The organism is Paenibacillus sp. J31R30 (assembly GCF_059692115.1).
On sequence record NZ_JCAUAV010000021.1, the window covers coordinates 1 to 57,671 of the forward strand.

A 57,671-nucleotide genomic window follows, 5' to 3' on the forward strand; every position below is an offset into this window, starting at 1 on the left:
GTGATGATGGCGGAAGGGATCCACGCGTTCCCATCTCGAACACGACCGTTAAGCCTTCCAGCGTCGATGGTACTTGAACCGCAGGGTTCTGGGAGAGTAGAACGTTGCCAAACTACATAGGGATCTTTTGGCGGAACCAAAAGTCTCTCAGCTATGAAAGAGCCTTACTTGGAGAATTCCAGGTAAGGCTCTTTTTTGCATATATCCGTGAAGGGATTGCCATGAAGCCCGAATTAGCTGTATGGCTACAGCTAATTTTATTTTGATTTACACGAAAGAAGAGTTTGACGTTGATGTTTCCGGTTAGTCGAGCCAACCTACTGTAGGTAACAGGACGTTTCCTTGCTCGATATTTTCACTAAGCCGCTCTTACGGTAAGGCTGGAAACGAAGCACCATCCACAGACGCGGCAGAAGCATCCAGCAATGAAATATCGTCAGGTGACGCAGCCAGGTGCCGGGTATCCATGGATATAGGACGAGGATCAAGGCAAGTCCGATGCAGAACAGGTGAAGCTGCACATTGGTAACGAGTCGAACGGAAGCATGTCCTTCAGGCAAGAAACCCGACCAGAAAATGCCCCAGCGATATGACCAACCGCGCATCGCCATCCCAATGGTGAAGTGGAAATAAGCGCGAATAAGCACCGTATGAAAGAGGAGCACGAGTGGATAGCTAACTAATAGAGGAAGCCAGTTAGAAGGGTCAAATTTATAGAAGACTATCAGAATTAGAGACGTATAATAGAGTACTATTTTATATAAAGAATGATAAAAGCGCCTCATCAGGGTGTAGCTATAAATCGTAGATTGTTTGGATAAATTAGATTCTTGTTTGATGGACATGTGACAGACCTCCGCGCTGCGGTAACGTATTATGAAGGTATTATCGGCATCTCCCTTCCAAAATATGAGGGTTTAGCTAGTTTAGGAGAATTGAGAATCGGACATACTAGTCGTAAAAGATCGTGGGGTGATCATATGGAGGAGAATCGGTTTGGATTATGCATGATTTGCGAACAACAACGAGTTGGCGGGATTCATATTGTTACGGCATTCATATGTGATGAATGTAGTAAAGAGATCGTCAAGACGAGCGTTTCTGATCAGAAATATCCGTTTTATGTGAGCCAGATGAGGAAGGCATTTTACATGGGGAATTCAAGACAGTATATGAATTAAGAGGAGAAGCTTCTTTTACAGAAGCTTTTTTGTTTTTTTGTCAGTAATCCACTACTATATAAGGGTAAATCGAAATTTGAAAGCTGACGAAGCTGGGGAGTTTGATCCGATTGTCTAGCGAACATCATTCATATAAGGCTCGAGCACCTCTATATGAGGCTATGGTAGCCCATCAGGCTAAGAAGTCCGTAAGTTTACATGTACCAGGGCACAAATCAGGTCAAGGGCTTCTAGAAGAGGGAACAGAGTTCTTACAATCGGTCATGTCCATTGATTATACAGAAATTACAGGACTAGATGATTTACATCATCCTGAGGGTGTTATCTTGGAAGCAGAACAGCTCGCGGCAGACTGCTTTGGGGCGGAGGAGACGTATTTTCTCATTGGCGGAAGTACGGTTGGCAATTTAGCGATGATCGGAGCTGTCTGCCAAAGGGATGACATCATTCTTGTTCAAAGGAACGTACATAAATCGGTGATCCATGGGATTATGTTGGCGGGGGCCCGTGCCGTATTTCTAGCGCCAAATATCGATCCAGAAGTAGGTATAGCCACAGGCTTACATATCGAAGACGTGAAACAAGCTTTAGAGCAATATCCAACCGCGAAGGCGTTATTTATAACGAATCCGAATTACTATGGAGTTGGTATTCCATTGAAGCCCTTGGCAGATCTGATGCATGAGAAAGGAAAGCTCCTTTTAGTGGATGAAGCACATGGTGCACATTTCGGCTTTCACGAAGGGGTACCCGCCTCGGCCTTATCTCAAGGCGCTGACGCTGTCGTGCAGTCTACGCATAAGATGCTAACCGCAATGACGATGGGGGCCATGCTGCATGTGCAAGGTCCGAGGATCAACCGTAGGGCTATCCAACAATTGTTGGCGATACTTCAAAGCTCAAGCCCATCCTATCCAATTATGGCTTCCCTAGACTTAGCTAGGAAGCGAATGCACACCGAAGGGCAGGCTTGGTTGGAACAAGGACTGGGCACCATGAAAGAGTTCAGAGCCGAGCTAGAGAAGCTTCCCGGATTACGCTACTTTCCCCGAGAAACGGGCCAACATAGCGGTGGAAGAGCAATCGCTGCAACGGATCCTTTTAAAATTGCGATTTATGATCCCACTCATAGGTTGTCTGGAGCAGAGCTCAAAGATCGCTTAGAAGCGGAAGGCTGCTATGTAGAAATGACGGATGGCTATTTAGTCTTACTCGTATTTACCCCAGCAAACACTAAAGAGGATATGCTTCGAGTTCTCGATGTTTTGAGCAACATTTGTTTGGACATCACCGACCAAAAGCAGGAACTTCAGGCGCCTATCTCGAATATAATTAAATTACCCACCTACGCACCCATCTCCTCGCCAATAGGCTTTGACCGTAGTGTCGTGTATCAACAAGCCGCGACCAGAGAGGTTCATATTGAGGAAGCCATTGGGAAGCGTTCAGGTGATATGGTAATTCCTTATCCGCCGGGTATTCCTTATTTGTATCCAGGTGAAGTGATTACGGCTTCTGTAGCTGAGGCACTCGTTTTTTTAGCTAGTCAGGGCATTAGGTTCCAAGGAACCCATTTTGGACAGACGTACAAATTAACTATATACACAGATCACGAAGGGACTTCGTGAGGCAGTAAGCAGGAGGAACACGTGAACGGAATATTCATTACGTTTGAAGGGCCAGACGGCGCCGGCAAAACAACACAGCTGAAGAAAGTAGCGCAGGAGCTGCAAAAATTAGGACATGACGTGCTCGTTACAAGAGAACCTGGCGGAACTGCAATCAGCGATAAAATCCGCGGTATCATTCTCGACCCTGTTAACGAGGAAATGGTGGATCAAGCAGAAGTATTGCTATATGCCGCATCACGTGCGCAGCATGTTCACGAGCTTATCCTTCCAGCGCTCAAAGCTGGTCGTATCGTTCTCTGCGATCGATTTATCGATGCCAGTGTGGCCTATCAGTCATACGGTCTTGGTGTTGATATCGAGATGGTAAAGAGTATTTCCAAATTTGCCAGCTCAGGGCTGCAGGCAACTAGGACTTATATTATGGACGTACCCGTCGAAGTGAGTTTGGAGCGATTAAATCAGCGAGCAGGTGCTGCTGAGTTTACACAGCAGTTGGATCGCATTGAGCAGAAAAATGTCGCTTACCACAGCAGAGTACGAGCGGGCTTCCACCAAATTGCTTCAGACAATCCAGAACGTGTTTTAGTTATTGATGCTAATCGCAGCGTAGATTTAATAGCCGCGGATATTTGGCAGGATTGCAAACAATTGCTTGAGGAACATATTTCCGTCTAAAGCGGAAAACCAATTCTTAGTTTATAATATAAGGAGGCATCACCCATGAAACTAGTCGTAGCCGTAGTTCAGGATAAAGACAGTAACCGTCTCTCTAACGCTTTAATTAAGGAAGGGTTCAGAGCCACGAAGCTGGCAAGTACCGGTGGATTTTTGCGTGCGGGTAACACAACCTTTATGATTGGTACGGAAGATGACCGTGTGCAAGAGGTGATGCAGGTGATTCGAGCTAATTGTAAAATTCGTGAGCAACTGGTAACACCTGTTTCTCCAATGGGAGGAACGACGGATTCGTACATTCCATTCCCTGTGGAAGTGCAAGTGGGTGGAGCGGCCGTTTTCGTACTGCCAGTCGAGCGATTCGAGCATTTCTAACCATAATCAGATGTACACAAGGATGGATGCGTCTTGAAAATTAATCCAGGGCTGCAGCCCATCGGCAAGAATATCAAAGTGAACGAGAATGTCCCTCCGCCGCAGATGGCTCCTCGGAACTTCTCTGACATCATGCAGCAGCATGATGAGAAGTATACGAGTGAGCAGCTTGCTAAAATGGTGCAGCAAATCACGCTTCAAGGCGATCGATTGTCGAGAGGTATGACAGTAAGAGAACTGCTGCAATACAAGCTGCTGATTCGTCAGTTTCTCGAGGAAACCGCTCGTCGCGGAGTTAATTTAAGAGATACGAAGGGCTGGGATCGTCGCGGCCGTTCGAAGCGATATAAGCTTTTAGAAGAAATCGATCGAGAGCTCCTCTCATTGGCTGATGAATTATTGGAGAGTGAGCAGGGGCGGATCGAAATTTTGCATAAAATCGGAGAAATTCGAGGTATGCTGATCAACTTGTTATTTTAAAAATATAAGCGTGTAATGGGGCGAAAATAAATGTCCTTCCGAGCGATACCGGGACAAGCAGCGGCGAAACGGCTTCTGCAGAACGGACTGCGTCAAGATAGACTTTCGCATGCGTATATTTTTAGCGGTCCTGTAGGGACGGGCCGTTCCGAAATGGCAATAGCACTCGCCAAAGCGATCTATTGTCAGAACGGAACGGATGACGCATGCGGCGAATGCTTAGAATGCCGGAAGGTCGAGCATGGCAACCATCCGGATCTTCATATGGTCGCTCCTGAAGGCGCTTCAATTAAGATTGAGCAGATTCGGGAGTTGCAGAAGGAATTTGCCTATCGTGCAACGGCGTCAGGTACGAAAATTTATATCCTGTACCATGCAGAGAAAATGACCGTACAGGCTGCGAATAGTTTGTTGAAATTTCTAGAGGAACCGAACTCTCGAGTAGTAGCGATTCTTATTACCGAGAACGGGAATGCACTGCTGCCAACGATTCAATCGAGGGCACAGTGGATCCAATTTACGCCAATGGCGCGTGAACAAATGGTGCTTACACTGCTGGAAGAAGGCCTTCCAGCAGCATTAGTGCAACCTGCAGCGCATGTAACAGCAGGCTTGCAAGCGGCTAGAGATTTAATTGCAGCAAATTGGTTTGCAGAAATGAGAACCGTAATGTTACAATTAGCGAAGGAGACGCTCACACGTTTCCCTACTTCCATGATTACCGTGCAACAACGGATTGTGAAAACAGAACTTGCGGATCATGTTTCGACGTTGTTCGACCTACTGATCCTCTGGTTTAAAGATATGGTGCAGTTGCGCCTTGAGCGCAGAGATAAGCTTGTATATAATGACCAGCTAGACTGGATGAGCTCCCTCGCGTTAAGTCGAGATGTCTCAGTCTGGGTGCGTATGATGGAGCAAGCCGTAGATTTACAAAAGCGACTGCGTTCCAATGCCAATTCTCAGCTGGTTATAGAGAAAATGCTCGTGGAGATGCAGGGGGTGTAAGATGTACTCAGTGGTTGGCGTCCGCTTCAAGAAAGCGGGTAAAATATATTATTTTGACCCCATTGATTTACCGATCGAGAAAGAAAGTGCCGTTATCGTTGAGACCGCACGCGGTGTAGAATACGGCAAGGTCGTGGTGGGTAAAAAGACAGTTAAAGAAAACGATGTCGTTCTGCCGCTTAAAAAGGTCATTCGCATTGCGGATGATACGGATGCTGATTTGGTTGAAGAGAATAAAAAAGCAGCCAAGGACGCTTTCCAAACGTGTCACGATAAAATAAAAGACCACAGTCTTAAGATGAAGCTAGTGGACGTAGAGTATACCTTTGACCGAAATAAAATTATTTTTTATTTTACGGCAGAAGGACGCGTCGATTTCCGTGAGCTCGTGAAGGACTTGGCGAGTATTTTTCGGACAAGAATTGAACTGCGTCAAATTGGTGTACGTGATGAAGCGAAGATGCTGGGTGGCATAGGTCCGTGTGGGCGAATTCTATGTTGTTCCTCCTTCTTAGGTGATTTCGAGCCAGTATCCATTAAGATGGCCAAAGATCAGAATCTGTCTCTGAATCCGACCAAAATATCGGGATTATGCGGAAGATTGATGTGCTGCTTGAAATATGAACATGATAACTATGAAAGTGCCAAAGATTCACTGCCGACGGTAGGTCGTCTAGTGATTACTTCATTTGGCAGCGGGAAAGTATTAGGTCTAAATATTAAAGAACGTACGGCAAAGGTTCAATTGTTTGATCTTGGGAAAGCGCTAGATCTACCATTCGATGATGTTGTTGAACAAGAGTAGAAGATCGATCCAAGGAGGCGCTGGCCAGTAAGCATGCATGGCACTAGAGGTGAAAGCGTGGATAAACAAGATATTTTTGGACAAATAGATGGGATTGAAGAACGAATGGGTACCACGTATGCTGAATTAGGTGCCTTGAAGAAACGGATTATTACCCTCATTGAAGAAAATAAAAGATTAAGCATAGAGAATCAGCAGCTGCGTAAGCTCATTCGCCAAGAGGAAACAGTGGTCGAGGAGCCAGCGAGAGATACTGTTGACGAACCGGTACAGCTACCAGGAGCCGGATATGATAATTTAACCCGCTTATACAATGAAGGCTTTCATATTTGCAATGTGTACTATGGACACCTTCGGACCGAGGGAGATTGTTTGTTTTGCTTATCCTTTTTAAATAAATAAGACGCTTGGCCGTAGGGGTGTATCCCTTACGGTTTTTTTCCATAATAAGACATGGGAGAGAAAGGGAAGATATATGAAGCAAGTTTCGCTACTACCGACTGAACGTATTGATGATTTATTGACATATGATTTGAAAATTATCCAAAGTGATGAAGTGTTCAGCTTCTCGATGGATGCTGTCCTATTAGGGAGGTTCAGCAGTGTTCCTCCTAAGGGGCGAGTCGTAGATCTATGTACAGGTAATGGTGTCGTCCCCCTGTTGCTGTCCACACGAACCCGCGCAGAGATCTGGGGTGTTGAAATCCAGGAACGTTTGGCGGATATGGCTGTGCGCAATGCAGAGATTAATGATCTCTCGGAACGGCTGCATATGGTGCAAGGCGATTTGAAAACGATTCACAAAACGCTGGGACACGGACAATTCGATGCTGTCACGGTGAACCCGCCCTATCTGCCTGTGCCGAATGGGGAGCAGAATAGCAATGCGCATTTTGCAGCGGCACGTCATGAGATTCATTGCACGCTGGAGGACGTCATTGCAGCAAGTGCCAGGCTAGTGAAGGCTGGCGGTAAAGTTGCGATGGTGCATCGCGCTACTCGTGTAGTCGACATCATGTGTCTAATGAGGCAGTACCGCATCGAACCGAAGCGAATTCGTTATGTGCATGCGCGTGCGGGAGAAGAGGCGATGATGGTACTAATTGAAGGGATGAAGGATGGCAAGCCGGAGATTCGTACGCTGCCGCCTCTGATCGTATACACAGAGAATGAAGAATACTGCCAAGAGCTCAAGGATATCTACTATGGAGGCCGGAGCTCGCTTGAGTTCTCGTAAGAGGGCCTCTGGAACACTAATACAAAGTAATGAGGAACATGCTGTACGATCAATATAAAGTGATGAGGGATTTAACTGTGAGTTTGACGATACAGAAAAGCTACCGCGAGGATACAAGCGGTGTAGGCACGTTATATCTGGTTGCCACGCCAATCGGCAACCTTGAAGATATGACCTTCCGCGCGATCCGCACGCTGAAGGAAGTGAGCATGATTGCCGCCGAGGACACGCGGCAAACGCGCAAGCTGCTGACCCATTTCGAAGTCGCTACGCGACTGGTCAGCTATCACGAACACAACAAGCAAGCAAGCGGCCCGGAACTCGTCCGCTTGCTGCTTGAAGGGCAGAGCATCGCGCTAGTCAGCGATGCCGGCCTGCCGGCCATTTCCGACCCAGGTTATGACCTGGTGCGGATGGCCGTAGACGAGGGCGTGCCGGTGGTGCCCATCCCCGGCGCAAATGCGGCCCTGTCGGCGCTGATTGCATCAGGCTTGCCGACAGAGCGTTTTGCCTTCGTCGGTTTTCTCCCCAGGGAGAAAAAGGACCAGACGAAGTTGCTTGAAGGGCTGCAGCATGTGCAAGACACATTGCTGTTCTATGAATCGCCGCACCGCGTGGAGAAGACACTTCTGCGCATGGCGGAAGTGTGGGGGGCGGAGCGCAGGGTTTGCCTCGCCCGCGAGCTGACGAAGCGGTACGAGGAGTTCCTGCGCGGCACGATTGCAGAGTGCCTCGCGCACTTAGAGCAGTACCCGCCGCAGGGCGAGTACTGCGTGATCGCCGAAGGCGCCTCCGACGCGGCCGTGCAGGAAGCGGCCGACGGTTGGTGGGAGGCGAAGTCGCTCGGCGAGCATGTCGCCCACTACGAGGAGCGTGGGATCGATCGCAAGGACGCATTAAAGCTGGTCGCGACCGATCGAGGGATATCGAAGCGTGATGTATACAATGCGCTGCTGGAGCGTTAAGGGCGCAACGGGACAACGGTATGACATAGAATAGGAAAAGGCCCCTTACGGGGCCGGATCCATCTCTCTTATCATGGTTTGTTCATACAAGGACAAAAAAAGATCTCTAACCCGTGGCCGAAGCCAACAAAGTTAGAGATGAAAGGAGATATGAAAAAGGTTAGAATTACCAATAGGATAAGTGCTACTTCTATTATATACTACTTTTCTTATTTTGTCACAGGTGTTGGCATTTCTGCTAAACAAATATGGCAAACAATTTTTCCTTTGAAGTACGATACGTTCTCCGCATTGCCACAGAAGATACAAGCAGGCTCATATTTCTTCAACATGATGCGCTCGCCGTCTACATATATTTCCAAAGCGTCTTTCTCGCCAATACCCAACGTGCGGCGCAGCTCGATTGGAATAACAACGCGTCCTAATTCGTCCACTTTTCTAACAATTCCGGTAGATTTCATCATATATATAAAACCCCTTTCGATTTTATCAAATTTTTATCAAGATCGTCATGTTTCGACATTTGCTTATGACTAATGATACCAACGATTCCCAAAATAGTCAACCATATTTTCACTGAAAAAGAGTCGATAAATCCCTAAATTCATTATTTTTGTGACGGGCTAAATATCGGTAATGGCGCTAGGAATAAGGGCTTGTAAGGGGTATATTACGTACTTATTAAATTCATAAATGAAGAGAAGTACTGGAAAATCAGGGATTGGGAAGCGATGAAATTGGAATTTGAAATTCGACATTAAACGACATATTAAAGGGTTGTATGTCGAAAATGTCGAAACAAGTACAAATATTAAAGGAGGTCGAAGCGTATGAATGAAGAGAAGGTGTTCAAAGATCCCGTCCATAAATACATTTATGTGCAAGATGATACGATATGGGATTTGATTAATACTCGAGAGTTTCAACGGTTGCGCCGTATACGTCAACTAGGCACATCCTATTTAACCTTTCATGGTGCGGAGCATAGTCGCTTCTCCCACTCGCTTGGCGTTTATGAGGTTACTCGGAAAATTATTTCGCAATTCGAACGCAATCACTATGAGGATTGGCCGAAGGAGGAGCGTCTGCTCTGTCTGTGTGCGGCTCTGCTGCATGATTTGGGGCATGGTCCGTTTTCGCACTCCATCGAGAAGGCATTTGGTACAAGACACGAGGATTGGTCCTGCCGTATTGTGCTTGGAGATACCGAGGTGAACAAAGTGCTGAGCCGGGTTTCACCTGATTTTCCCAAGAAGGTGGCAGGTGTTATTTGCAAATCATATAGCGAAGAAATCGTGGTCAGCCTTGTATCTAGTCAACTAGATGCGGATCGTATGGATTATTTGCTGCGTGATGCTTATTTTACAGGCGTTAACTATGGCACATTTGATCTGGAGCGAATTCTTCGAGTGATAAGACCTTACAAAGGGCATATCGTTGTGAAAGAGAGCGGCATGCATGCGGTCGAGGACTATTTGATGTCTCGCTATCAGATGTATTGGCAGGTGTATTTCCATCCAGTTACGCGAAGCGCGGAAATTCTTTTGCATAAAATATTTGCCCGTGCTAAGCATTTATATGAAGAGGGCTATACATTCGGATTCATGGTGGAGCCGATTCTTCATCTGATTCAGAATCAAATCTCCTTGGAGGATTATTTGCTGCTGGACGAGTCCGTCATGCAGACGATGCTGACCTTTTGGAGTCAAGAGAAGGATCCTATACTGATGGATATGTGCAAGCGGTTCTTGGACCGCAAATTGTACAAGTACAGCACCTTCGATGGTGATCAGGAACAGTTGATTCAGCGTTTGGAAAAGGTGATGAGAGAGGTTGGCTTCGACCCAACGTACTATATGGAGATCGATTTCCCATCCAATCAATCCTATGACGTGTACAGAGCAGGTGAAAATGATGATAATTTGCCGATCCTGCTGCTGGATCATAAGGAAACCTTAACCGAAATTACGCATCGCTCAGAAATTGTACAGTCCATTAGCGGCTTTCAAATGGGTAAGCATCATGTGTACTATCCAGAGGAGCTGCTGGAGAGGTTGAGTGCCGAAGATTATCCTGATGTTTGGGGGATGTTGGGCGAGCAAGATTAAGGGAGAGTATTATATAATTGGAACACAATCATGGTCATTGACATAGAGGAGAGCAGTTATGCTAACAGATTCACATACACATTTAAATGCCGAACAATTTAATGAAGACCAAGCGGAAGTTATTCAGCGGGCGCTAGAAGCCGGTGTTACGAGAATCGTGAATGTCGGCTTCAATCGTGAAACGATACCGAGCTCGATTGCACTTGCGGAGAAATATGATTTCATCTATTCGACCGTTGGATGGCATCCTGTAGACGCCATTGATATGATGCCTGGTGATTTGGAATGGATTGAGTCCTTATGCCAGCATGAGAAGGTGGTTGCAATCGGGGAGATCGGTCTGGACTATTACTGGGACAAGTCACCGAAGGATGTTCAGCAGCGGGTATTCCGTGAGCAAATTCGTCTTGCACGAAAGCTGGGAATGCCGATTGTGATTCATAATCGAGATGCACATCAAGATATTTTGACGATTCTCAAAGAAGAGAAGGCGGCAGAGGTCGGAGGCATCATGCATTGCTTCTCAGGGAGCTGGGAAACGGCCAAGCAGTGTCTGGATATGAATTTCCATATTTCCTTCGGAGGGCCAGTTACGTTTAAAAATGCGGTGCAGCCAAAAGAGGTGCTGGCGCAGGTGCCGCTTGATCGTCTCTTAATCGAAACGGACGCTCCTTACTTAACGCCCCATCCTTTCCGCGGTAAGCGCAACGAAACTAGCTATGTTCGCTTAGTGGCGGAGACTGCCGCGGAAATTCGGGGGATGACGCTGGAAGAGCTGGCTGAAATTACAACGAACAATGCAATTAGGTTACTCGGCCTCAAGTAAAGCGTTTTTCTTGAACTTCCGGCGCAGAATTACGCCGCACGCGAAAGAAACGAAAGCTAAGCCGAGCAGTGGAACTAGGAGATGCAGGATAGGCGTTCCTATCATAAACGGAATCGTCAGGATGACAAGCTCGAATGTAAGGGTTAACCAGATAATATAGGCTAGGGAGCCTGCTTTAGCTTGAGACTCCAATGGATACATATCGAGCCAGAACGTATAGCGATGCGCACGCTCCAGTGAAGTAAGCTGAACCAGTGAAATGACAAGGGCGATGAAGAGAATGACGCTTCTTGCCGTCGTGGAATCTGAAACGGCTATGGCTAATACACCAATCACAGTCAGTCGAAGAACAATGGCGAACAATTCAGTGCGCAGTAATGTCTTCATATATAAGTAGAGAAACGCCGAATCCTGTCGAAAGGGAATCAGTCGGGTAAGTCCGCTGATCCAACCTCGGCGGGCTATTCGCGTTGGTAACTGAGGTACATCTACGAACCAATTAAAGAAGGCGTAGAGTCTAGCTTGCTGTTGTTTCTCTTTGGCAATCAGGTAGTCCCATCCGATCACATATTTAGCTGTGGAACGGAATGCAAGCAGCCACATGAATACAAGTAGAATCGCTGCTAGGCTGGCCCATAAGCTGCTGTAGTGAAATTGGATCGTGATGAGTGCAATGGATGCCGCCCAGCGAAAACTGACAGACACGAATCTTGTTCGATCAGCGGCGAATCTTCCTTCCTGCCAACTGGCTAATAGGTTAGCTACTTTTAATAGAAGTAATAGAGCCAGCATGAGCAGAAAAGGCTGCGAATCGGGACCTAAACAGTGGTTATAAAGCGGTCGTAGTGTGACCCAAGCGAGAAACAACCACGTACCCTGAAGTGAAAAGCTATACAGGAAGCTGCTTCGAAAATAGACTCCCATTTCATGCTCTATCCGCAATAGAAACATCCGATCGGCACTGCGGGTCAGTGTTCGAATAGGACTTGAAGTGACGAGTGGAACGAGCACGAGCAGCACGATCCATAGGTACGGGTAATCTGTCGGAAGGCGCTGTAATGTTTTTGCATAATAATAGGAAGAAACGATGACAAGAAACAACAAAAAGCCGATAAAGTTACTTCGTGCGGCATACTGCCAATACCCCATGGATTCCTTCATATAATGTTGGAAACGCTGCTTCCATAATGCATGTGTGTTAAATGCAGGTGTAGTATTTTTTGACTGACTCATGCTATGACTCCTTGAACAAGCTTGTAGAAGATGTCGTCTAATGACGCTTGAGGCAGCTCTGTTTGCGCGCGTAATTCGACTAAATCTCCCTGCGCAACCATATGGCCTTTGTGGAGAACGACATAGGAATCGCAATATTTTTCAATTGTAGACAAAATGTGTGAGGAAATGAGGAATGATGCGCCTTTTTGCTTCATTTTAACCATTAATTCGAGCAAGGAACGAATTGCCAAAGGGTCGAGTCCAAGAAACGGCTCATCGATAATATACAGGGAAGGCTCGATCAGGAACGCATTCATAATCATGACCTTTTGTTTCATCCCTTTGGATAAATGACTGGCGAAGCTGTTCAGCTTGTCCTTCATTTGAAACTGCTCTAAAAGAGACTGGGATCGTGTTTCGTAATCCTCCTTGGAAATGCCGTAGGCCATGGCCGTTAGCTCAAGGTGTTCGCGAATTGTTAGCTCTTCGTATAACTCCGGACTTTCGGGTACGTAGGCATATGTCGCTCGGTATGGTATTGGATTTTCGGCTAAGGTAAGACCGTTGATACGAATGGTCCCTTTTTGCGGTTGTAGCAGCCCGAGAATATTTTTGATGGTCGTACTTTTACCTGCCCCATTGAGTCCGATTAACCCCATCATTTCACCTTGGCGGATCGAAAAAGTGAGGTTGTGGAGGACGGGCTTGTTGGGTAAATATCCACCGAATAAAGCGTTTACCTGTAAGATGGGAACCATCTCAATTGCCTCCCTAAATAGCAAATTATTGGTATTTACTGATCAAATACTTCCAGAATCATTATAAACAAATTTGCATTTTTAGCCTAGTTTTGGTCATTAAACATTAAAAAATCGAGTATACGTACGTTAAAGTTAGACACATGTAGATATAAGTGGGTTATATATGAAAAATAATCGAAATTTAATCGATTTAGCCCTTTTTAACGGGTGTTAATCCCTTTACAGGTTGAGATTAACAGCGTAATATACTTTTCATAATAACTTAATATCCAATTTGCCAATTTTCCATTCGCTGAGTTCCAAATGTGGGAACGGGGGAACCACTGCAAGCTTAATAAGCATTCCAATGCGGTTAAGTAAGCAGAGAGTAATAGGGGTGAATCATAGACGTCAAACAAGCAGTTTGCGTCTACGTAGGGCGACTCTCACGTCCGAATCCGTCAGCTAACCTCGTAAGCGTAAGAGAGGTAACGATTGTCGTGCGTGCTATTTGTATTTCACTATGCAAACTAAGCCAGCGAGAAGAGTCCTCTTCTTGCTGGCTTTTTGTCCTCATAAAGGGTTTTACACAGATCGGAAGACATAAAATAACCCGGAATTCATAGGATGATGAATAGGTAAAAGGGGGGGACGACCAGATTCAGCAGGGTAAGCAGGCTGATGATGGCGAGCATGTTAAGTTAAACTAAAAACCTTAGTCGCGTCAAATTTAATCATGCTGTAACCTGGCGGCGAGGCTTTGAAGGAGGACCGGAGAAGTGGGCAGTATCTCAATTAGCGAGACCCATGTAAAACGATCATCCAGCATGTCCTTCGCATTGCGATGGAAGCATGAAAACTTGCGTTTGATTTTAAGCCTAGCTATAATCTCAATCGCAATGACTTTCATGTTTTTGGTGTTGTTGTACGGAACGGCTACCAAGAGCGTATCCGTGGTTGTGAATGGACAAGAAACTGTTGTGCACACGAAGCAATGGGTCCTGCAACGCCTACTGGATGAACAAGCCATAACGATTGGTGAACATGATGAAATTTCAGCTGCACTCACGACCAAGCTCAAGGGTGGAGACAAAATTGTCATCGAGCATGCCTCACCAATTCAATTGACTGCTGATGGAAAGACCACCACTGTTTACACAACTGCAAGAACGGTAGAAAGTGCATTGCAACGTTTAAATATTGCACTTGGGGAGAACGATCGTATTTCTCCCGAACCGACAGCCGCTCTTAGCACAGGCGATGAAGTCAAGATCGTCCGTGTGAAAAAAGAGACGGAGGAAGTCTCTGAACCGATCGCATTCGAGACAGAGAAAAAGAATGACGCATCTTTACTTAAAGGGAAAGAGCAAGTCGTCCAAGAAGGTAAAGAAGGCGTTCTGGTGAAAAAGAAAGAAAAGACTTTCGAGGACGGAGTTTTAGTCGCGGAAGCAGTTGTGGGTGAAGAAGTACAAACAGAAAGCGTTAAGAAAGTAGTATCCGTAGGCACCAAAAATCCTGTGGTCGTACTCTCCGCCTCTTCGCCGAGTGTGGATGAGGTATCCAAGAATGGTGTGACCTTTGGCTACAAACAAATTCTCAAGAACGTAAAACTTACAGCCTACTCAGCGGGTGCTGCGTCGACAGGCAAAGCCGAGGGCTCCTCTGGTTATGGTAAAACCTACACGGGAACTACCGTAACTGAAGGACGTACGATTGCCGTTGACCCGAAGGTGATTCCACTGGGTTGGTGGGTATACATTGAAGGAATTGGCTTCCGTCGTGCTGAGGATATTGGCAGCGGCGTGAAAGGTCAAATGATCGATGTGTACTATGAAGATCACGGTTATGCGAATAAATTCGGAACGAAACAAGGGTACACGGTGTATGTGGTAGGCCCCACAAAACCGTCCCAAAACTAACGTGTAAACGTTAATTAGGCCGGGAACACTAGGCTATACACGTAGCTTGGCATATGCCTGCGCGAAAGAAGAGGAGACCCCTCTTCTTTTTCTGCGTACTGGGGAAGGAAAACGGTGATGATAAAAGAAATGATCGTTGTGGAAGGTAAGGACGACACGGCTGCCATCAGGCGCGCTGTGGAGGCGGATACGATTGAAACAGGCGGCTCCGCCATCGGACAAGCCGTGCTCAAGCGAATAGCGCTGGCTCAGCAGCGCAGAGGTGTCATTATATTCACGGATCCGGATCACGCTGGTGAGCGGATTCGCAAAATCGTGGCAGCCAAGGTACCTGGCTGTAAGCATGCCTTCATTACGCAGGAACAAGCTGCGTATAAGGGTGATATTGGCGTCGAGAACGCGACGCCGGAGACGATCCGCCAGGCGCTTCAGAGCCTGCGGACAGAGTACAATGCGGCGGTCTCGCAGCTGACGATGGAGGATTTGATCGCTGCCGGCCTCATCGTGCATCCAGATGCGGCGGCTCGCCGTTTGGCCGTAGGCAACGCGCTAGGCATTGGTTATTGCAATGGCAAGCAATTTTATAAGCGCTGTGCGATGTTTCAGATTTCGCGAGAGGAATTCGAGGCGGCGCTTGAGCATTTGAATTGAATTGATGGAATCACGAGAACGAGAACCTATAGATAACGAGGTATATCCCATGACGATATCCGAGCAAGAAGTGATTGTAACCGCAGAAGATGTAGCTACACCGAGTAAAACGAAGCAAATTATTAAGAAGAATGGTCTTGTGTTGAAGAAAAGCTTAGGCCAGAACTTCTTGATTGATCAAAATATATTGAGCAAGATCGTCATGGCCGCTGAGCTCGGGCCTACGAAGGCTGCGCTCGAGATCGGCCCCGGCATCGGCGCGCTCACACAGCAGCTGGCCAAGCTCGCTGGCCGCGTGCTGGCCGTCGAGATCGATCAGCGTCTGCTGCCCATTCTGGACGAGACGCTGGCGCCTTACCCCCATGCCACTGTCGTTCATGGGGATATCTTGAAGACCAACCTGCAGGAGTTGTTCCAGCAGCATTTCGAAGGCGTGGATGGCGTCAGTGTCGTCGCCAACTTGCCATACTACATCACGACGCCGATCATCATGAAGCTTCTCGAAGAGAAGCTTCCCTTGGAGAATATCGTCGTGATGATCCAAAAAGAGGTGGCCGACCGCATGGCGGCCAAGCCGGGCACCAAAGATTACGGCAGCCTTAGCATCGCCGTGCAGTTCTACTGCGAGCCGGAGCTCGTCACGATCGTACCTCGCACCGTCTTCGTGCCACAGCCGAACGTCGATTCCGCCGTTATTCGGCTGCGTGTACGTCAAACGCCGCCAGTCGAAGTGGCGGACGTTGACTTCTTCTTCGCTGTCGTCCAAGCGTCCTTCGTTCAGCGTCGCAAGACCCTCTATAATAACCTCGCGGCGAGGTTCTTTAGCAAAGAGAACAAACCCGAGCTGGAAGCTTTGCTCCACAGCATACAAATCGAGCCTTCGCGCCGCGGTGAAACGCTTAGCATGGAAGAGTTCGCACGCTTGTCGACAGCTCTTCGCGCGCACGGCTGCAAATAACCCGCACCAAATGCCTAGTCTCGCCATAGGATACCCCTAGGAGGGGATTTGTGCGATGAGGCAAGGAGATTATGTAACCCGTATTTCCTACGGCGGTGACGTCGTGTTTAAAATTGAACGAATTGAGCATCTCAAGGCCACTCTGCGAGGTGTTGATTTTCGACTGCTAGCAGATGCGCCGCTCTCAGATCTGACGAAAACGAATCTTAAGGAGGAGACCGTGGATCACCCACGATCGAGTTCGCCTGAGTTTCGTGAGTCGCTGCGTCGGCTAGCGGTGTCTCAAGTGCAGCTGCAGGAGAAGAATCAGCAAGCCATTAACCACAAACAAAAGCCTCAAACCAATAATAATAGCTATTTTGAGGTGCCGGGAAGGGTGCTTCATCTGGATGGCGATCCAAGCTATCTGCGCAAAAGTATGCAGCTCTACGGTGAATTGCGTGTGCCGGCAGAAGGTTTTTTCATTCCTGAGGTGCAAATGGCAGAAGCGCTGCAACGCTTGCTTCCTCAATATAAACCGGACATTGTCGTCATCACAGGTCATGATGGGATTTTGAAAAATCGGCAAAGCGTCAGCCCAAGCAACCTGTCGAGCTATAAGAATTCGCAGAACTTTGTAAATGCCGTTCGAGTGGCCAGACAATATGAGAGGAATCGGGATGCTTTAATTATTGTGGCAGGTGCTTGTCAGTCCCATTTTGAAGCGTTGTTACGGGCTGGGGCTAATTTTGCGAGTTCACCCGCTCGTATTCTCATTCACGCCTTAGATCCTCTGTGTATCGCGGCTAAGCTGTCCTATACCCCGACAAGAGAGACAATCTCGATGTTGGACATCATGGACTTAACGGTAACAGGCTTAGAAGGTCTAGGCGGGGTGGAGACGCGTGGCAGCTATCGGATGGGGGTTCCTGGTATTCAGCACTCGGAGGAGTCTGTATAGCTGTTCTAGGCGTTCCAGGGTGAGGGGCGAAACGTGTCCATCAGCGATGTTGTGTAGATGGACGCTTATGGAAATTAACCGGATGAAAGAAACACTTGCTTGTCATCAACTCCAGGGAGGAGGGTGGCTGAGGGGGTGTTCTTTTTTTTGCGCGCAGACAACGATATTTAGATATGTTTGCTTCGGATCCTTCTAGAAGAATACGCGCATTCGTGGAGTCTGACGAAGAAGTTTCTCCTTATCTGGAAAAGTGTGAATAATTTGCGAACATTGGTGACAACCTGAAGGGAGGAGAAATCAGAAATTGAACAAAAATGCCGTTGACAACGGGATTAGGGTGCTGATATAATATTTGACCTCATTTGACATGAATGGTTGGATGGGTTATAATTGACAAGGAAAGAGGTGGTAGTTGACAATGGCAAAAAATGCGCTATTGGAAATCAAACGCAGTTTGGAGCCCCACGTTGGGCAGAAGATCATGTTGAGAGCGAATGGTGGCCGTCGTAAGACTGTCGAGCGTTCTGGTGTTTTAGAAGAAACCTACCCTTCTGTGTTTATTGTGAAATTAGATCAAGAATCTCACGCCTTCAAACGAGTGTCATACAGCTACGCCGATATCCTCACCGAGTCCGTCGAAGTTACGGTATGTAACGATGATGGTCAGGTTCGCATCACTTACATACAGCATTAGCTTAATAGCGTTTCGATATTGAACAGACCCTCGTGGTCTGTTTTTGCTTTGTACTTATGTGTCTGATTATAAAGCTATGGTGAATGGACTTACATTGTTAGGACATACTAATCGAAATCGTCATCAATCACTGCTTATGATGGTTGCAGAGTTCATTTTGCGAAAATGATAAGGGGGATTCGGTATGAGTCGAAGAAGAAGTGTGATGTCCGAAAGCTTTAAATACGAATTGGCCAAAGATCTTGGTTTCTACGATGTCGTGCAGCGTGAAGGTTGGTCAGGCATTCGCACGAAGGATGCGGGGAATATGGTAAAGCGGGCGATTCAAATTGCCGAGGAGCATCTGGCGAAGCAGTACGTAGTAACGCCGGCTAACGCTCAGGCTGCGCCGTATAACTACCGTCAGCCGACGGCTGCTCAACCGGCATTTAGCGGGCAGGGCTATGCTCCCTCATATAACACGTATCAGCAACAAGCAGGCACGATGAATTATCCGCCCGCTGGCTACCAACAGACAGGACAAGGGACACAACGTCCATATTACAGCTAAAGCAATTGCTTTAGCTTTTTTTTTGCGCTTTTGTTATAATATCTCAATGGCAATCGAGCAAAAGAAGGTGATCGGATGAAGATTTTTGAGAAAGCACCGGCTAAAATTAATTTGTCTCTTGATGTTTTACATAAAAGACCCGATGGCTACCACGAAGTTGAGATGGTGATGACGATGGTAGACCTGGCGGATCGGATCGAAATGCAGGAGTTGGCGCGCGATACGATTATCATATCGAGTCAGGCAGGCTATATTCCGCTGGATGAGAAGAATCTGGCCTTTCAGGCAGCACGGCTCATTAAGGACCGCTACGACGTGAAGCAGGGCGTCTACATTCACTTAGACAAGCGCATTCCCGTGGCTGCAGGCTTGGCTGGTGGAAGCAGCGACGCGGCGGCAACGCTGAGAGGTCTCAACCGCCTCTGGAACCTCAACATTCCGAGTGAGGAGCTTCAGGTGCTCGGCGCAGAGCTTGGTTCTGATGTGCCTTTCTGTGTGACTGGAGGGACTGCCCTTGCGACAGGCCGCGGTGAGAAGTTGGAGCATATCTCGGCTCCGCCTCAATGCTGGGTTGTATTGGCGAAGCCGCCGATCAATGTATCGACTTCAGAGATCTACGGTAAGCTGAACGCGCGGGAAATTAAGCATCATCCTTCAACCGAAGGTGTGCTTAGTGCGATACGGGACAAACAGTTCGATCGTCTGTGCAACAATCTAGGCAATGTGCTGGAAGAAGTGACGCTGGATCTCTATCCAGAAGTCAGACATCTCAAGGAGTGCATGCAGCGCTTGGGTGCGGACGGTGTGTTGATGTCAGGCAGTGGGCCGACTGTATTTGGCCTTGTTTCCAAGGAGGCCAAGGTGCCGCGCATCTATAACGGACTGCGAGGCTTTTGTAAGGATGTTTACGCTGTGCGCATGCTGACATAAAGAGCCTTATTTGAGCCCCGCGATGGGGCTCTTTTTCATCTAATGGGGCATAATGGTAATGGTGGCATACCCATTTTAGTTTACGTCAGTTCCGTGTAAGGTTCGTGTTAAGATAATTTTCATGGTTAGCTTGAATAAATACGTATAAAAGTGGTATATTTTCATTATAATATTCGGATTTTTGGGGGTAGTGCGATGAAAAAGTTGAAAAGGAGCGCTAGGCTGGTAGAAATGACACAATACTTGTTGTTTCGCCCCCACTCGTTAATCCCTTTAACGACTTTTGCCGAGCGTTACAACTCCGCGAAATCTTCCATTAGCGAAGATCTTGCCATCATTAAAGAAGTGTTTGAAGAAGAAGGATTGGGTGAATTGAATACGCTAGCCGGAGCAGCTGGAGGCGTGAAGTTTTCACCGAAGGTACCTAAAGAAATTTCCCTGAAGTTTATCCAGAACCTATGCTTGCAACTCCAACAACCAGAGCGGATTCTTCCAGGCGGCTATTTGTATATGTCGGATATCATGGGGCAGCCCCAATATTTGAACGAAATTGGCAAAACCTTTGCATCCGCTTTCGCAGGTCGCGACGTGGACGTGATTATGACTGTTGAAACCAAAGGGATACCGCTCGCTTATGCGACGGCTACCTATATGAATTTGCCTGTTGTCATCGTACGTAGAGACAGCCGGGTGACCGAAGGTTCAGCCGTTAGCATTAACTATGTGTCGGGCTCCAACAAGCGGATTCAGACGATGTCGCTAGCAAGACGCGCACTGAAGGAAGAATCGAAAGTGCTGATCATCGATGACTTCATGCATGTTGGCGGTACCATTCATGGTATGATGGATCTGTTAGCGGAGTTCAAAGCGACAGTTCAAGGCGTAGGCGTATTCATGGAATCCTGCGAGGCCGAGGAGCAGTTGGTGGATAGTTATGTGTCACTAGCTCGGTTATATGGTGTAGACTCGAAGACGAAGCAAATTACGGTAGAGCCAGGCAACTATTTTGACGCTAAATAAAAGGAGATTCGTAAAGCATGGAACTCATTTCAACATCAGCAGCGCCAGCTGCTATTGGACCTTACTCACAAGCGGTTAAATTGGGTAATCTATTGTTTACTTCTGGACAGATCCCGTTAGGTTTGGATGGTCAAATCGTACAGGGCGGCATCAAGGAACAGGCGCATCAAGTTTTTGCCAACTTGAAAGGCGTGCTTGAGGCGGCGGGTTCATCTTTCGGGCAAGTCGTGAAGGCGACAGTCTTTCTGAAGGACATGAACCAATTTGGCGAGCTGAATGAGATCTATGCAACCTACTTCGGTGACCACAAACCAGCTAGATCTACCGTTGAAGTTGCGAGATTACCTCGTGATGTTTTTGTCGAAATTGAACTAATTGCTGTGATTCCTGTCGAAAATTAACGGAAACATTAAGAACACATTAAATTATCAAAAATTTCAAAAAAATAAGAAGGAATTTGCATAGAGATGTTGAATATATCACCCAAGTCTCAGAGATGGAAAAAGGTGGTGAACACAAGTGCAAATTACAGATGTAAGACTCCGCCGGGTAAACTCCGAGGGGAGGATGAAGGCGATTGCTTCTATTACCATTGATAACGAGTTCGTCGTACACGACATTCGTGTCATCGATGGCAATAACGGAATGTTCGTTGCTATGCCGAGCAAGCGAACACCAGACGGTGAATTCCGCGACATCGCTCATCCGATTTCGTCCACAACTCGTGAGAAAATTCAAGCAGCAGTACTCGCTGAATATGATCGCGCAGCTGTAGAAGAGGAAGTTATTGAAGAAGGCGCATAATTCAGATTATTGAGAGGGCCCTTGGGGCTCTCTTTTCTTTTCGCAGGTAATGATGCTATATTGGGGGAAGAACTCATCGTTTTATAGATAAAAGAGAAATCATGAATTCAAAATAAAGGAGTTGGATATTCGTTGAAGCTCATGGCAATTGTATTGGCTGCAGGACAAGGAAAACGAATGAAATCAAAGCTATACAAGGTGCTTCATCCGGTTGTTGGTAAACCGATGGTGGGTCACGTTGTGGATACGCTGCAACATATAGAAGTAACGCAAACGGTCGTGGTTGTCGGATTTGGTGCAGAGGCAGTGAAAGGCTACTTAGGCGATCGTGCGCAGTACGCGCTGCAAGAGCAGCAACTTGGAACGGGTCATGCGGTGCTTCAGGCCAAGGGTCTGCTTGGTGAAGAAGAAGGGATGACGGTTGTCATTTGCGGGGACACCCCTCTGATTACAGCAACTACTCTTCAAGAGACCATTGAGCTACACCGACAATCGGGTGCTGCAGCGACGATTTTGACAGCAAAGCTGGGTGAGCCGACAGGCTACGGTCGTATTATTCGCGGGGAAGATGGACGCGTTGCGCGGATCGTCGAGCAGAAGGATTGTACGCCAGAGGAAGCGGCTGTTCAGGAGATTAATACAGGTACGTACATTTTTGATAATCGTAAAATGTTCAAAGCGCTGGCGTCGGTTACGAACCAGAATGTTCAAAATGAATACTACCTCACCGATGTGATCGGCATTATGACGAGTGCGGGCGAAGTCGTTCAAGGCTATTGCATGGCAGATCCAGCGGAATCGATTGGCGTGAATGATCGTGTGGCGTTGTCCGAAGCCGAACAGTTGTTCAAAGCGCGGATTAACCGCGAGCATATGTTGAACGGGGTTACCATTATCGATCCGTTGAATACGTATATCGAGAAGGATGTTACGATTGGCGCGGATACAATTCTGCTGCCTGGCACGATTTTGCGCGGAAACACCCGGATCGGTGAGCTTTGTACGATTGGACCACAAACCGAAATCATCGATTCCACGATTCAGGATGAAGTGACGATTAAGCAATCGGTCCTTCAAGGTGCATTTGTAGATAACGAAACATCGGTAGGGCCATTTGCTTATTTAAGACCTGGCGCTAAGCTTGGCAAGCAGGTGAAAGTTGGCGATTTCGTAGAGATTAAAAACGCGACGCTAGGTGAAGGAACGAAGGTTTCTCATTTGAGTTACGTGGGTGACGCGGTTGTTGGCACGAACGTGAATATTGGTTGCGGTGCGATTACGGTGAACTACGATGGCTTTAATAAAAACCTGACTGAAATTGGTGATAATGCGTTCGTGGGCAGCAATGTCAATTTGATCGCGCCAGTGAAAATTGGGAACGGGGCATACGTGGTTGCAGGTTCTACGATTACGCATAACGTAAACGAGGGCGATCTGGCTATCGCGCGTGAGCGTCAAGAGAATAAAGCGGGCTATGCAGATAAAATCAAAGCACGGATGAAGGCGAAGAAAGAGAATAAAGGTCGTTGAGGGACTCCGTGTGACTATGCGCAATGGAGCGCTTGAGCGATAGGAATGGAACCTCTTGAGGTAGGGTACGCTAGCAATGAGGTGCTGCCCGCTCAGCTAGGTTGAGGTGGAAGCGACCAGGCTGAGCGAGACCGAGAGAGGTTCTTTGTCTTACGCTAATACGCATGTCTAGCGTTGTTAGACAATGGGGAGGCGAAACCCGATGGCTGCTGTTCGTCGCCGCAACGATGTAAGCGCTTAATATCCAGGGCGCGAAACAAAAGTATGCTTCTTTCTGCTATAAAAGATACGATTAATCTTTACGAAATGACGGTTGTACATTTCAATGAAGCCTATATCCTTGTGCAGATTTTGATAGTATACTTGGACGGGTACGTCCGCATCGACATGATCTTGGAAATGATCATCTTCTGTAAGCTGTTGTCCATGAAGATACATCGTTCTTTATCACCTACAGCTTTTATGGGATAGATAGCATTGGGTAACAGGTATATTGTAAACAATAACCTTTAGAAGCGGGTTCCGCAAAGGTTTTTTAGTTTATCGCTAGGGGGATTTTGAAAATTATGAAATGTTTTATCGGACTGGGAAATCCGGGAAGGCAATATGAGCTGAATCGGCACAATGTCGGGTTCATGGCGATTGATCGCTTTGCCGCCAAATGGGGAATCACCTCTTTTCAGAATAAAGGGAAGGGGCTGCTGGCAGAAGGTAATGTTAACGGAACAAAGGTGTATTTGCTCAAGCCGATGACGTACATGAACCTATCGGGTGAATCCATGCGAGCCTTCCTCGATTTTTATAAAGCGAAAATAGAAGACGTCGTGATTGTGTATGATGATATGGACACGAGCTTTGGCCAAATTCGACTTCGGTATCAAGGCAGCCCAGGCGGACATAACGGTATTAAGTCGATTATTCAGCACGGGGGGACGCAAATTTTCAATCGCATTCGGATTGGCGTGAACCGCCCGGCACCTGGCTTTAATATTGCGGATTATGTGCTGTCCAATTTCTCCAAAGAAGAGATGAAATCCATCACCGACGTGCTGGACCTAACGTGCGACGCGATGGAGTTTAGCTTAGGGGAGTCCTTCGAGAAAACGATGGCTAAGTTTAATAAATAAACAGATTCAGCATTTCTGTTGTATAAATGATGATATGTATGCGACCTATCCGAAATGACATGGGAGATTCGGCTAATTTCTCCGAAGAATGGTCATACTAGGATGTAATCGAATTGTCGAAGGAGGCATACATATGATCAAGTATATTTGCAGGCATTGTCATACCTTTGTCGGGGAAATTAATCAGCATGCAATTACGGAGCAGCAGTTAGGCTTCCATTTCTTGACCCCTGATGAGCGTAGAGATATAATATCGTATAATACGAACGGAGATGTTACGGTTAGGGTCGTTTGCGACTACTGTCACGAGGCACTAGAAGCCAACCCGGAATTATCCCTGCTAGCCAGTCCGTTGCAATAATCATGATGAAGATGAAGAGTTAATAGCCGAGGCAAGTGTGCCGAGGCTTCTTTTTGTGAGGGGAGTGTACTTGTTTGCAAGCTTTAATTCAAGCTTTTTCTGCGGATACCGACTTTCAAACGATCGTGACAGGCCTCAAGTCCGAAATGAAAGAGCAGCTCATTGCCGGTTTAACTGGCTCCTCCAGGCAAGTGATGCTGGCCTCACTCGCGCGAGAGCTTGAGCGTCCGTTGTTCGTTGTTACGCACAATATGTTCGCTGCGCAAAAAATAGCGGAAGACCTCTTAGAGTGTCTGTCCCCTGATGAAGTGCTGCTCTATCCATCTCAAGAGCTTCTGACTACGGAAGAAGCGGCTTCAAGCCCGGAGATGCTAGCGCAGCGTATTGACGTTCTTACCAAACTTGCCGGCGGATACCGCGGCGTAGTCATTGCGCCATTTGCAGGCGTGCGAAGATTGCTGCCACTCAAACAGGTGTTCGAAGAATCCCGTGTAACGATTAATGTCGGGGATACGGTTCAATTAGACGAACTGCTAGCCACCTTATCCAGCCTAGGCTATGAACGAGTGGAACGCGTTGAAACCAAAGGCGAAATGAGCGTGCGAGGCGGCATTCTCGATTTATTTCCATTAACATCGGAGAATGCGATTCGGATTGAGCTTTTTGATATCGAAGTCGACTCTATTCGGACTTTCGATGTAAGTGACCAACGGTCAATTGATAAATTAACAACGGTGACGATCCCTCCATGCCGTGAGATTCAAGCGGATAGAAAGCGGTTACAGTCAGCGGCGCAGCATGCGTACGAGCTGCTGCAGGCGCAGCTGGCGAAGATGACGGAGCGTTCAGCCAAAGACAAGCTGTTAGAGGTCATAGGCCGCGATATCGAGCTAATGCGCGAGGGTCAGACGTTTCCAGGCATTTATAAATATATTTCTCTCCTATATACGGAAAGACAGACGCTCATGGACTACATGCCCAAAGATTCGATTCTCATTATCGACGAGCCTGCCCGCTTGCTGGAAACAGCGAAGCAGCTCGAGCGTGATGAAGCCGAGTGGATGATGCATGCGTTAACTGAGGGGAAGAGCTTGCCGGCTTTTGTGCTGTCCAAATCTTACGAAACCCTGCTGCACCGCAGACCGTTCCCGACGTTGTATGTGTCCCTTTTCCTTCGCCAGGTAGCGGGTATTCAGCCGCAAAATATCGTGAACTTTGTTTGCCGTGTGATGCAAAACTTCCATGGGCAAATGAATCTGCTCAAGGCAGAGATGGAGCGCTGGAAGAAAAATGGCAGCAAGGTTATTCTGCTTGCAAATGGGGATGACCGTGCAGAGCGTGTGCGTCGCGTACTAGGTGACTACCAGATTGAAGTTCCTGAAATTGTCGATGGCAATTTGCAAACGGGCTTTGAAATGCCTTCCATCCATCTCGTGGTGATTACTGAAGGTGAAATTTTCACACAGAAGCAGCGTAAGGCTCGTAAAGTTGAGAAGAAGCTGGAGAACGCGGAGCGGATCAAGAGTTATCAAGAACTGAAGGTCGGCGACTACGTCGTTCACGTGAACCACGGGATTGGGAAATATGTCGGCATCGGCACCTTAGAAGTCGGCGGTATTCATAAGGATTATCTGCATATTATGTACGCCGGCGGCGATAAGCTGTCTGTTCCGATTGATCAGATTGATTTGATTCAAAAGTATGTCGGTTCCGAAGAGAAAGAACCGAAGGTATATAAGCTCGGCGGCGCAGATTGGGCCCGTGTGAAGAGCAAAGCGCGCGCATCTGTCAAAGATATTGCTGATGAACTGATTAAACTGTATGCTGAGCGGCAAGCTGCGACCGGCTACGGATTTAGCAAAGACAGCTCCTACCAGAATGAGTTCGAAGCCATGTTCCCTTACGATGAAACGCGGGATCAGCTTCGCGCCATTGAGGAAATCAAAACCGATATGGAAAAAGCACGTCCCATGGATCGTTTGTTATGCGGAGACGTTGGCTACGGTAAAACCGAGGTGGCTGTCCGTGCAGCTTTCAAAGCGGCGATTGACGGAAAGCAGGTTGCTGTTCTCGTGCCAACGACGATTTTGGCGCAGCAGCATTATGAAACATTCCGTGAGCGCTTTTCCGGCTATCCGTTCAATGTGAAGGTATTAAGTCGTTTCCGCTCCAAGAAGGAACAAACGGAGGTTATGAAAGGGGTCAAGAAGGGCGTCGTAGATGTCGTGATTGGGACCCATCGCCTCTTGTCGCAAGATATTCAGTTTAAAGATTTAGGCTTGCTCATCGTGGATGAAGAGCAGCGTTTTGGCGTGTCCCACAAAGAGAAGCTCAAGCGTCTCAAGACGAACGTGGATGTGCTCACACTAACCGCGACACCGATTCCAAGAACCTTGCATATGTCCATGCTGGGCGTTCGTGACTTATCGGTCATTGAAACACCGCCAGAGAACCGTTTCCCGGTTCAGACTTATGTGGTGGAATATGGGCCGACGCTGGTTAGAGAGGCCATCGAACGTGAGTTGGCGCGTGAGGGGCAAGTTTATTATCTTTACAATCGTGTGCAAGGCATTACCCAAATAGCCGATCAAATCTCGATGATGATACCAGACGCACGGGTAACCGTAGCACATGGTCAAATGGGCGAGCAGGAGCTCGAGAAGACGATTCTCGATTTCTTGGACGGGGAGTATGATGTTCTCGTCAGCACAAGCATTATTGAGACCGGCGTAGATATCCCGAATGTGAATACCCTAATTGTTCATGATGCTGATAAAATGGGGCTTTCCCAGCTCTATCAGCTGCGCGGACGTGTAGGTCGATCGAATCGCGTTGCGTATGCTTATTTCACGTATCAGCGCGATAAAGTACTGACAGAAGTAGCCGAGAAACGACTTCAAGCGATTAAAGAGTTTACAGAACTAGGTTCAGGCTTTAAAATTGCGATGAGGGACTTATCCATTCGTGGCGCAGGAAACTTATTGGGTGCTGAGCAGCACGGCTTCATTGCATCCGTCGGCTTCGATTTGTATTCGCAAATGCTTGCCGAGGAAATTGCTAAGCTGAAGCTAGAAATAGATGGAGAAGCGGTCATTCCAGAACCGGAATGGCATACTTCGATCGATATTCAATTGGACGCGTATTTGCCATCTGATTACATCTATGACAGCATGCAGAAAATCGAAATTTACAAAAAAGTGGCCGCCATTCGTACGCTGGAAGAAGCCGCGGATCTGCATGATGAGCTCGTGGATCGCTTCGGTGATCTGCCGCAGGCCGTGTTCAACCTACTGACAGTGGCTCGTTTGAAAGCATACGGTTCGGATTACCGGATTGAAACGATTAGCCAAAAAGGGGAGGATTACCTAATCAAGGTGCATATCGACCAGAATGGCAGGCTGGATGGCCAGAAGCTGCTAGCTTTGTCCAAAGGCTTTGATGGTCGTATCAAATTGAACGCAGATCCGCAGCTACTTATTGTTATTCGCTTTAAAGGTATGAAGCCGGAAGCCTCCATCGAATTGTTGGAGAAATTCTTGGTACAATATAAGGATGTTCTGAAAACGAAAGGGGAATTACAGGATGTTGCCAAATGAAACTAGCAAACAACGACTTACTTCGAAAAAATGGATATTAGGTTTGGTGACAGTAGTCCTTGCATTTTCTGTCCTCAGTGCGTGCGGAGGCAAAAAGGAAGGCGCTGCAACAGCTTCGCCTTCCGCTTCAGCGGCTGCTACAGGTAATCCAAGCGATATTATTGCTACGTACAAAGAAGGCGGGAAAATTACACGTGGTGAATTCGATTCATTCATCAACGTTAATAAAATGTTCTCCCCGCAATTAGCTCAATACCTTGCAGACCCTGCTTTTCAACAAGATATGTTGAAGCAAATGGTCACTTTCCGTGTTCTTGCCGCTAAAGCGGATGATAAAGTGAAAGCGGATGCTGACAAACAAGTGACAGAGCAAATGAAAGCTATCACGGATTACTTCGGCAAGCAAGAAGGCGGAATGGACAAGCAGTTGAAAGACAACGGTATCGCGTTGAAGGATATCGAGTCCCTGATGAAATTAAGCTTCTACACCATGGGCAGCATGGAAAGTAAAATCACGGACCAAGCGGTTCAAGATGCTTATAAAGAACAAGCGGCTGCACATGCGTTCGACGTTGCAACCGTTAGCCACATTCTGATCTCCTTGAAAGATTCCGCAACACAAGCAGATCTTCGTACGAAGGATGAAGCACTGAAAAGAGCGAAAGAAGTGAAAGCGAAGCTGGATGCAGGCGGCGATTTCGCAGCGCTTGCGAAAGAGTATTCCGATGATCCAGGTTCCAAAGATGTAGGCGGCACTTACAAAGATGCTGACATTAATCAATGGGTAACGGAGTTCAAGGATGCAGCTAGCACGCTGCCGCTGAATAAAATCAGTGATCCAGTAGAATCCACATTCGGTTACCACGTGATGAAGGTTGAATCCAGAAGCACGAAGCAATTGGATGATACGCTTAAAACACAAATCAAATCTCAGCTTGCAGAGAAATCCTTGTCTGAGTTTGCAGAAACAGAATACCCGAAATTAATCGAAACGAATAACCTTCCGAAACCAGAAGCAGCAACCCCTGCACCAGCGGCGAGTCCAGCAGCTAGTCCTGCGGCAAGCCCAGCTGCAAAGTAAGAACTTACCAGGATGTCCGATAATGGGCATCCTGTTTTTATTTCTCATTTTTGGACATGATAAGCGCAGCAGGATGCAGAGCTAAATAAAGTAAATTGCTTAGTCGAGGCGTCTGCATAGAAGAATGGGAAGTGAAGAATACTATGGATAGATTTCAAGTTCCCACCAAATCCCGATCTAGCATACAAGGTTTCATGCTCGTGTCGTATCTAATTCGAAAGCGGAAAGTGAGGCATCTAGAGGTATGAAAGCAACTGGAATTGTCCGTCGGATAGATGATTTAGGGAGAGTTGTAATCCCCAAGGAAATACGGCGCACCCTACGCATTCGTGAAGGTGACCCTTTGGAAATTTTCGTGGATCGTGATGGAGAAGTCATTCTGAAGAAATATTCACCGATTGGTGAGCTTGGTGATTTTGCGAAGGAATACGCCGAGTCGTTGTTTGAAAGCACCAATCATGTAGCCTTGATTTCGGATCGAGATCATATTATTGCTATGGCTGGCGGATCGAAGAAGGATTATTTAGAGAAATCCGTAGGGGCAATCATTGAGTCTTGTATGGAGAACCGTAAGGCTGTCATTGAAAGCAGCTCAGGGCAATTTGAGATCATTAAAGATACCAATGAAACCTTCACTTCCTTTGTAGCTGCACCGATTGTGGCGGGGGGCGATCCCATTGGTTCGGTTATCCTGATTTCGAAGGACGAGAATGTGAAAATGGGGAATATGGAAGTGAAAATGGTCGAGACTGCAGCTGGATTTCTAGCGAAGCAGATGGAGCAATGAACACATAATCCAAAACGAAGGCTTCCTTACGGAGATGGTGACGCATCTGTAAGCGAAGCTTTTTTTGTCTGAACTGGCAGATTTCGCTATAATACCTACATAGGTTAGGAATTACGATAGTGTAGAGGGGTAACTCGAATGGGAGTGGGCGACAAGGATCGAAATCGTCATCAGGTCGATCGGCTCCAGGGGCATGGTAACGGTAAACAGGGAAGTAAGTTGTTAAAAGGCGCTGCCTTGCTTGGGGCTGCTGCGGTGCTCTCCAAGTTATTAGGAACGCTGCAGAAGATTCCTTTGCAAAACGTCGCCGGGGATGTGGCTTTTGGTATTTATAATGCGGTCTATCCGCTCTATATTTTGATCTTATTTGCCGCAACTGCTGGATTTCCAGTCGCTGTGTCTAAATTTGTAGCTGAACGCGTCATGGAAGGGGATCATGCTGGCGCAAAGCGGATTGTGGTTGTCTCATCTGCGCTGCTAATGAGTGCAGGGATTCTCTTATTTCTTCTGTTGTATTTGGGCGCGGAGACGATTGCCAGTTGGATTGGCATTTCTCAAACCGTTACTGCGATCCGCAGTGTATCATTTGCACTGCTCTTATCTCCAGTTCTTGCTGTGCTGCGCGGCTATTTTCAAGGGTATCAGAACATGGTGCCAACTGCGGTGTCGCAAGTCATTGAACAGCTTATACGTGTTATTACAATGGTTTCGTTGCTGCTGTATATGGTCGCTCTTGCCTATGACGAGGCATGGATTGCAGCGGGAGCCACGTTTGGCTCTGTGACGGGCGCTGGAGCGGGTCTAGTGGTAATGGCCGTATTCTGGCGGAGAGAGCGACAGGTAGAACGGCAGAAGCATATGAAGGCAGGCTTGCCAAAGTATGGGGAGTTGGAGGTTGTGACGGGGCAAGGGGAAGAGCAGGAAGCGAAGAAGGCGATAGCAGCTGGCCTTGAAGTGAAGCAAGTGACCTCCTCTTGGCAATGGACGAAAAGGATTACGTTGTATGCGATCCCTGTCTGCTTAGGCGCAATTGTCGTGCCGCTGCTTACACTTGTGGATACGTTTACCATGCCTCGTTTGCTGGAAGCTTCGTTCGGTAGCGAGCTGGAGGCTATGCGCCAGTTCGGACTTTACAACCGAGGGCTTCCGCTCGTGCAGCTAGTTGTCATGGTGGCGTCTTCGATGTCAGCCGTCTTGGTGCCAGCTATAGCGGAAGCGAAGTTAAGAGGACAGATGGATCTGATCCGCTTTCGCGCAGAGATGTCCGTTAGGCTCGCATGGTTGATCGGGCTCGGCGCCTCGTTTGGGCTCGCCTTCTTGGCTGTGCCGATCAATATGATGCTCTATACGAGCGCTGAGGCGAGCTGGACCATGGCCGTGTTGGCCTTCACGGCCTTGTTTAGCACCCTGAACGCTGTCAGCGCCAGCGTTCTCCAGGGTGCCGGCGCGATTCGCACGCCGGCGAAAGCCCTGCTCGTTGCCATCGTGCTGAAAGCACTCGGCAACGTCTTGCTGATGCCCCGCTGGGGCATCGACGGCGCCGCGCTGAGCGCGGTGATCGCCTACGCCGCTGCGGCGGGGCTGAATCTGGTGCAGCTGCGCCGCAGCACCGGGGTGCGCTTCGCGCTGCGGCCGTACGCCGTCAGTCCCGCGCTGGGCGTGGGACTGATGGGCGGCGGCCTCGCAGCGCTGCAAGGGCTGGCCATGCTCGCTAGCGCGGCATGGCACGTGCCTGAGCGATGGGGCGCTAGCGCCATCGCCATCATAGGCGTAGCCGGCGGCGCGGCCGTCTACGCGCTTGCGCTGCTGCGCAGCGGCAGCATCAGCCGCGAGGAGCTGCGGTTAATGCCGGAGCTGGAGCGGAAGCTGGCGCCGCTCCTGGCGAAGCTGAGGCCTGCGAAGCGTAATCAGTAGCAGCAGGGATCTGATGTTCAAACTATGGAGAAGCTTGATAATGCTGTATTTCGTACAACATTATTGAGTTGAATTGGCGAATGTCTCGCTTATGTTGTATTCTGTACAACAATTTTAGCTCAGAATCAGCCGATAGTGTTCAGTTCGGGCAGAGATGTGTACAAAGTACAACTCGATGAAGATAACTGGCGAATCTCGCCGTATTAATCCATATAACCATCAATCAGGAGGTGTCATCCTATGTCAACCAACAACCCGCGCATCACCGTCCTTGGACTCGGGACCGGAGACGAAGATCAATTAACCTTAGGCGTTTGGAAAAAACTCCAACTAGCGGCAAAGTCACAAGCCAAGCTATTCCTGCGGACGAAGGATCATCCGATGGTGCAGCTGCTGGATGCCAACGAGATCTCCTACGAGACGTTTGACGCGAACTATATGTCGAATGAGTCGTTTGAGGGAGTCTACGCGTCCATCGCGAAAGAATTAATCACTGCAGCGAAAAGCCATACGGCTGAAGTGCTGTATGCTGTCCCTGGTCACCCTATGGTGGCGGAATACACTGTTCAGCTTTTGAAACAAAATTGCCCTGAGGAGGGCATCGAGCTTCAAATTACAGGTGGCGAGAGCTTCCTAGATCAAGCGTTCCTACGCTTCGGCTTTGACCCGATTGACGGCTTTCAACTGCTCGATGCGACAAGCATTAGCCGCTATGCGCTGAATCCGCAGCTGCATACCGTGATTGGGCAAGTGTACGACACGTACACGGCATCCGATCTGAAAATTAGCCTAATGGATGCCTATCCAGACGAGTACAAGGTCGTTGTTGGTCACTCCTTAGGGGTTGCAGGTCAGGAGCAGATCATAGAGGTGCCTCTCCACGAACTGGATCATGTCAAAGGCTATGGCAATCTGTCGCTTGTTTGGGTGCCTCGCAGTGAACAGCAGGAACCGTACTATCGAACATTTGGCAAACTGCATGAAATTGTGCAAACCTTGCGCAGTCCAGAAGGCTGCCCATGGGATCGTGAACAGACGCATGAGAGTCTGCGCAAGAATCTGATTGAAGAAGCATACGAAGTGCTCGAGACCATTGATGAAGATGATCCGGATCACATGTGCGAGGAGCTTGGCGATCTGCTTTTACAAGTCATGCTGCATGCGCAAATGGAAGAGGAGATCGGGACTTTCACCGTGTACGATGTGATTGCCACCTTGAATGAGAAGTTGATTCGCCGTCATCCGCATGTGTTTGGGGAGTCGAAGGCAGAGGATGCGGATGAGGCTTTGGTTAACTGGAATGCGATAAAGGTCGAAGAAAAGCGGAAGAAAGGCATCGATGTCTCGAAGCAATCTGTGCTGGATGGTATTCCGCGTGAGCTGCCGGGCTTGATGAAGGCAATGAAGCTGCAGAAGAAGGCGGCAACGGTCGGTTTTGACTGGACAGAGCTAGATGATGTGCTTGCCAAGGTGGAAGAGGAGCTAGCTGAGCTGCGCGAAGCGATTGCGTTGGGAGCGGAAGATGGGGCTCAGGAGCGTCGTGACGAACTAGGAGATGTTCTCTTTTCTATCGTCAATGTTGCTAGATTCCTCAAAGTAGATCCAGAAGAAGCGCTAGCCCAAACGAATCGAAAATTTATGCAAAGATTTTCATATATTGAGGAACAGCTACGTTTAAAGGGCTTATCTTTTGAACAAACTGGGTTATCAGAGATGGAAAAATACTGGCAGGAAGCAAAAAAGTTATAAAACTTGATAAACGCTAGAAGGATTTTGCCGAAAAAAGCAGAATACTAGACTTGTTGCAAGGTAAAATCATGAAATGTAACCACAGTTGGTACATAGAAGACCTGATCTTCAAACATTTTGGGAGGTAAAGAAAACACATGAACAAAACAGACTTGATCAACAACATTGCAGAAAAAAGCGGACTTACTAAGAAAGACGTAGAAGTTGTCCTTAACGGATTCCTTGGTGAAGTGACTGACGCTCTTTCATCCGGAGATAAAGTACAATTGATTGGTTTCGGTACATTTGAAACTCGTAAACGTTCCGGCCGTACGGGTCGCAACCCGCAAACAGGCAACCCAATCGAAATCGCAGAATCCAATGTTCCTGCTTTCAAAGCGGGCAATAAGCTTAAAGACGCTGTAAAATAATGCGGATCGATAAATTTCTCAAAGTATCTCGTCTGATCAAACGCCGTACAGTTGCGAAGGATGTGTCCGATCAAGGGCGCGTGTGGATTAACGGTAGAGACGCTAAAGCGAGTACGCATGTGAAAGTTGGAGATGAGCTGTCTATTCAGTTCGGTCAAAAGAAAGTAACGATCCGCGTGGAGCTTCTCACGGAGTCTACCCGTAAGGAAGACGCTGCGCAGATGTACACGTTGCTGAAGGAAGAAGCCTTCCAATCCGAATAACGCATAAACAATGAAGTAGCTTGGGATTCCTGCAGAGGGGATTTCCGGCTACTTTTTTTGTCGGCAAAAGATGCAAGGCTTGGTTCTAAAAAAGGACATCCCCCCATATCGTAAGATTAGGTGAAGGAGGGGTACAGGCCATGATCGAACCCGTGAAAAACAATAATAAAAGGCAAGAAATTAAGATGCTGAATCGCAAACTCTTGGAAATATCGGGAGTTTTGAACGTTGAAAGCTTTGATAGCGAAGAATTCCTCCTAGAAACGGAAATGGGCTACTTGATGATTAAGGGGCAGAATTTGCACATCAAGAACTTGAGCTTGGAGCAAGGATTAGTCGCCATTGAAGGTATTATTCATGAATTAGCCTATGTGGACGGGAATACCCAGGAGAAATCCAAAGGGTTTCTTGGTAAGCTATTTAAGTGACGCTTCACGTTCAATTTCATACGATTTTCATGATGTTCCTGAGTGGAATTTGCATAGGGGCTTTGTTCGATGTATTCCATGTACTCTCGGGCAAGCTGCGATTACCGCGATGGACCATTCCGATTGTTGATAGTATCTATTGGATTGTGGCGACAATCCTGGTGTTCAAGATGCTCATTTACAGTAACGAAGGACAAGTTCGGATATTTATTTTCCTCGGCATGGGGATCGGTATCAGCTTCTATTTCGCTCTCCTAAGCCCGCTTGTCATTCGCCTTACGCTCGTTCTCATTCGAGTTATTGTAGCGATTTACCGCTTCCTTACAAGGACTGTCGAAATTCTAATCATTAAACCGATTATTGGCTTATATCGTCTAACTGTGATAATTTTAGGCTTTTTGCTAGCTGTAGCTATATTCCTTTACAGAATTGTGCTACAATTGCTCTATCCTATGTGGAGATTATTCCTCTGGATGACTAAGCCTGTGCATAAGTACTTGGTAATCCCTGACTGGTTGAAGAAACTTAAGGGACGTATCATTGCGCTTTATCGCAGGATATTCTCGAAGTAGGAGGAATTCCTATTCATGCATGCTCAAGCAACCGTTTCAACCAAGCGCATCAGTCGGGAAGGCTCGAAGCGAAGACTGCGTATCCTTTTGATCATTGTCTTATGTTTTCTGAGCTGGGCTGCTGTTAACATCTGGGGGCAGTTCGCCAAGCTGCACGAGAAGAAGACTGTCGTAGCGAATATGGAACAACAACTCGCCCAGGCACAGAAGGTGAATGCCCAAACGACGAAGGAAATCGCACGGCTGCATAACGACGAATATTTGGATCAAATCATTCGCCGGGACTTTCATTACAGTAAAACGGGAGAGACGCCACTAAGTGTCTCGAAGTCGCAATAAAAAACGTTTCGAAGAAGTGGCGAATGCCGTGTTGACCGTGGTTTCTGCATCGGTTATAATCGGCGTAGCCAGTGTTTTCAACATTTTAAGGGAGGAACATTTTACTTTATGGCAATTGAAGTTGGCACCAAGTTAGAGGGAAGAGTGACGGGGATTACTCACTTTGGAGCATTCGTCGAGCTTGCTGAAGGAGTTACCGGTCTTGTTCACATTTCGGAGATCGCGGACAATTATGTGAAGGACGTTAATGACCACTTGAAGCTAGAAGACAAGGTAACGGTCAAAGTAATTAACGTGGACAAGGATGGCAAGATCGGACTGTCGATCAAGCAAACGATTGACAAGCCAGTTGAGGAAAGACCAGCTCGTCCTGAACGTACAGGTGGCAGCAGCTATCAAGGTCGCCCTAGTGGAGATCGTCCAAGTGGCGGTTACCAAGGTGGTCGTCCAAGCGGTGGCGGCGATCGTAGTGGTCCTCCAAGCGGTGCCACAGGTGGTGGTGGCGGTCGTCCAGGTGGCGGCGGTGGCTTCAATCGTGGCGGCGGTGGTGGTGGTCGCGGCGGCTTTAACAAGCAGCAAGGCGGTGCTAGACCGTTTTCGTTCGAAGATAAAGTATCACGTTTCCTGAAAGATAGTGAAGAGCGGATTTCGTCCTTGAAGAAGAACACCGAGTCCAAACGCGGTGGCCGAGGCGGAAGAAGAGATTAATAGATGCAGATGATGAACCACATTCGCTGAGGCGAATGTGGTTTTTTATTTTCCTTGTGTGACAAGTCACGCAAAACCCTACAAAACAATCGACATGGAGTTACGGGTATCTCCCCCATACGCAGGGCGAAAGTTCGAGGTAATCAGACTTTTGGAAACGTTTTCAATATGGTAAACCTAGAGTGGGCAAGGGCTGGGACCTGTTGACAAGGAAATCGGGACATGTCGGAAATTTCTTTGAATCTATCAACTCATTCTGACAAACTTTCTGCTAGATTGTCTCTATACTAGAGAAACAAATAAGGGAAGAAATGGATGGTGTTCGAGAATATGCAAAGACGAAGCTTAGGCGCGGTGATGGGTGGCGGATGGTCGGGAATTTGGCAGAAGGCAAAAGTAGGCGTTCACAGTGCAGCTGTGGAGAATCGATGGGTTCAAGCTTTTGTTGCTAAGAAGTGGTCGTTACTACTCATCGTTATGGGCTTCTTGCTAGGTCGAGCGATGATTCTAGAACAGTTGTCACCATTTGCGTTGGCGTTTATCGCAGTTATCTATTTTACACGAAAGGATATCTTGCATTGGGTAGGCGTTGCTGCTTTTGCGGGAAGCTTGCTGGCGGTGAATGGGAACACCGGATATTTGGTGACAGAAATCATTATCTTCATTTTAATCCAGAAGGCTCTGGAGAAATATGAACGCTCGGACGTTTCGTTAGCACCGCTGCTCGTGTTCAGTTCAACCTTTCTGGTGCAGCTCTTTGCGGAGCTGGTGGTCTCCAACCTAACATGGTACTCTCTCATGATGCTTACGGTTGAAGCGTTGCTAAGTTTAGTACTTACGCTCATTTTCATTCAAGCGATCCCTGTATTCACGCTTACCCGCAAAAACTATCATCTGAAACATGAGGAGATTATTTGTTTAATTATCTTGCTGGCTTCGGTCATGACAGGTACAGTCGGTTGGCTTATAGGTCCTGTCACTATAGAGCATGTGCTGTCTCGCTATTTGATTCTATTGTTTGCACTGGTAGGTGGAGCGCCGTTCGGGGCGTCGGTCGGGGTGGTAACAGGGCTCATTCTCAGTCTGGCGAACAGCAATGCGATCTATCAGATGAGTCTACTTGCTTTCTCGGGTATGCTGGCAGGACTGCTTAAGGAGGGCAATCGCCTAATGGTTGCTTTCGGGATGCTGCTGGGATCATCGATTCTTTCATTTTATATGGGCTCTAGCGTAGATGTGATTAACTCGGCATGGGAATCTCTTGCGGCGGTTGCCTTGTTCCTCCTGACACCTAGAAGTGTCATTCTCATGTTGGCGAAGTATGTACCAGGGACACAAGAGAATCTCAAGTCGCAGCAGGACTATGCAAAGCGAGTGCGGGATGTGACAGCGGGGCGCGTAGAGCAGTTCTCCGAGGTGTTTCGCCAGTTGGCGCGCAGCTTTAAACAACTAACAACAGAGGATGAGGTGAGTCGTAAGGAGGAGGATGTCGGGCATTTCATGAATGCAGTCACCCAGAAAACTTGTGAGTCCTGTTGGAAGAAGAGCCAGTGCTGGGATCAGAAATTCTACCAAACCTACACGTATATGACAGATATGATGACCCAAATAGAGTCGAAGGAGAGCATGACGAAGAAACAGATTCCGCCTGAGTGGAAGAAAGTGTGCATTCGTACCGAACAAGTGCTGGATGTGATGAAGCAGCAGTATAGCTTGTATAAGAATGATATGCATTGGAAAAAGCAGATCATCGATAGCCGGCATCTCGTTGCCGACCAATTGTCAGGTGTTTCGCAGGTCATGGAAGACTTAGCGAAGGAGATCAAACGGGAAGGACAGGAGCTGTTCCTTCAAGAAGAGCAAATCCGTAATGCCCTTGAGGAGCTTGGCTTATCCATTCATACCATTGACGTGATTTCCTTGGACGAAGGAAATATTGAAATCGAGATCATCCATCAATATACGAAGGGATTTGATGAATGTCGCAAAATTATCGCACCGCTCCTGAGTGAGATCATCGGCGAGAATGTCGCCGTGATGCGTGAAGAGATGCACACGCGCGGCGAGGGCTACAGCACGGTCGTATTCGGCTCTGCCAAGGAATACGAGGTGGAAACCGGGGTCGCCGGCGCAGCCAAGGGCGGGGACCTCTTCTCGGGTGACAGCTACGCCACGGTGGAGCTGGGCAATGGGAAGTATGCCGTTGCGCTGAGCGACGGCATGGGCAATGGCGAGCGAGCGCGCGCAGAGAGCGAGACGGCTCTGAACATCCTGCAGCAGCTGCTGCAGTCAGGCATGGACGAGAAGCTGGCGATCAAGTCGCTGAACTCGGTGTTAATGCTGCGCTCATCGGATGAGATGTACGCGACGGTGGATATGGCCTTGATTGACATGTACAACGCGAATACGACGTTCATGAAGATTGGCTCTACGCCAAGCTTTATCAAACGTGGCACAGAGGTTATTGCGATCTCGGCGAATAATTTGCCGGTCGGCATACTTAGTGAGATCGATGTGGATCTGGTTTCGATACCGCTGCAATCCGGCGATATCCTCGTGATGATGACCGATGGCATCTATGATGCCCCAGGCCATGCTGTGAATAAGGAGATGTGGATGAAGCGAATGATCCAAGAGATCGATACCACCTTACCGCAGGATTTTGCGGATTGCTTATTGGAGCGTATTTTCCGCCATCATCATGGGGAGATCCAGGACGATATGACGGTGGTTGTAGCGCGCGTAGAGAAACGTCAGCCCGAATGGGCGACATTCCGTTGGCCGGGCATTACACGGATGGAGCGTCCGAAGACGGTTAGTTGACGATTCATGGAAGCCGTGCCGGCTCATTTGCTGGCACGGCTTTTTGAAGCTTTTCTCGAAACATCTGCGCAACAATTCTGCACCAGCCTATGATTAGACACTCTCACAAATGGAAAAACTAGGATGAGAAACTACTAGAGAGCTAATCTTATCGGCCAGGGAGGCAGAAGATCATGATGAAACAAATCTTATTAATTACAGACGGTTGCTCCAATGTTGGCGTAAGTCCAGTTATTGCGGCAGCACAGGCACATGCAGAGGGTGTAGCAGTGAATGTCATTGGTGTGATAGATCACGGGGAACTAGGTGTGCTAGGCTCAGAAGAAATTCGAGAGATTGCTGCAGCTGGCGGTGGGATGAGTCGCATCGTTAATTCTGAGCAGCTTTCCCATACGGTGCAAATGATGACCCGCAAAACCGTTAACGCGACAATTCAGCACGCCGTAGGCAAGGAGCTGCAAAGTATATTGGGGATTTCTCAACTTGAGGAATTACCGCCTGAGAAGCGCGCAGAAGTTGTTCAAGTAATCGATAATATGAGCGAAAGCACGTCTCTACGTGTTGCTCTTTTAATAGATGCAAGTGCAAGTATGAAGCCGAAGCTTGCCGCTGTTCGCGAAGCTATTCATGATCTTTTGCTTAGTCTAAGAGCTCGTACTGGCGTAAGCGAACTGGCTGTTTTCCATTTTCCATCAACCAAATCGAGTGATCAGGAGCTGGAAATGGATCATGGCTGGACGAATCAGCTTGCAAATGTCGACAAGATGTTCTATAAAATAAACATGAAGGGTACGACGCCAACCGGTCCGGCGCTGCTGCAAACGCTGCAGTTCGTGACAGAAAAGCCTTTCTCACCAAAGACGACTGAGGAAGGGATGCTGAGTGACTACGTGGTATGATGAGGCCTTTCGCCAAGGGGCAGAAATTAAAGGGAAGTGGAATGGCCATGTGTACGTGGTCGAACGCTTATTAGGCGCAGGTTCCAACGGGATTGTAGCTCTTGTACGAAGAGGAAACGCTAGATTTGCGCTTAAAGCAGGATATGAAACAGTAGACCATCAGTCTGAGATCAATTCCTTGCTTGCGATATCGCTGAAAGAGAATTCATTTAAGAACTTTTTGATTGATGCCGATGATATGATCGTTCAAGGGAAGGGCATTTCCTTTTATGTCATGCGATATATTGAGGGCGTGTCCCTTTCGGAGTTTATACATAAACGTGGTCAGGATTGGGTTTATGTAATGGGAACCAACTTGCTGCGGAAACTTACGGAAATCCATAAGAGCGGGTATGTGTTTGGAGATTTGAAAGCTGAGAATATGATCGTGTCTAACTATGGCGATGTGGACCTGATTGACTTTGGAGGGGTGACATCCAAAGGAAGAGCGATTAAACAGCTGACAGAAGTATATGATCGTGGGTTTTGGAACATGGGGGAGCGGATTGCGGAGGAAAGTTATGATCTATTTTCATTTGCCATTTTACTTTTAAAAACACTAGATCACCGCAAGCGCTTCGCTGGCTTCATCAAAACACTTCCCCAGAATCGAGAGTTGGATCAATTAACAGCGATTATGCGTGAGAACCCAGTTGCTGCTCAGTTGGCACCCTTTTTGAATAAAGCCTTGCGCGGCGAGTTCACTACTTCGGAAGAGGCGAGTATGTATTGGAAGAAGCTGATTGCAGGTAAGAAGGCCGTACCGTCGACATTGAAAATGCCGTGGCTCAAAATATGCTTTGCTGCTTCTATCTTTATTTTTGGAGCAACGATTTATATGTATTGGTAAGTATCGGTATGGAAGGGTAGAAAGGAATGTGAGATGGAAACGGATCTTGTTGCCAGTGTGGAACGACGAATAGTGGAAGCAAAGCTCGCAGATACAGGGGATGTGATTATCGTCGCGGTTTCAGGGGGGCCTGACTCAGTGGCGCTATTGCATGTCCTTTTTCGTCTTGCAGATACCTACCGGTGGACGATTGTAGTTGCCCATGTGAATCATCAATTCAGGGGGCTGGAGTCGGATGCGGAGGCAGATTTCGTTGCGGAGCTCGCGGCGGGGCTGGAGCTTCCGTGTGAAATTGGTGTTATCGATGTTCCTGCCTATATAGAGGAAGCTTCTTTAAATGGGCAAGCGGCGGCTCGTGAGAAAAGGTATGAATTTCTTCATCAGGTCGCTGATAAATACAGCGCTCATCGGATTGCATTGGCCCATCATGCTGATGATCAAGCGGAAACGATGCTGATGAGAATTCTGCGTGGAACCGGCCCATCTGGGCTAGTTGGCATGCCGGAACGCAGATGCGAAAAAAAAGTGGAACTGATTCGTCCTTTTTTACGTATATACAAATCAGATATTGTGAATTATTGCGCTCAGCATGAAATTGCCTATTGTAAGGACAGCAGCAATGAGTTGCGGAAGTATTTCCGCAATCGGATTCGGCTAGATCTTATGCCAATGCTGAAACAGTATAATGAACAACTTCCAGAGTCACTCAATCGATTGACGGATGTGATGCAAGCTGAGGATGATTATTTGGCCGCAGAAACCGATAAGGTTTTTCGCCGGATCGTGACATGTCAGTCGAACTTCTGCCGCTTGGATCGGAGTGATTTCGCCGAGCTTCACGTTGCTTTACAAAGGCGTTTGATTAAATTAATATTAAACTGTCTTTGTTTGGAAAGGGAACGGCTGGTATTTACGCGAATTGAGCGTGTGCGTGAGTTAATTGTGAAAGATCAGATGTCGAATCAAGTCCTACAGGTGGATGAACAGGTTTATATTGTGAGAGAATATGGATCTATTCAATTTCAGACCTTCGCGCCAGATCCGAAGCCATATGCTTATGAGATCGGGTTAGCGTCTAATGAAATGGACCTGCCAGACATGAACGCCAAGTTGATCTACTCATGGATATCCTTAAGTTCGTATGAGAAAGCTGCTTCTTCCGATGCGGAAGGCGACGTTTTTTTGGATTTAGACCAGGTAGAGTTGCCGCTCATTATTAGAAGCCGCAGATCGGGTGACCGATTGGAACCACTTGGTTTAAACGGGTCCAAAAAAGTAAAGGATATGTTCATTGATGCCAAAATACCGCCATCTAGGCGTGAGGCTATCCCACTACTGGTCGATGCATCCGGACGAATTCTCTGGATTGCTGGATTTCGTAGGTCCAAACACGCTTTGGTCGGACCAGACACAGAACGTGTGCTTCATATGAAGCTAGTGCTGCAGGAACATACGTAAATTACGTTCTTCTAGAATGTAAATTTATAAGGATTCATAATATAATCTAGGGGGTTCATCCTTGTACAGCGACATTCAAGAAGTACTTTACAGTGAAGAACAAATTCAAGGCAAGATTAAAGAATTAGGGGAATTGCTTTCCACTGATTACGAAGGCAAGAATCCATTGGTTATTTGTGTACTGAAGGGCGCTTTTATTTTCATGGCGGATCTTGTAAAGCAAATTAAAGTACCTTTGGAAATTGATTTTATGGCGGTATCCAGCTACGGTCAATCTACGAAATCCTCGGGTGTTGTTAAGATTATCAAAGATCTTGATGTACCGGTGGAAGGGCGTCATATCCTTATCGTGGAAGATATTATCGATAGTGGTTTAACGCTAAGTTATCTGATAGATGTGCTAGAACGTCGCAATGCCAAGACGATTTCGGTTGTTGCGCTGTTTAATAAACCGGCACGAAGAACGGTAGAACTTGAGCCTGACTATGCGGGTTATGTGCTACCAGATGAATTCGTTGTCGGATATGGTCTGGATTATGCAGAGAAGTATCGTAACCTTCCATTTATCGGCATATTGAAACCAGAGATCTATTCGAGCTAGTGTCATGTTCCGCAAGCGCACTAGAGCAGTAATGTTGTAGCGCTTTACCGGGGTGTGGTAAAATAATAATTGTGTGCCGTTTGAGAGGAGGCTCGTTATGAATCGAATTATCCGGAATACCGGCTTTTATTTGCTTATATTTTTGGTTACTGTGGGGATCGTTCATTTCATCAGTACTCAGAATGAACAGAAGGAGTTAATCACTTACGATAAATTCCGACAAGCAGTTGTAAACAAAAATGTAGAGTCCGTAGTATTAAAGTTCGATGGGTATACCTATTCGATTAAGGGTAAGTATATTAACCCGCCTAATGGCGCGGATAAGAAGAGCTTCGAAACACATGCTCCTTACGAGCCGTTAGTTGTACAGATGATTGAAGCGAACGGCGTACCAACGGAAGAGTACGGGCCGATGGAACGCGATAGCGTTTGGATTAGCTTTCTTACGTCCATTATTCCATTCGTCATTATCTTCATTTTGTTCTTCTTCTTATTGAATCAAGCGCAAGGCGGCGGCGGTAAAGTCATGAACTTCGGCAAGAGCCGTGCGCGCTTATACAACGAGGAGAAGAAGCGTGTCACATTCGAGGATGTGGCAGGTGCAGATGAAGAGAAGCAAGAATTAATCGAGGTTGTTGAGTTCCTGAAGGATCCTCGCAAATTCGCGGCAGTTGGCGCAAGAATTCCTAAGGGTGTTCTTTTGAATGGTCCTCCGGGAACAGGTAAAACGCTGCTTGCTCGTGCAGTTGCTGGTGAAGCGGGCGTTCCGTTCTTCAGTATCTCCGGTTCTGACTTCGTTGAGATGTTCGTCGGTGTCGGCGCATCCCGTGTTCGTGACTTGTTCGAGAACGCGAAGAAGAACTCGCCTTGTATCATCTTTATCGATGAGATCGATGCAGTTGGTCGTCAACGTGGCGCTGGTTTAGGCGGCGGACATGACGAGCGTGAGCAAACGCTCAACCAATTGCTTGTTGAAATGGACGGATTTGGCGCTAACGAGGGTATTATCATCGTAGCAGCAACGAACCGCCCTGATATTCTAGACCCTGCCTTATTGCGTCCAGGCCGTTTCGACCGTCAAATCACGGTAGATCGTCCGGATATCAAAGGCCGTGAAGCAGTATTGAAAGTTCACGCACGTAACAAACCGCTGGCCAAAGATGTGAAGCTAGATGCACTTTCACGTTACACAACTGGTTTTACGGGTGCTGATCTTGAGAACCTATTGAATGAAGCAGCTTTGATTGCAGCTCGTCGTAATCGTAAAGATATTTCGATGGCTGAAGTGGAAGAAGCTTTTGACCGTATTATCGTCGGAACACAGAAGAAAAGCCGTATCATCTCTGAATCTGAGAAACGTATCGTAGCGTACCACGAAGCGGGACACGCGATTATCGGTTATCATGCAGAGAATGCGGACATGGTTCATAAGGTTACCATCGTTCCTCGCGGACGCGCTGGCGGTTATGTGATGATGCTGCCTAAAGAAGGCGAAGATCGCATGATGCAAACGAAGAACGAGCTTCTGGATAAAGTAACTGGACTCCTGGGTGGTCGTGTTTCCGAAGAATTGTTCATCGGAGAAATTGGCACAGGCGCATACAGCGACTTCCAGAAAGCGACTGGAATCGTTCGTCGCATGATTATGGAATACGGGATGAGCGATAAGCTTGGACCGATGCAGTTCGGCAGCTCCCAAGGTCAAGTGTTCTTGGGCCGCGACATCGGACATGAGCAAAATTATAGTGATGCGATTGCTTATGAGATCGATCAAGAGATGCAAAGCTTTATTCGTACGTGCTATGAACGTGCACGTGCGATTCTTACAGAGCATGCGGATCAGATCCACCTCGTTGCCAAAACATTGCTTGAGAAAGAAACATTGGATAAAGACGAAATCATTGAGCTTTTGGAAAAGGGCAAGCTAAATGCTAGCTCCGACGAGGAAGACGTGAAAGTCAATATTCAAGGTCAAAGCCAAGCTAGCGAAAGCAATAAGCTGGAGTTTGACAAAGAGAAAGAAGTTAAAGAGATCAAACCGGATCAAACAGAAGAGTAAGTTGCAATACGAACTCGGAAATCCGTTGTACACATCAAGTGTGCGCGGAATTCCGAGTTTTTTCAATGTATTTGCGCATTGACAGGCGATGTGAGAATGTGTAAATTAGTTGTAAATCTCTAATTTTTTTGCTTTTAGATCATACTACTTTTAGATAGACGGATGAGATCATTTTACGTCCCAGATAGGGGAGGAAGCACCATGGAAGCCTTAGCATTAGAACGCAAAGCGGAACAAAACCGTGAGCTGAAAGAACGACTGTTGCAATTGAAGAAAGAACGAAATGCTATTATTCTTGCTCATTATTATCAGCGTGACGAAGTTCAAGAGGTAGCGGATTTTCGAGGCGACTCCTTCTTGCTTGCTCAGAAGGCCGCTCAGACAGATGCCGATGTCATCGTATTCTGTGGTGTTCATTTCATGGGAGAGAGCGCAAAGATTCTAGCTCCGAATAAAACAGTAATTATTCCAGACGAACGTGCTGGCTGCCCAATGGCAGATATGGTGAATGTTGAAGGTTTACGTGCTCTTAAACGTCAGCATCCGAAGGCCAAGGTCGTAGCTTATATTAATACGTCAGCCGATGTGAAATCGGAAACAGATATTTGTTGTACCTCTGCGAATGCGATCAATGTCATCAATTCCGTGGATTCAGATGAAATTATCTGGGTACCGGATAAAAATTTAGGTGACTATGTATCAAAATTCACAAGCAAGAAAGTGATCATCTGGGAAGGCTACTGCAATACGCATGATATGCTGACCGTCAAAGATGTTGAAGAGATGAGAGCGCAATATCCGAACGCACAGTTCGTTGTACACCCGGAATGTCGCCCAGAAGTAGTGAAGCTAGGGGACTTTGTGGGTAGCACGACTGCGATTATTAAATATTGCAAAGAGTCCGACTGCCAAGAGTTTATCGTTGGGACAGAAGATGGAACTGGTTATCAGCTGCGTCTGGATAGCCCTAATAAGAAATTTCATTTTGCGACCAAATACTTGGTGTGCCCAAATATGAAAGTGAACAATTTGAAGAAAATCGTGAAATGTCTTGAGACGATGCAACCAGAGATATATGTACCAGAAGACGTAGCAGATAAAGCAAGATTGTCCTTAGAGCGCATGTTACAAGTTAAGTAGCATGCGCTACTCTCTTGTCTGATGAATAGGTTCCCTCGTGAAGCAAGGCTAGTATCTGATTCGATGACGAGCTATGGATGAGCTAATCATGGGACGAACTATCGTTGCTTTACGAGGTATTAATGGTGGAGAACAGGTGAAGCGGCATGATTCCTAGATATCTCGTTGATGTTGATTTAGATACGATTCCTCATATACATACAGATGTAATTGTCATTGGTGCAGGCATTGCTGGTCTCTTCACGGCGTTGCGAGCGAGTGAGAATAAAAAAGTTCTAATGATCACGAAGAAATCCCTCCTTGATAGCAACACACGCTATGCGCAAGGTGGGATTGCGGCCGTTATTTCGGACGAAGATTCACCAGAGTATCACCGTCAGGATACCATCATCGCAGGAGCGGGTCTCTGCTCATCGGACGCTGTTGATGTGCTAGTGCATGAAGGGCCTGAAGGTGTGCAGGACTTGATTCGTATGGGAACTCAGTTCGATCTAGAGAACGGGGAGTTTGCTTTGACCAAAGAAGGGGCGCACAGTCAACGTCGTATTTTGCACTCCAATGGCGATGCGACAGGCGCAGAGATTGTGAGAGCACTTTCGGAGCGTACGAAGCAAGATCCGAATATCGAAATCTGGGACGATCACTTCGTGATCGACCTGATAACGCAAGACGGCGAATGCTATGGTGCGCTCGTTCAGAAGCCGGGCGGACAGCGCGTATTTGTGCGCGGCAACGCCACGATTCTTTGCTCCGGTGGCGCGGGACAGCTGTTCCGCTACACAACGAATCCCGACATCGCCACAGGCGATGGGATTGCGATAGCTCACCGCGCTGGGGCGCAAATTCAGGATGTGGAATTCATTCAATTCCACCCTACAGCGCTATGTTACCCAGGTGCACCGCGGTTTCTGATTTCTGAAGCGGTCCGGGGCGAAGGCGCCTATTTGCGCAACATCAAAGGAGAGCGCTTCATGGAGCGGTATCATCCGCAACTGGAGCTAGCGCCTAGAGATGTAGTTGCACGTGCGATCGTGGATGAATTGGAGAGTTGTAAATCAACTTTTGTCTACATCGACATCACACACGAATCGGAAGAATTAATTAAACATCGTTTTCCAACGATATATGAATATTGTTTAAATTACGGGCTCGATATGAGCACGGATTGGATTCCAGTTGCACCAGCAGCGCATTATATGATGGGCGGCGTGAAAACGGATTTGCACGGAGAAACGCAAGTTCGTCGCCTGTTTGCATGTGGTGAAGTTTCGTCTACAGGCGTACATGGCGCTAACCGCTTAGCGAGTAACTCTTTATCTGAAGCGATTGTGTTCGGTCGCAGAATTATTGAGCGGATTCAGGAATTGCCTGCACTTGAAGGAGATATCCAAATCCGTTCGGCTTCCGAAGCCCCTCGGACAGAAATCCCGAATCAAGCCGTTGTAGAGAAAAAGTTAAAGCTTCAGAAAGTTATGCTCCGCTATGCAGGTCTCAAGCGCACCGCCAAAGGGTTGCAAAAGGGGCATGAGGAGCTAGCGAGACAACTATCGATTTTTGGCTCCTTGATGACGAAACGTGAAGAATATGAGTTTGCAAATTTGCTGAACGTTGCCCTTCTAACAACGACGGCTGCATTAACCCGAGAGGAAAGCCGCGGCGGCCACTATCGAGAAGATTTCCCGGAACGGGATGACTTGGTGTGGAAGAAGCATATAGTTTTCCAGCGCGGGGAAGATAGGATTGAGGAGTGGATTTAGCATGTTAGAAATAAATATGGAATTAGTACGAAAGCAAATTCGCCTTTGGCTTGAAGAAGATATCGGCACTGGCGATGTCACGACTCTGACAACAATCCCTTTGGAACAAGTATCCAAAGGGATTATCCACGTCAAAGAAGACGGAATCGTTTGTGGACTTCGCATCGCCCAGGAGGTTTTTGCTGTGGTCGATGCTTCTCTTCGTTTTGAAACTAAAGTGGTCGAAGGATCGTCTGTACTTAAAGGGACCATACTAGCTGAAGTGGAAGGCAATACACGGAGCATCTTATTGGGCGAGCGATTAAGTCTGAATTTGATGCAGCGCATGTCGGGGATCGCTACGAAGACGCATGAATTCGTGGTGGCATTAGAAGGCTTGCCAACCCGTCTTGTTGATACGCGTAAAACAACGCCCGGCCACAGATTGCTTGAGAAATATGCCGTGCGCGTTGGCGGCGGTTATAATCATCGTTTCGGTCTCTATGATGCGGTTATGATTAAAGATAACCATATCAAAGGCTCGGGCGGCATTACACAAGCCGTTCATGCGGCTCGTCAGAACATTCCGCACACGATGAAGATCGAGGTGGAAGTTGAGAACTTTGAGCAGCTTCATGAGGCGCTCCAAGCAGGTGCTGATATCATCATGCTGGATAACATGGTACCGGTGAAAATGAAAGAAGCAGTTTCGATAATTAAAAGCAAAGCGCCGCATATTGTAGTAGAAGGGTCAGGTTCGGTAACCCCGCAAACGATTAAAGCAATGGCGGAGACGGGTGTGGACGTGATTTCCGTTGGAAGGTTGACGTACTCGGTGGCTGCGCTGGATATTTCATTAGATCTGAATGAGCGGAAGGAGACAGCACTATGATTCTCGTTATCGATGTCGGGAATACCAACATTGTGCTTGGTCTTTACCAAGATCGTACGCTCTTGCATCATTGGCGTGTAAGCACGAACCGATCAGCTACCGTTGATGAGTATGGCATGCAGCTGCACAGCTTGTTCCAGCACTCGGGCATTACCTTTGCGCAAGTAGAAGGTGTCATTATTTCATCTGTCGTGCCTCCGTTGATGAATGCCATGGAAAACCTTTGCTTACACTACTTGAAAAGGGCGCCATTCATCGTAGGACCAGGGATTAAAACTGGCCTGAATATCCGTGTGGACAATCCGAAGGAAGTTGGGGCGGATCGCATCGTGAACGCGGTGGCGGCACTGGAGCTATATGGAGCTCCTTGTATCATTGTCGATTTTGGTACAGCTACAACCTATGATTACATTGATTCGTCTGGTCAACTAGTGGGATGCGCCATTGCTCCTGGCATTGGGATCTCAACTGAGGCGTTGTATCAGAAGGCAGCGAAGCTGCCTCGTATCGAGCTCGTTAAGCCGAAAAGTGTTGTCGGCCGAAATACCGTTGCTGCGATGCAAGCAGGAATTATTTATGGTTATGTTGGCCAGGTTGACGGAATTGTCGAGCGGGTCATTCAAGAGTTTAATGTGAATCCAACGGTCATTGCAACGGGTGGATTAGCAGAGCTTATCTCCAGTGAGTCACGGACGATTCAGGTCGTCAACCCATTGCTTACTTTACAAGGCTTACAGATGATTTATGAGAAAAATGCTTAAGCTCTTTAAGGAAGGAAATAGACATGAGTGATTATTTAATTCGAGGAACAGCACTAGATGGGCGTGTACGTGCGTTCGCTGTTCAGACAACTCTCCTAACAGAGGAGCTTAGTAGGCGGCATCAAACAACGCCGACAGCGACAGCCGCATTAGGGAGAACCGCAGCCGCGGCCCTTCTTATAGCTGCCATGCTCAAGGGAGAGGAACATCTCATCGTGCAGGTCAAAGGGGATGGCCCGATCGGGCAAATCGTCGTTGATGCGAATGCCAAGGGGGAAGTGCGTGGCTACGTAGATAACCCTTTGGTGGATCCGCCGCTCAAAGAGAACGGCAAATTAGATGTTGCTGCTGCGGTGGGGACAGATGGCTTTTTATACATAACAAAAGATCTAGGGATGAAAGAGCCTTATAAAGGAAGCGTTCCTTTAATTTCTGGAGAACTGGCAGAGGATTTCACGTATTACTTCGCTAAGTCGGAACAAACACCGTCTGCTGTTGCACTTGGTGTATTGGTGAATAAAGATCATACGATCCTTGCTTCAGGCGGATTTGTGATTCAGCTGCTCCCAGGACTGACGAACAGTGAGATCGATGAGATCGAGGCGATGCTAGGACAAATGCCATCTTTTACGAACATGTTAGGCGGCGGATTACAGTTAGAAGAAATTTTACAAACTGTGCTTCCGTCCTTCCGTAGGCTCGATGAGATGGATGTCATGTTCCGTTGCAAATGCAGTCGGGAGAAAGTGGAATCTACTTTAATTTCTTTAGGTAAACATGAACTTCAAGAAATACTGGAGGAAGAAGGCGTCGCGGAAGTCGTCTGTCATTTCTGCAATGAAGCTTACCGGTATGAAGGTGAAGACTTACAACGGATGATTGATCTGTAAGCGTGGGGGATCTGCTTGAGATAGGTAGTGAATTCGTGTGCAAACAGCAATATGGAAGTAAAAGAGGGAAATAGGATGCGCAATGTAAAGCGATTGTGGGGAGTCATCATCGCGATGGCGATATGTATTCTCGTGCTCGCATCCTTGCTGATCAGTCATGCTATCAACCAATCAGAACCAAGACAATCACCAGAGCCAGAACAGCAGGGTGAGAATAAGCATACACGAGTTGTCGCCAAAATTGGGAATCGGGAAATTACCATGGATGAGCTCGAATCAGCGCTCGCGCGCCATTATGGCGCAGAGCAGCTAGGTCAAATGCTGGATAGTGAAGTTATTCGCCTAGAGGGAATTGAGTCGGGAACAAAGGTAGAGAGTGCGGAAATCAACCGTGAGTTGAAAAGGATGCAGCAAGGGTACGAAAGTGAACAACAATTTTATGACTCCATGCAAAGTCAGCTTGGGATGTCAGAGCAAGAAATCAAAGAAGATGTATCGAATAAGTTGTTACTAGAGAAGCTGGCAACGGCCGCTATTCACATCACAGATGCTCAGGTTGATACCTACATACAGACACATGCAGATGAGTTTAAACAAGAAACGGAATACAACATTCAACAGATTATCGTATCCACGAAGGAGCAAGCGACGAAAGTTATTGCGGAGCTGGCCAAAGGAGAGAGCTTTGCGACCCTTGCCAGAGATAGATCAATTGATGATGCAACCAATAACACCGGTGGTGATTTGGGTTGGATAGAAGGTGACGATCCTTTTGTTGAAGCGCCCATCTTGGATAATGCGAAATTGTTGAAGATTGGCGAAGTGAGTAAGCCCTTTCCTGTTTCACGTGGGTTTGCGGTCGTTTTACTTAAGAATCGACGGGACAAAGACAACCCGGATCTCGTGTTCATAAGAGAGAGTGTGCGCAGGGAGCTTGCGTTGCAACAAGCGCCTCCATTGAAAGACTTTGTCGCGCAGCTGCGCGGTAAATGGAAGGTAAGTGTGGTGGATCCGACGCTCCGGTAACAGAATGTGAAAATTTGGTTGACAACCTGTAAGCGCATTGATAAGATTAGCTTATTAATACCCACTAATTAACTCGGAAATCATTTTAATACTCAATCTGGAGGGGAAATATTATGGCAAGATTAGTACAGAGCATTACGGATTTGATTGGCGATACACCGCTAGTTCGTTTGAACCGCGTTGTTCCAGAGGGCAGTGCAGAGGTTTATGTGAAATTAGAGTACCAAAATCCAGGTGCTAGTGTTAAAGATCGTATTGCCATCTCCATGATCGAAGTAGCTGAGCAAGAAGGTAAATTGAAGCCGGGCGACACAATTGTAGAACCGACGAGCGGTAACACGGGAATCGGGATTGCTCTAGTCGCAGCTGCTAAAGGATACAAAGCTATTCTAGTTATGCCTGAAACGATGTCTTTGGAAAGACGTAACCTGCTTCGCGCTTATGGTGCACAGCTTGTTCTGACACCAGGGGCAGAAGGTATGAAGGGTGCGATCAAACGTGCGGAAGAGCTTCAAGCAGAGAATCCTTCCTACTTCATTCCACAACAATTTAAGAACCAAGCGAACGTGAAAGTTCACCGCGAAACAACAGGACCAGAAATCGTGGAAGCGATCAACGCTCATGATGGTAAATTGGATGCATTCATCTCCGGTATCGGTACAGGTGGTACAATTACTGGTGCGGGTGGCGTTTTGAAAGAAAACTTCCCGAACATCAAAATTTATGCAATTGAACCTGCGGCATCTCCAGTTCTTTCTGGTGGTAAGCCAGGTCCTCATAAAATTCAAGGTATCGGCGCAGGGTTTGTTCCAGATATTTTGAACACGAACGTGTATGATGAAATTATTACTGTTGAGAACGAAGATGCGTTCGAAACTTCACGCCGTGTTGCCAAAGAAGAAGGTATTCTTGGCGGTATTTCCTCCGGTGCAGCGATTTTCGCAGCATTGAAGGTAGCTAAAGAGCTAGGCGCTGGCAAACGTGTTGTTGCTGTTGTTCCAAGTAACGGTGAGCGTTACCTTTCCACGCCTTTGTACCAATTCGAAGAGCAATAAGATCGAATCGCATACAAGAGAGATTAAGCTTCAGCTATTACAGCTGGGGCTTTTTTTCTGTATAGGGTTGGAGTATACTAATGGACAACGAATTAACGGATTTTTCATGAAGGAGCGCAAGTATGATTTTAACAACAATGGAACAATGGCAGGCGTGGTCGTCATCAGTCTACACCATGCTGCCGTATGTGATCAAATTAGGACTCGCGGATGATCGAATTGCTTCATGGGAAGACGCGTGGAAAGATGCTTCGCCAGATTCCTTCGTGCTGGAAAGCGGAAAGGGCGGAAGATATACGCACTTTGGGCTGCATCCCTTTTCGACGGTACGTGGTACTGGCTTGGAAGCAGATATCACAACTTACACGAACTCTACAAAGTCTCGTGTTCAGGGCAAGCCACTCGACATCGTCAAGCAGTGGATGTCAGCCTACCATAGTCCGAAAGTCCAAGGTGCTCCTAAATTTGTCGGCGGCTGCGTAGGCTATTGGAGCTACGATGTGATTCGCACCATCGAGAAGCTGCCAGAGCAATCGCAGGATGATCTGCCGATCCCTGATTACAGCTTCGCGATGTATGATCAGGTGTGGACCTTGGATCACACCGAGAAGAGCCTCTTCATCGCGGTGCATATGCCATACACGCCAGGCGCAGACCTCAGCGAGCTCTACGCGCAGGCGCACGCTCGCGCCGAAGCCATGCTCGTCCGCTGGCACGCGATCCGCGCCGGCAACTGGTCCGGCACACCGCTAAGCGGTGCCGACCAACCCGCGATGGCGCGCGAGCAGCTGCACATCGACGTCGAAAGCATCGCAGGCATCCAGCCTGCCTTCGACAAGGCCGCGTACATGGCTGCGGTGGAGCGCATCCAAGCGTACATCTCCCAAGGTGACGTGTTCCAAGTCAACTTGTCGGTGAGACAGAGCCGGCAGCTGCGCACGACGCCGGAGGAGATCTACGAGGCGCTGCGCATGGTCAATCCCTCGCCCTATATGGGCTTGCTGCGCTTCGCAGGCTTCGCCCTCGTCTCCGGCTCGCCGGAGCTGCTTGTGCAGCTCGAGGACGGCATCCTGCGGACGCGTCCGATCGCTGGCACGCGCCCGCGCGGCAAGGACGAGCAGGATGATCTGCGCCTAGCCGGCGAGCTCATCCACAACGACAAAGAGCGCGCTGAGCACGTCATGCTCGTCGACCTCGAGCGTAACGACCTGGGCCGCATCTCGCGATATGGCTCCGTCCATGTGAAGGACTTCATGGTCATCGAGTATTATTCCCATGTGATGCACATCGTCTCCGAAGTCGTCGGCGAGTTGGCGGAAGGGAAGGATGCCTATGATGTCATTGCGGCGACCTTCCCTGGTGGTACGATCACAGGCGCGCCGAAGATTCGCTGTATGGAAATCATTGAAGAACTAGAGCCTGTTCGCCGCGGACCTTATACAGGATCGATGGGATGGATTGACTATAATGGCAATATGGAATTTAATATTATTATACGCACGTTAGTAGCGGTCGATGGGATGGGTCACATTCAAGCGGGAGCGGGGATCGTCATTGATTCCATTCCAGAACGTGAATACATCGAATCCTTGAACAAAGCCAAAGCGATGTGGAAAGCAATCGAATATAGCGAGCGGAGCATGAGCCGAGCTTAGGGCCTGAGTGGCTGAGACGAAAGGGGAGCTTAGAATGATTTTAGTGATTGATAATTATGATTCGTTTACGTACAACCTTGTTCAGTATTTAGGAGAGATTGGCGAGGATGTCATCGTTCGTCGCAATGACGAGATTGACCTGGCAGGTGTCGAGGCATTAGCGCCAGACCACATCTTAATATCCCCCGGTCCTTGCACGCCGAATGAAGCGGGAATTAGCTTATCACTGATTGACCATTTTAAAGGGATTATTCCGATTTTCGGCGTTTGTCTTGGACATCAATCCATTGGCCAAGCCTTCGGCGGCGATGTTATTCGCGCAGAGCGCTTGATGCACGGCAAAACCTCGGAAATTTTCCACGATGGGAAAACCTTATTCGAAGGACTTCCGTCACCTTTCATCGCGACACGTTATCATTCTTTGATTGTCAAAACAGAAACCTTACCCGATTGCCTGGAAATCAGCGCACAAACAGCTGAAGGCGAGATCATGGCTTTGCGTCATAAAGAGTATCCGATCGAAGGGGTTCAATTCCACCCGGAATCGATCATCACACAGCACGGACATCAAATGCTTCGTAACTTTCTTCGCCGCACAGCGAAGTCGGGGGTCTAACCAACGTATGATCATCTCCATCAATGGAGCATTAACTGAAGAAACACAAGCCGTGGTCTCTGTATACGATCACGGTTTTCTTTACGGGATCGGTTTGTTTGAAACATTCCGTACCTATAATAGGCAACCATTCCTGCTCGCTGAGCATATTCTTCGCTTAACAGATGGCTGTCGTGAGCTGGGCATCGCCTACGAGCCTAACCTAGAGGAACTAACGCAGCGTATCGAGCAGCTGCTCGAAGTCAACAATCTCGAGGATGCTTATATCCGATATTCCGTTTCTGCGGGTGTCGAGGCATTAGGTCTTCCATCTAGTGACTACGCGAAACCACAGGAGATCATCTACATCAAGCCGCTGCCTCCAAGGGATGAACGAACCTATTTGCAAGGCAAAGCGGTACAACTGCTTAAGCTGCCACGCAATACGCCAGAAGGCTTATATCGGTTTAAGTCCTTTCATTATATGAATAATATTTTGGCCAAAAGAGAGCTTGGGCAATATGCTTGGGCAACTGGGGCAGAGGGCCTAATGTTATCTGAAGATGGGTATGTGGCGGAAGGGATCGTCAGCAACCTCTTTTTCGTCAAAAATGACACGCTGTACACACCATCACTCGATACGGGCATCTTGCCGGGTATCACGAGAGCGCATGTCATAGATCTCGCACAGCAGTTGCAGCTCCCTGTCCAAGATGGCTTGTACCGTTGGGAAGATCTCGTCGATGCAAAAGAAGTGTTTCTCGTAAATTCCATCCAAGAAATCGTACCCGTTACCACTTTGTACACTCCGAGTGGACAAGCTTACACGGTAGGTACTGGATCTCCGGGTCCTATAACTCGTCAACTCATCCAACGCTACGTGTAAACTGGCTCTGGGTGCAGCTATTGAATGAACAGCAATGAACAGGAAGTGAATCTAAGATGAATGTGTTATCCTGTAGAGGACACGAGCTGCCCATCGGTGATCGAACGATCATTATGGGCATATTAAACGTAACGCCAGACTCCTTTTCGGATGGCGGCAGCTATAACCAAGTCGAGACTGCGCTTCGCAAGGCCCATCAAATGGTAGCTGAAGGAGTAGATATCATCGACATTGGCGGTGAGTCCACGCGACCAGGTGCGGCAACTGTCACACTTGATGAGGAACTGCAGCGTGTTATCCCAGTTATCGAAGCGATCCGCAGAGAAATCAGCATCCCTATTTCAATCGATACCTACAAAGCGGAAGTAGCTAAGCAAGCCTTAGAGGCAGGAGCCCACATCATCAATGATGTATGGGGCGGCCGAGCAGATGTCGAGATGGCAGCAGTGGCAGCGCAATATGATTGTCCATTTATCATCATCCATAATCGAACAAGCTCAGAATATGTCGAATTTCTCCCAGACGTGATCTCGGATCTTAGTCATTACACGAATCAGGCTCTGCGAGCTGGTGTGAAACCGGAACGCATTATTCTCGATCCTGGCATTGGCTTCGCCAAGTCCTATCAACAGAATCTCTATCTCATGAACAATCTGCGATCGATCGTAGATCTTGGATACCCGGTCCTCTTGGGCACATCGCGCAAAAGTGTCATCGGACTCACCCTAGGATTACCTCCCGAGGAACGCTTAGAAGGAACAGCATCGACTGTCGTTCTTGGCATTGCGCAAGGATGCGGAATCGTCAGAGTCCATGATGTTCAAGCGATCAAACGCTTAGCCGTTATGACCGATGCCATTCTTCGCAGCAACCTTTAACATATAAGTTTGATCACGTTTTAACCTTGGAGGCTTCTACTATGGATAAAATCACGCTATCCCGCATGCAGTTTTTTGGTAATCATGGTGTGTTCCCTGAAGAAAATACGCTGGGGCAACGCTTCTACGTGGATGTAGAGCTGATGCTCCCTTTAGATAAGGCTGGAAAGACCGATGATTTGACCCAAACCGTCCATTACGGGGAGGCATTTTTTCTAATTAAAGGGATTGTGGAAGGGCGTACGTACAAATTAATCGAGGCATTAGCAGAAAATATTGCATCCGAGCTCTTGCATACTTATACTAGTATCAATGAAGTGACGGTTCGCGTTATCAAGCCGCATCCGCCCTTTGCCGTTATTTTTGACGGCGTTACTATAGAGATCAATCGAAAGCGGGCATTGGAATGACAGCCGAAGAACGAGAATGCACGATCATTGCTTACGTCGCATTAGGCTCCAATATTGATAATCGTGAACATTATTTGCAGGGTGCAATTGCAGCGCTGAATGAGGAATCGGGCATCACGGTGGCGGGGCAATCCTCCATCTACGAAACCGAGCCTGTAGGCTATGTGGATCAATCTGCTTTTCTAAATATGGTTGTTCAAATTCATACTGACTTATCGCCTGAAGCGTTATTAGTTACCTTGCTAGCCATCGAGAACCGTCTGGGTCGGACGCGTGACTTGCGTTGGGGACCTCGAACGATTGATTTGGATCTGCTCCTATATGGTGACCATCGGCTAACGACCCCCGACTTGATCATTCCGCATCCGCGGATGCATGAGCGGGCTTTTGTATTAGTCCCCCTCTCTGAGGTTCTCTACGCGCGGCAGGACGCTCTATTTG

Annotated in this window: 59 protein-coding genes, 1 rRNA gene, 1 pseudogene and 1 riboswitch (1 of these 62 running past the window's edge); of the genes and pseudogenes, 56 read left to right on the forward strand and 5 right to left on the reverse strand. The window is 47.6% G+C overall.

The features are described from left to right. A 5S ribosomal RNA gene (rrf, locus tag AC58QO_RS31955) occupies nt 1-113 on the forward strand; the annotation flags it as partial. 204 nt (nt 114-317) lie between these two features. Here rrf and AC58QO_RS31960 read toward each other — a convergent pair. Next, a complete protein-coding gene (locus AC58QO_RS31960) occupies nt 318-845 on the reverse strand; it encodes a hypothetical protein (protein ID WP_497272750.1) in 528 nt (175 codons plus the stop codon). Here AC58QO_RS31960 and AC58QO_RS31965 point away from each other — a divergent pair. The 10 genes from AC58QO_RS31965 (at nt 831) to rsmI (ending at nt 8,357) form a co-directional block, all read left to right on the forward strand. Continuing rightward, entirely contained in the window at nt 831-1,181 is a 351-nt protein-coding gene (locus tag AC58QO_RS31965; RefSeq protein ID WP_497272753.1) for a sigma factor G inhibitor Gin, read from the forward strand. The two genes, AC58QO_RS31960 and AC58QO_RS31965, sit on opposite strands and share 15 nt — an antisense overlap. 110 nt (nt 1,182-1,291) lie before the next feature. Continuing rightward, nucleotides 1,292-2,809, forward strand: a complete 1,518-nt coding sequence (locus tag AC58QO_RS31970) for an aminotransferase class I/II-fold pyridoxal phosphate-dependent enzyme (RefSeq protein ID WP_497272755.1) — start codon at nt 1,292-1,294, stop codon at nt 2,807-2,809. 21 nt (nt 2,810-2,830) lie between these two features. Continuing rightward, entirely contained in the window at nt 2,831-3,487 is a 657-nt protein-coding gene (gene tmk / locus AC58QO_RS31975; protein WP_497272757.1) for a dTMP kinase, read from the forward strand. Nucleotides 3,488-3,532: 45 nt separating this feature from the next. Beyond that, nucleotides 3,533-3,862: a cyclic di-AMP receptor DarA gene (gene darA / locus AC58QO_RS31980; RefSeq protein ID WP_056618038.1), complete on the forward strand. Its 330-nt coding sequence runs from the start codon at nt 3,533-3,535 to the stop codon at nt 3,860-3,862. 33 nt (nt 3,863-3,895) lie between these two features. Continuing rightward, on the forward strand, nt 3,896-4,342 hold the full coding sequence (locus AC58QO_RS31985) for a YaaR family protein (RefSeq protein WP_497260017.1): 447 nt from the start codon (nt 3,896-3,898) through the stop codon (nt 4,340-4,342). A 30-nt stretch (nt 4,343-4,372) separates the two neighbouring features. Further along, a complete protein-coding gene (holB, locus tag AC58QO_RS31990; RefSeq protein WP_497272759.1) occupies nt 4,373-5,350 on the forward strand; it encodes a DNA polymerase III subunit delta' in 978 nt (325 codons plus the stop codon). 1 nt (nt 5,351) lies between these two features. Then, complete coding sequence (locus tag AC58QO_RS31995) at nt 5,352-6,155, forward strand: PSP1 domain-containing protein (RefSeq protein WP_497272761.1); 804 nt, start codon at nt 5,352-5,354, stop codon at nt 6,153-6,155. A 57-nt stretch (nt 6,156-6,212) separates the two neighbouring features. Then, nucleotides 6,213-6,557, forward strand: coding sequence for a DNA replication initiation control protein YabA (gene yabA / locus AC58QO_RS32000; RefSeq protein ID WP_497272763.1), 345 nt, complete (start codon nt 6,213-6,215; stop codon nt 6,555-6,557). Nucleotides 6,558-6,630: 73 nt separating this feature from the next. After that, complete coding sequence (locus tag AC58QO_RS32005; protein WP_497272765.1) at nt 6,631-7,392, forward strand: tRNA1(Val) (adenine(37)-N6)-methyltransferase; 762 nt, start codon at nt 6,631-6,633, stop codon at nt 7,390-7,392. 38 nt (nt 7,393-7,430) lie between these two features. Then, a complete protein-coding gene (rsmI, locus tag AC58QO_RS32010) occupies nt 7,431-8,357 on the forward strand; it encodes a 16S rRNA (cytidine(1402)-2'-O)-methyltransferase (protein ID WP_497272767.1) in 927 nt (308 codons plus the stop codon). 209 nt (nt 8,358-8,566) lie between these two features. On the opposite strand, the gene AC58QO_RS32015 is transcribed toward rsmI, so the two are convergent. Further along, nucleotides 8,567-8,821 carry an AbrB/MazE/SpoVT family DNA-binding domain-containing protein gene (locus tag AC58QO_RS32015; protein WP_028557356.1) on the reverse strand — a complete coding sequence of 85 codons (255 nt, stop codon included), beginning with the start codon at nt 8,819-8,821 and terminating at the stop codon, nt 8,567-8,569. Between the two features lie 366 nt (nt 8,822-9,187). Here AC58QO_RS32015 and AC58QO_RS32020 point away from each other — a divergent pair, with 366 nt between their 5' ends. After that, nucleotides 9,188-10,465, forward strand: a complete 1,278-nt coding sequence (locus AC58QO_RS32020) for an HD domain-containing protein (protein ID WP_497272769.1) — start codon at nt 9,188-9,190, stop codon at nt 10,463-10,465. Nucleotides 10,466-10,523: 58 nt separating this feature from the next. Continuing rightward, nucleotides 10,524-11,291: a TatD family hydrolase gene (locus tag AC58QO_RS32025; protein WP_497272771.1), complete on the forward strand. Its 768-nt coding sequence runs from the start codon at nt 10,524-10,526 to the stop codon at nt 11,289-11,291. Here AC58QO_RS32025 and AC58QO_RS32030 read toward each other — a convergent pair. Beyond that, entirely contained in the window at nt 11,274-12,524 is a 1,251-nt protein-coding gene (locus AC58QO_RS32030; RefSeq protein ID WP_497272773.1) for an ABC transporter permease, read from the reverse strand. The genes AC58QO_RS32025 and AC58QO_RS32030 overlap by 18 nt on opposite strands. Next, nucleotides 12,521-13,264, reverse strand: a complete 744-nt coding sequence (locus AC58QO_RS32035; protein ID WP_497272775.1) for an ABC transporter ATP-binding protein — start codon at nt 13,262-13,264, stop codon at nt 12,521-12,523. Before AC58QO_RS32035 ends, AC58QO_RS32030 begins: the two co-directional genes overlap by 4 nt. 283 nt (nt 13,265-13,547) lie before the next feature. Then, nucleotides 13,548-13,741, forward strand: a riboswitch (cyclic di-AMP (ydaO/yuaA leader). 284 nt (nt 13,742-14,025) lie between these two features. On the opposite strand from AC58QO_RS32035, the gene AC58QO_RS32040 reads away from it, so the two are divergent. The 11 genes and pseudogenes from AC58QO_RS32040 to glmU all read left to right on the forward strand — a co-directional run bounded on the left by AC58QO_RS32040 (nt 14,026) and on the right by glmU (nt 23,242). Beyond that, a complete protein-coding gene (locus AC58QO_RS32040; RefSeq protein ID WP_497272777.1) occupies nt 14,026-15,165 on the forward strand; it encodes a resuscitation-promoting factor in 1,140 nt (379 codons plus the stop codon). Nucleotides 15,166-15,282: 117 nt separating this feature from the next. After that, nucleotides 15,283-15,816: a ribonuclease M5 gene (gene rnmV, locus AC58QO_RS32045; protein WP_497260008.1), complete on the forward strand. Its 534-nt coding sequence runs from the start codon at nt 15,283-15,285 to the stop codon at nt 15,814-15,816. 49 nt (nt 15,817-15,865) lie between these two features. Beyond that, a complete protein-coding gene (rsmA, locus tag AC58QO_RS32050) occupies nt 15,866-16,774 on the forward strand; it encodes a 16S rRNA (adenine(1518)-N(6)/adenine(1519)-N(6))-dimethyltransferase RsmA (protein WP_497272779.1) in 909 nt (302 codons plus the stop codon). Between the two features lie 55 nt (nt 16,775-16,829). After that, the gene (gene yabG / locus AC58QO_RS32055; protein ID WP_497272781.1) at nt 16,830-17,714 is read left to right on the forward strand and encodes a sporulation peptidase YabG; all 885 of its coding nucleotides are present in this window, start codon (nt 16,830-16,832) and stop codon (nt 17,712-17,714) included. A gap of 418 nt (nt 17,715-18,132) precedes the next feature. Continuing rightward, a complete protein-coding gene (gene veg, locus AC58QO_RS32060) occupies nt 18,133-18,408 on the forward strand; it encodes a biofilm formation stimulator Veg (RefSeq protein ID WP_028557365.1) in 276 nt (91 codons plus the stop codon). Between the two features lie 184 nt (nt 18,409-18,592). Then, nucleotides 18,593-18,763: pseudogene (locus AC58QO_RS32065) on the forward strand (small, acid-soluble spore protein, alpha/beta type); the annotation flags it as partial. A 270-nt stretch (nt 18,764-19,033) separates the two neighbouring features. Beyond that, nucleotides 19,034-19,888, forward strand: a complete 855-nt coding sequence (gene ispE / locus AC58QO_RS32070) for a 4-(cytidine 5'-diphospho)-2-C-methyl-D-erythritol kinase (protein WP_497272783.1) — start codon at nt 19,034-19,036, stop codon at nt 19,886-19,888. Nucleotides 19,889-20,083: 195 nt separating this feature from the next. Further along, nucleotides 20,084-20,908, forward strand: coding sequence for a pur operon repressor (gene purR, locus AC58QO_RS32075; protein WP_497272785.1), 825 nt, complete (start codon nt 20,084-20,086; stop codon nt 20,906-20,908). A 17-nt stretch (nt 20,909-20,925) separates the two neighbouring features. Further along, the gene (locus tag AC58QO_RS32080; protein ID WP_497272787.1) at nt 20,926-21,309 is read left to right on the forward strand and encodes a RidA family protein; all 384 of its coding nucleotides are present in this window, start codon (nt 20,926-20,928) and stop codon (nt 21,307-21,309) included. A 118-nt stretch (nt 21,310-21,427) separates the two neighbouring features. Beyond that, nucleotides 21,428-21,712, forward strand: a complete 285-nt coding sequence (gene spoVG / locus AC58QO_RS32085; RefSeq protein WP_028557369.1) for a septation regulator SpoVG — start codon at nt 21,428-21,430, stop codon at nt 21,710-21,712. Nucleotides 21,713-21,844: 132 nt separating this feature from the next. After that, the gene (gene glmU, locus AC58QO_RS32090) at nt 21,845-23,242 is read left to right on the forward strand and encodes a bifunctional UDP-N-acetylglucosamine diphosphorylase/glucosamine-1-phosphate N-acetyltransferase GlmU (RefSeq protein WP_497272789.1); all 1,398 of its coding nucleotides are present in this window, start codon (nt 21,845-21,847) and stop codon (nt 23,240-23,242) included. Between the two features lie 237 nt (nt 23,243-23,479). Here the strand turns inward: glmU and AC58QO_RS32095 are convergent, their stop codons facing one another. Then, nucleotides 23,480-23,680 carry a hypothetical protein gene (locus tag AC58QO_RS32095; RefSeq protein WP_497272791.1) on the reverse strand — a complete coding sequence of 67 codons (201 nt, stop codon included), beginning with the start codon at nt 23,678-23,680 and terminating at the stop codon, nt 23,480-23,482. Between the two features lie 128 nt (nt 23,681-23,808). On the opposite strand from AC58QO_RS32095, the gene pth reads away from it, so the two are divergent. The 32 genes from pth to folK form a co-directional block, all read left to right on the forward strand. Further along, entirely contained in the window at nt 23,809-24,369 is a 561-nt protein-coding gene (gene pth / locus AC58QO_RS32100) for an aminoacyl-tRNA hydrolase (RefSeq protein WP_497272793.1), read from the forward strand. A 133-nt stretch (nt 24,370-24,502) separates the two neighbouring features. Next, a complete protein-coding gene (fin, locus tag AC58QO_RS32105; RefSeq protein ID WP_310502535.1) occupies nt 24,503-24,730 on the forward strand; it encodes an anti-sigma-F factor Fin in 228 nt (75 codons plus the stop codon). A gap of 74 nt (nt 24,731-24,804) precedes the next feature. Next, the gene (gene mfd, locus AC58QO_RS32110; RefSeq protein ID WP_497272795.1) at nt 24,805-28,326 is read left to right on the forward strand and encodes a transcription-repair coupling factor; all 3,522 of its coding nucleotides are present in this window, start codon (nt 24,805-24,807) and stop codon (nt 28,324-28,326) included. Beyond that, complete coding sequence (locus AC58QO_RS32115; protein WP_497272797.1) at nt 28,313-29,407, forward strand: peptidylprolyl isomerase; 1,095 nt, start codon at nt 28,313-28,315, stop codon at nt 29,405-29,407. The genes mfd and AC58QO_RS32115 overlap by 14 nt, the downstream gene beginning before the upstream one ends. 244 nt (nt 29,408-29,651) lie before the next feature. Next, the gene (gene spoVT / locus AC58QO_RS32120; RefSeq protein WP_056617966.1) at nt 29,652-30,194 is read left to right on the forward strand and encodes a stage V sporulation protein T; all 543 of its coding nucleotides are present in this window, start codon (nt 29,652-29,654) and stop codon (nt 30,192-30,194) included. 138 nt (nt 30,195-30,332) lie between these two features. Beyond that, nucleotides 30,333-32,108: a putative polysaccharide biosynthesis protein gene (locus AC58QO_RS32125; RefSeq protein ID WP_497272800.1), complete on the forward strand. Its 1,776-nt coding sequence runs from the start codon at nt 30,333-30,335 to the stop codon at nt 32,106-32,108. Nucleotides 32,109-32,348: 240 nt separating this feature from the next. Beyond that, entirely contained in the window at nt 32,349-33,857 is a 1,509-nt protein-coding gene (yabN, locus tag AC58QO_RS32130) for a bifunctional methyltransferase/pyrophosphohydrolase YabN (protein WP_497272802.1), read from the forward strand. A 137-nt stretch (nt 33,858-33,994) separates the two neighbouring features. Next, the gene (locus AC58QO_RS32135; RefSeq protein WP_028557378.1) at nt 33,995-34,267 is read left to right on the forward strand and encodes an HU family DNA-binding protein; all 273 of its coding nucleotides are present in this window, start codon (nt 33,995-33,997) and stop codon (nt 34,265-34,267) included. Then, nucleotides 34,267-34,530: an RNA-binding S4 domain-containing protein gene (locus tag AC58QO_RS32140; protein ID WP_057313307.1), complete on the forward strand. Its 264-nt coding sequence runs from the start codon at nt 34,267-34,269 to the stop codon at nt 34,528-34,530. The genes AC58QO_RS32135 and AC58QO_RS32140 overlap by 1 nt, the downstream gene beginning before the upstream one ends. A gap of 140 nt (nt 34,531-34,670) precedes the next feature. Further along, nucleotides 34,671-34,958 carry a sporulation protein YabP gene (yabP, locus tag AC58QO_RS32145; RefSeq protein WP_028557380.1) on the forward strand — a complete coding sequence of 96 codons (288 nt, stop codon included), beginning with the start codon at nt 34,671-34,673 and terminating at the stop codon, nt 34,956-34,958. Further along, a complete protein-coding gene (gene yabQ, locus AC58QO_RS32150; protein ID WP_497272804.1) occupies nt 34,955-35,530 on the forward strand; it encodes a spore cortex biosynthesis protein YabQ in 576 nt (191 codons plus the stop codon). The genes yabP and yabQ overlap by 4 nt, the downstream gene beginning before the upstream one ends. A 15-nt stretch (nt 35,531-35,545) precedes the next feature. Then, the gene (locus AC58QO_RS32155; protein ID WP_497272806.1) at nt 35,546-35,869 is read left to right on the forward strand and encodes an FtsB family cell division protein; all 324 of its coding nucleotides are present in this window, start codon (nt 35,546-35,548) and stop codon (nt 35,867-35,869) included. 108 nt (nt 35,870-35,977) lie between these two features. Next, nucleotides 35,978-36,577 carry a S1 domain-containing RNA-binding protein gene (locus AC58QO_RS32160; protein ID WP_497272808.1) on the forward strand — a complete coding sequence of 200 codons (600 nt, stop codon included), beginning with the start codon at nt 35,978-35,980 and terminating at the stop codon, nt 36,575-36,577. A gap of 357 nt (nt 36,578-36,934) precedes the next feature. Then, nucleotides 36,935-39,400 (forward strand): stage II sporulation protein E, encoded by a 2,466-nt coding sequence (gene spoIIE, locus AC58QO_RS32165; RefSeq protein ID WP_497272846.1) that lies wholly within the window; start codon nt 36,935-36,937, stop codon nt 39,398-39,400. Nucleotides 39,401-39,576: 176 nt separating this feature from the next. Further along, the gene (locus tag AC58QO_RS32170) at nt 39,577-40,299 is read left to right on the forward strand and encodes a vWA domain-containing protein (protein WP_497272848.1); all 723 of its coding nucleotides are present in this window, start codon (nt 39,577-39,579) and stop codon (nt 40,297-40,299) included. After that, entirely contained in the window at nt 40,283-41,188 is a 906-nt protein-coding gene (locus tag AC58QO_RS32175) for a protein kinase domain-containing protein (RefSeq protein WP_497272810.1), read from the forward strand. Before AC58QO_RS32170 ends, AC58QO_RS32175 begins: the two co-directional genes overlap by 17 nt. Nucleotides 41,189-41,221: 33 nt before the next feature. Beyond that, nucleotides 41,222-42,646, forward strand: coding sequence for a tRNA lysidine(34) synthetase TilS (gene tilS, locus AC58QO_RS32180; RefSeq protein ID WP_497272812.1), 1,425 nt, complete (start codon nt 41,222-41,224; stop codon nt 42,644-42,646). Between the two features lie 61 nt (nt 42,647-42,707). Further along, nucleotides 42,708-43,247 carry a hypoxanthine phosphoribosyltransferase gene (gene hpt, locus AC58QO_RS32185; protein WP_497272814.1) on the forward strand — a complete coding sequence of 180 codons (540 nt, stop codon included), beginning with the start codon at nt 42,708-42,710 and terminating at the stop codon, nt 43,245-43,247. Nucleotides 43,248-43,344: 97 nt separating this feature from the next. Next, nucleotides 43,345-45,306 carry an ATP-dependent zinc metalloprotease FtsH gene (gene ftsH / locus AC58QO_RS32190; RefSeq protein ID WP_497272816.1) on the forward strand — a complete coding sequence of 654 codons (1,962 nt, stop codon included), beginning with the start codon at nt 43,345-43,347 and terminating at the stop codon, nt 45,304-45,306. A gap of 201 nt (nt 45,307-45,507) precedes the next feature. After that, complete coding sequence (gene nadA, locus AC58QO_RS32195) at nt 45,508-46,446, forward strand: quinolinate synthase NadA (RefSeq protein ID WP_477593076.1); 939 nt, start codon at nt 45,508-45,510, stop codon at nt 46,444-46,446. A gap of 146 nt (nt 46,447-46,592) precedes the next feature. After that, nucleotides 46,593-48,203 (forward strand): L-aspartate oxidase, encoded by a 1,611-nt coding sequence (gene nadB / locus AC58QO_RS32200; RefSeq protein WP_497272818.1) that lies wholly within the window; start codon nt 46,593-46,595, stop codon nt 48,201-48,203. 1 nt (nt 48,204) lies between these two features. Next, nucleotides 48,205-49,074, forward strand: coding sequence for a carboxylating nicotinate-nucleotide diphosphorylase (gene nadC, locus AC58QO_RS32205; RefSeq protein ID WP_497272820.1), 870 nt, complete (start codon nt 48,205-48,207; stop codon nt 49,072-49,074). Continuing rightward, nucleotides 49,071-49,835 (forward strand): type III pantothenate kinase, encoded by a 765-nt coding sequence (locus AC58QO_RS32210; RefSeq protein WP_497272822.1) that lies wholly within the window; start codon nt 49,071-49,073, stop codon nt 49,833-49,835. Before nadC ends, AC58QO_RS32210 begins: the two co-directional genes overlap by 4 nt. Nucleotides 49,836-49,858: 23 nt before the next feature. Beyond that, nucleotides 49,859-50,725 carry an Hsp33 family molecular chaperone HslO gene (hslO, locus tag AC58QO_RS32215; RefSeq protein ID WP_497272824.1) on the forward strand — a complete coding sequence of 289 codons (867 nt, stop codon included), beginning with the start codon at nt 49,859-49,861 and terminating at the stop codon, nt 50,723-50,725. 75 nt (nt 50,726-50,800) lie between these two features. Beyond that, entirely contained in the window at nt 50,801-51,751 is a 951-nt protein-coding gene (locus tag AC58QO_RS32220) for a peptidyl-prolyl cis-trans isomerase (RefSeq protein WP_497272826.1), read from the forward strand. A gap of 113 nt (nt 51,752-51,864) precedes the next feature. Next, complete coding sequence (cysK, locus tag AC58QO_RS32225; protein ID WP_497272828.1) at nt 51,865-52,806, forward strand: cysteine synthase A; 942 nt, start codon at nt 51,865-51,867, stop codon at nt 52,804-52,806. A gap of 122 nt (nt 52,807-52,928) precedes the next feature. Then, nucleotides 52,929-54,461, forward strand: coding sequence for an anthranilate synthase component I family protein (locus tag AC58QO_RS32230; protein WP_497272830.1), 1,533 nt, complete (start codon nt 52,929-52,931; stop codon nt 54,459-54,461). Between the two features lie 34 nt (nt 54,462-54,495). Next, entirely contained in the window at nt 54,496-55,077 is a 582-nt protein-coding gene (pabA, locus tag AC58QO_RS32235) for an aminodeoxychorismate/anthranilate synthase component II (RefSeq protein ID WP_497272832.1), read from the forward strand. A gap of 7 nt (nt 55,078-55,084) precedes the next feature. Next, nucleotides 55,085-55,942, forward strand: coding sequence for an aminodeoxychorismate lyase (gene pabC / locus AC58QO_RS32240; RefSeq protein ID WP_497272834.1), 858 nt, complete (start codon nt 55,085-55,087; stop codon nt 55,940-55,942). Between the two features lie 56 nt (nt 55,943-55,998). Then, a complete protein-coding gene (folP, locus tag AC58QO_RS32245) occupies nt 55,999-56,820 on the forward strand; it encodes a dihydropteroate synthase (RefSeq protein ID WP_497272836.1) in 822 nt (273 codons plus the stop codon). A 41-nt stretch (nt 56,821-56,861) separates the two neighbouring features. Beyond that, nucleotides 56,862-57,230, forward strand: coding sequence for a dihydroneopterin aldolase (folB, locus tag AC58QO_RS32250; protein WP_497247025.1), 369 nt, complete (start codon nt 56,862-56,864; stop codon nt 57,228-57,230). Further along, nucleotides 57,227-57,671 carry the 5' portion of a 2-amino-4-hydroxy-6-hydroxymethyldihydropteridine diphosphokinase gene (gene folK / locus AC58QO_RS32255; protein ID WP_497272838.1) on the forward strand. Its footprint extends 71 nt past the window's final position, so the window shows 445 of its 516 coding nt (coding positions 1-445); its start codon is at nt 57,227-57,229; its stop codon lies beyond the right edge, outside the window. The genes folB and folK overlap by 4 nt, the downstream gene beginning before the upstream one ends.

What these genes read in the sequence shown, in the direction of transcription:
- AC58QO_RS31960 (WP_497272750.1), bottom strand. Translation starts at nt 845, where the DNA reads ATGTCCATCAAACAAGAATCTAATTTATCCAAACAATCTACGATTTAT.
- darA (WP_056618038.1), top strand. Translation starts at nt 3,533, where the DNA reads ATGAAACTAGTCGTAGCCGTAGTTCAGGATAAAGACAGTAACCGTCTC.
- holB (WP_497272759.1), top strand. Translation starts at nt 4,373, where the DNA reads ATGTCCTTCCGAGCGATACCGGGACAAGCAGCGGCGAAACGGCTTCTG.
- AC58QO_RS31995 (WP_497272761.1), top strand. Translation starts at nt 5,352, where the DNA reads ATGTACTCAGTGGTTGGCGTCCGCTTCAAGAAAGCGGGTAAAATATAT.
- AC58QO_RS32005 (WP_497272765.1), top strand. Translation starts at nt 6,631, where the DNA reads ATGAAGCAAGTTTCGCTACTACCGACTGAACGTATTGATGATTTATTG.
- rsmI (WP_497272767.1), top strand. Translation starts at nt 7,431, where the DNA reads ATGCTGTACGATCAATATAAAGTGATGAGGGATTTAACTGTGAGTTTG.
- AC58QO_RS32015 (WP_028557356.1), bottom strand. Translation starts at nt 8,821, where the DNA reads ATGATGAAATCTACCGGAATTGTTAGAAAAGTGGACGAATTAGGACGC.
- AC58QO_RS32020 (WP_497272769.1), top strand. Translation starts at nt 9,188, where the DNA reads ATGAATGAAGAGAAGGTGTTCAAAGATCCCGTCCATAAATACATTTAT.
- AC58QO_RS32025 (WP_497272771.1), top strand. Translation starts at nt 10,524, where the DNA reads ATGCTAACAGATTCACATACACATTTAAATGCCGAACAATTTAATGAA.
- AC58QO_RS32030 (WP_497272773.1), bottom strand. Translation starts at nt 12,524, where the DNA reads ATGAGTCAGTCAAAAAATACTACACCTGCATTTAACACACATGCATTA.
- AC58QO_RS32035 (WP_497272775.1), bottom strand. Translation starts at nt 13,264, where the DNA reads ATGGTTCCCATCTTACAGGTAAACGCTTTATTCGGTGGATATTTACCC.
- rnmV (WP_497260008.1), top strand. Translation starts at nt 15,283, where the DNA reads ATGATAAAAGAAATGATCGTTGTGGAAGGTAAGGACGACACGGCTGCC.
- rsmA (WP_497272779.1), top strand. Translation starts at nt 15,866, where the DNA reads ATGACGATATCCGAGCAAGAAGTGATTGTAACCGCAGAAGATGTAGCT.
- yabG (WP_497272781.1), top strand. Translation starts at nt 16,830, where the DNA reads ATGAGGCAAGGAGATTATGTAACCCGTATTTCCTACGGCGGTGACGTC.
- veg (WP_028557365.1), top strand. Translation starts at nt 18,133, where the DNA reads ATGGCAAAAAATGCGCTATTGGAAATCAAACGCAGTTTGGAGCCCCAC.
- ispE (WP_497272783.1), top strand. Translation starts at nt 19,034, where the DNA reads ATGAAGATTTTTGAGAAAGCACCGGCTAAAATTAATTTGTCTCTTGAT.
- purR (WP_497272785.1), top strand. Translation starts at nt 20,084, where the DNA reads ATGAAAAAGTTGAAAAGGAGCGCTAGGCTGGTAGAAATGACACAATAC.
- AC58QO_RS32080 (WP_497272787.1), top strand. Translation starts at nt 20,926, where the DNA reads ATGGAACTCATTTCAACATCAGCAGCGCCAGCTGCTATTGGACCTTAC.
- AC58QO_RS32095 (WP_497272791.1), bottom strand. Translation starts at nt 23,680, where the DNA reads ATGTATCTTCATGGACAACAGCTTACAGAAGATGATCATTTCCAAGAT.
- pth (WP_497272793.1), top strand. Translation starts at nt 23,809, where the DNA reads ATGAAATGTTTTATCGGACTGGGAAATCCGGGAAGGCAATATGAGCTG.
- fin (WP_310502535.1), top strand. Translation starts at nt 24,503, where the DNA reads ATGATCAAGTATATTTGCAGGCATTGTCATACCTTTGTCGGGGAAATT.
- AC58QO_RS32115 (WP_497272797.1), top strand. Translation starts at nt 28,313, where the DNA reads ATGTTGCCAAATGAAACTAGCAAACAACGACTTACTTCGAAAAAATGG.
- spoVT (WP_056617966.1), top strand. Translation starts at nt 29,652, where the DNA reads ATGAAAGCAACTGGAATTGTCCGTCGGATAGATGATTTAGGGAGAGTT.
- AC58QO_RS32125 (WP_497272800.1), top strand. Translation starts at nt 30,333, where the DNA reads ATGGGAGTGGGCGACAAGGATCGAAATCGTCATCAGGTCGATCGGCTC.
- yabN (WP_497272802.1), top strand. Translation starts at nt 32,349, where the DNA reads ATGTCAACCAACAACCCGCGCATCACCGTCCTTGGACTCGGGACCGGA.
- AC58QO_RS32135 (WP_028557378.1), top strand. Translation starts at nt 33,995, where the DNA reads ATGAACAAAACAGACTTGATCAACAACATTGCAGAAAAAAGCGGACTT.
- AC58QO_RS32140 (WP_057313307.1), top strand. Translation starts at nt 34,267, where the DNA reads ATGCGGATCGATAAATTTCTCAAAGTATCTCGTCTGATCAAACGCCGT.
- yabP (WP_028557380.1), top strand. Translation starts at nt 34,671, where the DNA reads ATGATCGAACCCGTGAAAAACAATAATAAAAGGCAAGAAATTAAGATG.
- AC58QO_RS32155 (WP_497272806.1), top strand. Translation starts at nt 35,546, where the DNA reads ATGCATGCTCAAGCAACCGTTTCAACCAAGCGCATCAGTCGGGAAGGC.
- AC58QO_RS32160 (WP_497272808.1), top strand. Translation starts at nt 35,978, where the DNA reads ATGGCAATTGAAGTTGGCACCAAGTTAGAGGGAAGAGTGACGGGGATT.
- spoIIE (WP_497272846.1), top strand. Translation starts at nt 36,935, where the DNA reads ATGGGTGGCGGATGGTCGGGAATTTGGCAGAAGGCAAAAGTAGGCGTT.
- AC58QO_RS32170 (WP_497272848.1), top strand. Translation starts at nt 39,577, where the DNA reads ATGAAACAAATCTTATTAATTACAGACGGTTGCTCCAATGTTGGCGTA.
- tilS (WP_497272812.1), top strand. Translation starts at nt 41,222, where the DNA reads ATGGAAACGGATCTTGTTGCCAGTGTGGAACGACGAATAGTGGAAGCA.
- ftsH (WP_497272816.1), top strand. Translation starts at nt 43,345, where the DNA reads ATGAATCGAATTATCCGGAATACCGGCTTTTATTTGCTTATATTTTTG.
- nadA (WP_477593076.1), top strand. Translation starts at nt 45,508, where the DNA reads ATGGAAGCCTTAGCATTAGAACGCAAAGCGGAACAAAACCGTGAGCTG.
- nadB (WP_497272818.1), top strand. Translation starts at nt 46,593, where the DNA reads ATGATTCCTAGATATCTCGTTGATGTTGATTTAGATACGATTCCTCAT.
- nadC (WP_497272820.1), top strand. Translation starts at nt 48,205, where the DNA reads ATGTTAGAAATAAATATGGAATTAGTACGAAAGCAAATTCGCCTTTGG.
- AC58QO_RS32210 (WP_497272822.1), top strand. Translation starts at nt 49,071, where the DNA reads ATGATTCTCGTTATCGATGTCGGGAATACCAACATTGTGCTTGGTCTT.
- hslO (WP_497272824.1), top strand. Translation starts at nt 49,859, where the DNA reads ATGAGTGATTATTTAATTCGAGGAACAGCACTAGATGGGCGTGTACGT.
- AC58QO_RS32220 (WP_497272826.1), top strand. Translation starts at nt 50,801, where the DNA reads ATGCGCAATGTAAAGCGATTGTGGGGAGTCATCATCGCGATGGCGATA.
- cysK (WP_497272828.1), top strand. Translation starts at nt 51,865, where the DNA reads ATGGCAAGATTAGTACAGAGCATTACGGATTTGATTGGCGATACACCG.
- AC58QO_RS32230 (WP_497272830.1), top strand. Translation starts at nt 52,929, where the DNA reads ATGATTTTAACAACAATGGAACAATGGCAGGCGTGGTCGTCATCAGTC.
- pabA (WP_497272832.1), top strand. Translation starts at nt 54,496, where the DNA reads ATGATTTTAGTGATTGATAATTATGATTCGTTTACGTACAACCTTGTT.
- pabC (WP_497272834.1), top strand. Translation starts at nt 55,085, where the DNA reads ATGATCATCTCCATCAATGGAGCATTAACTGAAGAAACACAAGCCGTG.
- folP (WP_497272836.1), top strand. Translation starts at nt 55,999, where the DNA reads ATGAATGTGTTATCCTGTAGAGGACACGAGCTGCCCATCGGTGATCGA.
- folB (WP_497247025.1), top strand. Translation starts at nt 56,862, where the DNA reads ATGGATAAAATCACGCTATCCCGCATGCAGTTTTTTGGTAATCATGGT.